Annotated in this window: 52 protein-coding genes, 1 tRNA gene, 1 other RNA gene and 1 riboswitch (1 of these 55 running past the window's edge); of the genes, 24 read left to right on the top strand and 30 right to left on the bottom strand. The window is 60.9% G+C overall.

Annotated features, from left to right (window positions below):
- From AB4Z15_RS21440 to AB4Z15_RS21425, 4 genes are all read left to right on the top strand, one after another.
- Positions 1–1,227: the 3' portion of an FAD-dependent oxidoreductase gene (locus AB4Z15_RS21440; protein WP_442018862.1), read on the top strand. It extends 276 nt beyond the left edge of the window; the window shows 1,227 of its 1,503 coding nt (coding positions 277–1,503); the start codon falls outside the window, past its left edge; the stop codon is at positions 1,225–1,227.
- A 121-nt stretch (positions 1,228–1,348) separates the two neighbouring features.
- Positions 1,349–1,421, top strand: a tRNA-Arg gene (locus AB4Z15_RS21435).
- A 208-nt stretch (positions 1,422–1,629) separates the two neighbouring features.
- Positions 1,630–2,646 (top strand): M4 family metallopeptidase, encoded by a 1,017-nt coding sequence (locus tag AB4Z15_RS21430; protein WP_442018869.1) that lies wholly within the window; start codon positions 1,630–1,632, stop codon positions 2,644–2,646.
- An 83-nt stretch (positions 2,647–2,729) separates the two neighbouring features.
- Positions 2,730–3,032, top strand: a complete 303-nt coding sequence (locus AB4Z15_RS21425) for a protealysin inhibitor emfourin (protein WP_442018861.1) — start codon at positions 2,730–2,732, stop codon at positions 3,030–3,032.
- Here AB4Z15_RS21425 and AB4Z15_RS21420 read toward each other — a convergent pair.
- Positions 3,029–3,997 carry a GlxA family transcriptional regulator gene (locus AB4Z15_RS21420; RefSeq protein WP_442003831.1) on the bottom strand — a complete coding sequence of 323 codons (969 nt, stop codon included), beginning with the start codon at positions 3,995–3,997 and terminating at the stop codon, positions 3,029–3,031. The genes AB4Z15_RS21425 and AB4Z15_RS21420 overlap by 4 nt on opposite strands.
- Before the next feature lie 81 nt (positions 3,998–4,078).
- Here AB4Z15_RS21420 and AB4Z15_RS21415 point away from each other — a divergent pair, with 81 nt between their 5' ends.
- Positions 4,079–4,249 carry a hypothetical protein gene (locus AB4Z15_RS21415; RefSeq protein WP_223946385.1) on the top strand — a complete coding sequence of 57 codons (171 nt, stop codon included), beginning with the start codon at positions 4,079–4,081 and terminating at the stop codon, positions 4,247–4,249.
- Here the strand turns inward: AB4Z15_RS21415 and AB4Z15_RS21410 are convergent.
- On the bottom strand, positions 4,246–4,521 hold the full coding sequence (locus AB4Z15_RS21410; RefSeq protein WP_442018860.1) for a hypothetical protein: 276 nt from the start codon (positions 4,519–4,521) through the stop codon (positions 4,246–4,248). The two genes, AB4Z15_RS21415 and AB4Z15_RS21410, sit on opposite strands and share 4 nt — an antisense overlap.
- Here AB4Z15_RS21410 and hrpA point away from each other — a divergent pair.
- Complete coding sequence (gene hrpA / locus AB4Z15_RS21405) at positions 4,520–8,515, top strand: ATP-dependent RNA helicase HrpA (RefSeq protein ID WP_442018859.1); 3,996 nt, start codon at positions 4,520–4,522, stop codon at positions 8,513–8,515. The genes AB4Z15_RS21410 and hrpA overlap by 2 nt on opposite strands.
- A 3-nt stretch (positions 8,516–8,518) precedes the next feature.
- Here hrpA and AB4Z15_RS21400 read toward each other — a convergent pair whose 3' ends face one another.
- The 3 genes from AB4Z15_RS21400 to AB4Z15_RS21390 are packed head-to-tail and all read right to left on the bottom strand — an operon-like array spanning position 8,519 to position 11,042.
- Positions 8,519–8,947: an HIT family protein gene (locus tag AB4Z15_RS21400; protein WP_442018858.1), complete on the bottom strand. Its 429-nt coding sequence runs from the start codon at positions 8,945–8,947 to the stop codon at positions 8,519–8,521.
- A complete protein-coding gene (locus AB4Z15_RS21395; RefSeq protein WP_442018857.1) occupies positions 8,944–10,116 on the bottom strand; it encodes an NAD(P)-dependent alcohol dehydrogenase in 1,173 nt (390 codons plus the stop codon). The genes AB4Z15_RS21400 and AB4Z15_RS21395 overlap by 4 nt, the downstream gene beginning before the upstream one ends.
- Complete coding sequence (locus tag AB4Z15_RS21390) at positions 10,113–11,042, bottom strand: sulfurtransferase (protein WP_442018856.1); 930 nt, start codon at positions 11,040–11,042, stop codon at positions 10,113–10,115. Before AB4Z15_RS21390 ends, AB4Z15_RS21395 begins: the two co-directional genes overlap by 4 nt.
- A gap of 97 nt (positions 11,043–11,139) precedes the next feature.
- On the opposite strand from AB4Z15_RS21390, the gene AB4Z15_RS21385 reads away from it, so the two are divergent.
- Positions 11,140–12,222 carry a PLP-dependent cysteine synthase family protein gene (locus tag AB4Z15_RS21385; RefSeq protein ID WP_442018855.1) on the top strand — a complete coding sequence of 361 codons (1,083 nt, stop codon included), beginning with the start codon at positions 11,140–11,142 and terminating at the stop codon, positions 12,220–12,222.
- On the opposite strand, the gene AB4Z15_RS21380 is transcribed toward AB4Z15_RS21385, so the two are convergent.
- Positions 12,219–12,896 (bottom strand): MBL fold metallo-hydrolase, encoded by a 678-nt coding sequence (locus AB4Z15_RS21380; RefSeq protein WP_442003824.1) that lies wholly within the window; start codon positions 12,894–12,896, stop codon positions 12,219–12,221. The two genes, AB4Z15_RS21385 and AB4Z15_RS21380, sit on opposite strands and share 4 nt — an antisense overlap.
- 94 nt (positions 12,897–12,990) lie before the next feature.
- Between AB4Z15_RS21380 and AB4Z15_RS21375 the strand changes: the two genes are divergently transcribed.
- The gene (locus AB4Z15_RS21375) at positions 12,991–13,458 is read left to right on the top strand and encodes a Fur family transcriptional regulator (protein WP_442003823.1); all 468 of its coding nucleotides are present in this window, start codon (positions 12,991–12,993) and stop codon (positions 13,456–13,458) included.
- Here AB4Z15_RS21375 and AB4Z15_RS21370 read toward each other — a convergent pair.
- The 5 genes from AB4Z15_RS21370 to AB4Z15_RS21350 all read right to left on the bottom strand — a co-directional run bounded on the left by AB4Z15_RS21370 (position 13,455) and on the right by AB4Z15_RS21350 (position 18,882).
- Positions 13,455–14,345 (bottom strand): metal ABC transporter permease, encoded by an 891-nt coding sequence (locus tag AB4Z15_RS21370; protein WP_442018854.1) that lies wholly within the window; start codon positions 14,343–14,345, stop codon positions 13,455–13,457. The two genes, AB4Z15_RS21375 and AB4Z15_RS21370, sit on opposite strands and share 4 nt — an antisense overlap.
- Entirely contained in the window at positions 14,346–15,179 is an 834-nt protein-coding gene (locus tag AB4Z15_RS21365; protein ID WP_442018853.1) for a metal ABC transporter ATP-binding protein, read from the bottom strand.
- A 172-nt stretch (positions 15,180–15,351) separates the two neighbouring features.
- A complete protein-coding gene (locus AB4Z15_RS21360; protein WP_442018852.1) occupies positions 15,352–16,344 on the bottom strand; it encodes a metal ABC transporter solute-binding protein, Zn/Mn family in 993 nt (330 codons plus the stop codon).
- 115 nt (positions 16,345–16,459) lie between these two features.
- Positions 16,460–17,533, bottom strand: a complete 1,074-nt coding sequence (locus AB4Z15_RS21355) for a hemolysin family protein (RefSeq protein ID WP_442018851.1) — start codon at positions 17,531–17,533, stop codon at positions 16,460–16,462.
- Positions 17,530–18,882, bottom strand: a complete 1,353-nt coding sequence (locus tag AB4Z15_RS21350) for a hemolysin family protein (RefSeq protein ID WP_442018850.1) — start codon at positions 18,880–18,882, stop codon at positions 17,530–17,532. Before AB4Z15_RS21350 ends, AB4Z15_RS21355 begins: the two co-directional genes overlap by 4 nt.
- Positions 18,883–19,367: 485 nt before the next feature.
- On the opposite strand from AB4Z15_RS21350, the gene AB4Z15_RS21345 reads away from it, so the two are divergent.
- From AB4Z15_RS21345 to AB4Z15_RS21325, 5 genes are all read left to right on the top strand, one after another.
- Positions 19,368–23,186, top strand: a complete 3,819-nt coding sequence (locus AB4Z15_RS21345; protein ID WP_442018849.1) for a multifunctional oxoglutarate decarboxylase/oxoglutarate dehydrogenase thiamine pyrophosphate-binding subunit/dihydrolipoyllysine-residue succinyltransferase subunit — start codon at positions 19,368–19,370, stop codon at positions 23,184–23,186.
- Between the two features lie 142 nt (positions 23,187–23,328).
- Complete coding sequence (locus AB4Z15_RS21340; RefSeq protein WP_216923989.1) at positions 23,329–23,928, top strand: GDSL-type esterase/lipase family protein; 600 nt, start codon at positions 23,329–23,331, stop codon at positions 23,926–23,928.
- An 83-nt stretch (positions 23,929–24,011) separates the two neighbouring features.
- Positions 24,012–24,860 carry a DUF4097 family beta strand repeat-containing protein gene (locus AB4Z15_RS21335; protein WP_442018848.1) on the top strand — a complete coding sequence of 283 codons (849 nt, stop codon included), beginning with the start codon at positions 24,012–24,014 and terminating at the stop codon, positions 24,858–24,860.
- On the top strand, positions 24,860–25,474 hold the full coding sequence (locus AB4Z15_RS21330) for a PadR family transcriptional regulator (RefSeq protein ID WP_442018847.1): 615 nt from the start codon (positions 24,860–24,862) through the stop codon (positions 25,472–25,474). Before AB4Z15_RS21335 ends, AB4Z15_RS21330 begins: the two co-directional genes overlap by 1 nt.
- Positions 25,475–25,565: 91 nt before the next feature.
- Positions 25,566–25,640 (top strand): 50S ribosomal protein bL37, encoded by a 75-nt coding sequence (locus AB4Z15_RS21325; RefSeq protein ID WP_369299106.1) that lies wholly within the window; start codon positions 25,566–25,568, stop codon positions 25,638–25,640.
- Between the two features lie 115 nt (positions 25,641–25,755).
- On the opposite strand, the gene rsrA is transcribed toward AB4Z15_RS21325, so the two are convergent.
- Together rsrA and AB4Z15_RS21315 are read right to left on the bottom strand one after the other, a co-directional pair.
- Positions 25,756–26,016 (bottom strand): mycothiol system anti-sigma-R factor, encoded by a 261-nt coding sequence (gene rsrA / locus AB4Z15_RS21320; RefSeq protein WP_216923992.1) that lies wholly within the window; start codon positions 26,014–26,016, stop codon positions 25,756–25,758.
- Positions 26,013–26,825 (bottom strand): sigma-70 family RNA polymerase sigma factor, encoded by an 813-nt coding sequence (locus AB4Z15_RS21315; RefSeq protein WP_442003815.1) that lies wholly within the window; start codon positions 26,823–26,825, stop codon positions 26,013–26,015. Before AB4Z15_RS21315 ends, rsrA begins: the two co-directional genes overlap by 4 nt.
- 193 nt (positions 26,826–27,018) lie before the next feature.
- Here AB4Z15_RS21315 and AB4Z15_RS21310 point away from each other — a divergent pair, with 193 nt between their 5' ends.
- The 7 genes from AB4Z15_RS21310 to AB4Z15_RS21280 all read left to right on the top strand — a co-directional run bounded on the left by AB4Z15_RS21310 (position 27,019) and on the right by AB4Z15_RS21280 (position 34,250).
- Positions 27,019–27,534 (top strand): DoxX family membrane protein, encoded by a 516-nt coding sequence (locus AB4Z15_RS21310; protein WP_442003814.1) that lies wholly within the window; start codon positions 27,019–27,021, stop codon positions 27,532–27,534.
- Positions 27,535–27,540: 6 nt separating this feature from the next.
- Complete coding sequence (gene aroA, locus AB4Z15_RS21305; RefSeq protein WP_442018846.1) at positions 27,541–28,929, top strand: 3-phosphoshikimate 1-carboxyvinyltransferase; 1,389 nt, start codon at positions 27,541–27,543, stop codon at positions 28,927–28,929.
- A gap of 2 nt (positions 28,930–28,931) precedes the next feature.
- On the top strand, positions 28,932–30,047 hold the full coding sequence (gene rsgA, locus AB4Z15_RS21300; protein WP_442018845.1) for a ribosome small subunit-dependent GTPase A: 1,116 nt from the start codon (positions 28,932–28,934) through the stop codon (positions 30,045–30,047).
- Between the two features lie 55 nt (positions 30,048–30,102).
- The gene (hisN, locus tag AB4Z15_RS21295; protein ID WP_442018844.1) at positions 30,103–30,915 is read left to right on the top strand and encodes a histidinol-phosphatase; all 813 of its coding nucleotides are present in this window, start codon (positions 30,103–30,105) and stop codon (positions 30,913–30,915) included.
- Between the two features lie 182 nt (positions 30,916–31,097).
- A riboswitch (SAM riboswitch) is annotated at positions 31,098–31,211 on the top strand.
- 31 nt (positions 31,212–31,242) lie between these two features.
- On the top strand, positions 31,243–32,652 hold the full coding sequence (locus AB4Z15_RS21290) for an aminotransferase class V-fold PLP-dependent enzyme (RefSeq protein WP_442018843.1): 1,410 nt from the start codon (positions 31,243–31,245) through the stop codon (positions 32,650–32,652).
- Between the two features lie 62 nt (positions 32,653–32,714).
- Entirely contained in the window at positions 32,715–33,527 is an 813-nt protein-coding gene (locus AB4Z15_RS21285) for a class I SAM-dependent methyltransferase (protein ID WP_442018842.1), read from the top strand.
- A gap of 9 nt (positions 33,528–33,536) precedes the next feature.
- On the top strand, positions 33,537–34,250 hold the full coding sequence (locus AB4Z15_RS21280; protein ID WP_442018841.1) for a metal-dependent transcriptional regulator: 714 nt from the start codon (positions 33,537–33,539) through the stop codon (positions 34,248–34,250).
- 30 nt (positions 34,251–34,280) lie between these two features.
- Here AB4Z15_RS21280 and AB4Z15_RS21275 read toward each other — a convergent pair whose 3' ends face one another.
- Positions 34,281–35,735: an MFS transporter gene (locus AB4Z15_RS21275; protein WP_442018840.1), complete on the bottom strand. Its 1,455-nt coding sequence runs from the start codon at positions 35,733–35,735 to the stop codon at positions 34,281–34,283.
- An 88-nt stretch (positions 35,736–35,823) separates the two neighbouring features.
- Between AB4Z15_RS21275 and AB4Z15_RS21270 the strand changes: the two genes are divergently transcribed.
- The gene (locus AB4Z15_RS21270; RefSeq protein ID WP_442018839.1) at positions 35,824–36,153 is read left to right on the top strand and encodes a hypothetical protein; all 330 of its coding nucleotides are present in this window, start codon (positions 35,824–35,826) and stop codon (positions 36,151–36,153) included.
- A 24-nt stretch (positions 36,154–36,177) separates the two neighbouring features.
- Here AB4Z15_RS21270 and AB4Z15_RS21265 read toward each other — a convergent pair whose 3' ends face one another.
- The 14 genes from AB4Z15_RS21265 to AB4Z15_RS21200 form a co-directional block, all read right to left on the bottom strand.
- Positions 36,178–37,191, bottom strand: a complete 1,014-nt coding sequence (locus AB4Z15_RS21265) for a S1C family serine protease (protein WP_442018838.1) — start codon at positions 37,189–37,191, stop codon at positions 36,178–36,180.
- Between the two features lie 197 nt (positions 37,192–37,388).
- Positions 37,389–37,757, bottom strand: a transfer-messenger RNA (tmRNA) gene (gene ssrA, locus AB4Z15_RS21260).
- A 131-nt stretch (positions 37,758–37,888) separates the two neighbouring features.
- Positions 37,889–38,359 (bottom strand): SsrA-binding protein SmpB, encoded by a 471-nt coding sequence (smpB, locus tag AB4Z15_RS21255; RefSeq protein WP_017198498.1) that lies wholly within the window; start codon positions 38,357–38,359, stop codon positions 37,889–37,891.
- A gap of 83 nt (positions 38,360–38,442) precedes the next feature.
- Positions 38,443–39,855 carry a peptidoglycan DD-metalloendopeptidase family protein gene (locus tag AB4Z15_RS21250; protein ID WP_442003980.1) on the bottom strand — a complete coding sequence of 471 codons (1,413 nt, stop codon included), beginning with the start codon at positions 39,853–39,855 and terminating at the stop codon, positions 38,443–38,445.
- A gap of 55 nt (positions 39,856–39,910) precedes the next feature.
- Positions 39,911–40,825, bottom strand: coding sequence for a permease-like cell division protein FtsX (ftsX, locus tag AB4Z15_RS21245; protein ID WP_442018837.1), 915 nt, complete (start codon positions 40,823–40,825; stop codon positions 39,911–39,913).
- Complete coding sequence (ftsE, locus tag AB4Z15_RS21240; protein ID WP_216924001.1) at positions 40,822–41,586, bottom strand: cell division ATP-binding protein FtsE; 765 nt, start codon at positions 41,584–41,586, stop codon at positions 40,822–40,824. Before ftsE ends, ftsX begins: the two co-directional genes overlap by 4 nt.
- 179 nt (positions 41,587–41,765) lie before the next feature.
- Complete coding sequence (prfB, locus tag AB4Z15_RS21235) at positions 41,766–42,881, bottom strand: peptide chain release factor 2 (RefSeq protein WP_442018836.1); 1,116 nt, start codon at positions 42,879–42,881, stop codon at positions 41,766–41,768.
- Positions 42,882–42,967: 86 nt separating this feature from the next.
- A complete protein-coding gene (locus AB4Z15_RS21230; protein ID WP_442003804.1) occupies positions 42,968–43,378 on the bottom strand; it encodes a pilus assembly protein TadG-related protein in 411 nt (136 codons plus the stop codon).
- Between the two features lie 70 nt (positions 43,379–43,448).
- Positions 43,449–43,877, bottom strand: coding sequence for a hypothetical protein (locus AB4Z15_RS21225; RefSeq protein WP_442003803.1), 429 nt, complete (start codon positions 43,875–43,877; stop codon positions 43,449–43,451).
- A gap of 106 nt (positions 43,878–43,983) precedes the next feature.
- Positions 43,984–44,388 carry a TadE family protein gene (locus AB4Z15_RS21220; RefSeq protein WP_442018868.1) on the bottom strand — a complete coding sequence of 135 codons (405 nt, stop codon included), beginning with the start codon at positions 44,386–44,388 and terminating at the stop codon, positions 43,984–43,986.
- 81 nt (positions 44,389–44,469) lie between these two features.
- A complete protein-coding gene (locus AB4Z15_RS21215) occupies positions 44,470–44,673 on the bottom strand; it encodes a hypothetical protein (protein ID WP_442003802.1) in 204 nt (67 codons plus the stop codon).
- A 123-nt stretch (positions 44,674–44,796) separates the two neighbouring features.
- The gene (locus AB4Z15_RS21210) at positions 44,797–45,738 is read right to left on the bottom strand and encodes a type II secretion system F family protein (protein ID WP_442018835.1); all 942 of its coding nucleotides are present in this window, start codon (positions 45,736–45,738) and stop codon (positions 44,797–44,799) included.
- The gene (locus AB4Z15_RS21205; protein WP_442018834.1) at positions 45,735–46,592 is read right to left on the bottom strand and encodes a type II secretion system F family protein; all 858 of its coding nucleotides are present in this window, start codon (positions 46,590–46,592) and stop codon (positions 45,735–45,737) included. The genes AB4Z15_RS21210 and AB4Z15_RS21205 overlap by 4 nt, the downstream gene beginning before the upstream one ends.
- A complete protein-coding gene (locus tag AB4Z15_RS21200; protein ID WP_442003799.1) occupies positions 46,592–47,815 on the bottom strand; it encodes a CpaF family protein in 1,224 nt (407 codons plus the stop codon). The genes AB4Z15_RS21205 and AB4Z15_RS21200 overlap by 1 nt, the downstream gene beginning before the upstream one ends.
- Positions 47,816–48,103: 288 nt before the next feature.
- On the opposite strand from AB4Z15_RS21200, the gene AB4Z15_RS21195 reads away from it, so the two are divergent.
- Together AB4Z15_RS21195 and AB4Z15_RS21190 are read left to right on the top strand one after the other, a co-directional pair.
- Positions 48,104–50,824 (top strand): GH25 family lysozyme, encoded by a 2,721-nt coding sequence (locus tag AB4Z15_RS21195; RefSeq protein ID WP_442018833.1) that lies wholly within the window; start codon positions 48,104–48,106, stop codon positions 50,822–50,824.
- Positions 50,825–51,071: 247 nt separating this feature from the next.
- Positions 51,072–52,418, top strand: a complete 1,347-nt coding sequence (locus AB4Z15_RS21190) for a neutral/alkaline non-lysosomal ceramidase N-terminal domain-containing protein (protein WP_442018832.1) — start codon at positions 51,072–51,074, stop codon at positions 52,416–52,418.
- Positions 52,419–52,503: 85 nt separating this feature from the next.
- On the opposite strand, the gene AB4Z15_RS21185 is transcribed toward AB4Z15_RS21190, so the two are convergent.
- Positions 52,504–53,040 carry a hypothetical protein gene (locus AB4Z15_RS21185; protein WP_442018831.1) on the bottom strand — a complete coding sequence of 179 codons (537 nt, stop codon included), beginning with the start codon at positions 53,038–53,040 and terminating at the stop codon, positions 52,504–52,506.
- Between the two features lie 86 nt (positions 53,041–53,126).
- Entirely contained in the window at positions 53,127–53,945 is an 819-nt protein-coding gene (locus AB4Z15_RS21180) for a hypothetical protein (protein WP_442018830.1), read from the bottom strand.
- Between the two features lie 216 nt (positions 53,946–54,161).
- Between AB4Z15_RS21180 and AB4Z15_RS21175 the strand changes: the two genes are divergently transcribed.
- Positions 54,162–57,608 carry a chitobiase/beta-hexosaminidase C-terminal domain-containing protein gene (locus tag AB4Z15_RS21175; protein ID WP_442018829.1) on the top strand — a complete coding sequence of 1,149 codons (3,447 nt, stop codon included), beginning with the start codon at positions 54,162–54,164 and terminating at the stop codon, positions 57,606–57,608.
- Positions 57,609–57,671 lie beyond the last annotated feature (63 nt).

Raw genomic sequence — 57,671 nt, 5'->3', positions numbered from 1 at the left:
ACATTCGTCCCCACTGACATGCTCGGTGTTGCTTTGGCTTGTGTCCTGGCCAGCGCGTCGAAGTATGCTTTGGCTTTCCGTGGGCGCCACATTTTCAACCCTGCGGCCGCAGGGGCTTTCATCACGGGCTTGACCGGACTGAACATAGCTACGTGGTGGGCGGCAACGCCTGCCATGTTGTGGCTCCTCGTTCCCGGCGTCCTGGCTGTCCTGTACCGCACACGCAAAATGCTGATGGCAACAGTTTTCCTGCTGGTGGCCACCAGCATCGTCTGTGTCGAATTGTTGGGCCGCGGCATGACCTTCGGCCAGGCCCTGTGGCAGCCGTTGGCTCAGCGCCCCCTGCTCTTCTTTGTCGGCTTCATGCTTACCGAGCCGCTCACGCTCCCCCCACGCCGTTGGCAGCAATTGGCGCTTGCCGGCGTCGTCGGTGTTGTCTTTGCGGTTCCGTACAACTTTGGCTTCGTGGCCAATTCCCCTGAACTCGCGCTCCTGGTGGGGAACCTCATCGCTTTCTTACTGGGCCAGCGGGGCCGCGTGGAACTGACGTTCAAGGGATCCAGGGCACTAACGCCCGGGACCAGGGAGTTCCGCTTCGAGCCAAGGCGCCCAGTCCGCTACGCGGCCGGTCAATTCATGGAGCTGAACCTTCCGCATTCGGGGTCCGATGGCAAAGGCCGCCGCCGTGTCTTCAGCATCACCAGCCCCCCGGGTGCTCCAGAAGTGACCTTCGGCGTCGGAACTGCCGAGCCCTTGTCCAGTGCCAAGAAGACGTTGTTGGCGCTAAAGCCTGGTGACATGATTTCCGCCACAGCGGTTGGCGGAGACTTCATGCTCCCGCGCGACGCCGCCAAGCCGGTCTTGCTGATTGCCGCAGGCATTGGCATCACTCCCTTTCTTTCCCACCTTGCATCCGACGCCGCACCCCGCGATACCGTGGTCCTTTACCTTGCCCAAGGGCGAGATGAACTCGCCGCGTGTGAGCAATTGGAGGCATCGGGGGCAAAGGTGATCGCCCGGCTTGCGGACGGCTCCACTCCCCCCGATTTCATGCACGACGCCGGTACTTCCCGGATCGATGCACAGCGCCTGAAGGAGCTGGTACCGGACATCGATGCCCGCGAGGTTTACGTCTCCGGTTCCCCGGCGAGCGTGGATTCCCTGCGTGCCGCGGCGCGCGGTGCAGGTGCGCGGCGGGTACATGTTGACTCGTTTGCGGGGTACTGAGCTGCAGGTACCGCTGGACCCTAAGGCGCAGGGCGCTAAAGATCATGGCCGGGTTTTCTTTTGGGGCGCGGTGGCTGCTAAGCTCTAGGACGTCCCACCGGCAACGGAGGGAACCCCGGATGCCCTCGTAGCTCAGGGGATAGAGCGTCTGCCTCCGGAGCAGAAGGCCGTAGGTTCGAATCCTATCGAGGGCACACACGATACCCCGCCAGTCCAACTGGCGGGGTATTTTTTGTGTTCCAACGCCCACTCCAGCCACCGCTACCCGGGTCGCCACTATCAATTCAGGGCTTGCCGGGCGAACACCCCAAAATTGTCATCCCCCACTCCTAGGCTGATCACAGTTGTCAGTCGCCAAGAGCCAAAGGGGTTGCCGTGATTTGTTCAATCGTTCCGCCTTACATGCTTCGAAGGATTGCCGCCCAGAGTGAACCACGGCTTTGGGCTGTTGCCCGTGCCGCGAAGGAGTCACTCCTGCACATCAAGGATCTCCAGGCGGTTCGCGCGGCGCCGGCACCTTCCGTTCCCCCCAGTGCAGTGGCGGCAAAGCCCGGCCCGCCAAAGCGCACCATTTACGATGCCGACACCTCGGAAAACCTGCCCGGCCGCTTGGTCCGCAAGGAAGGAACTGCTCCTGTTGGGGACGCCGCTGCCGATGAGGCCTATGACGGCTTGGGGAGTACGCACCGACTGTATGCAGAGATGTTCGGCCGGGATTCCATCGACGGTGCCGGCCTGGCGCTGGACGCCACCGTTCATTACGGCAATCTGTACGACAATGCCTTTTGGGACGGAAAACAGATGGTCTTCGGGGACGGCGACGGGGAGATTTTCCAGCGCTTCACCAAGTCCGTCAGTGTCATTGGCCACGAACTCGCTCATGGGGTCACACAGTTCACGGCCGGGCTCAATTACCGCAACCAGGCAGGCGCCTTGAACGAATCTTTGTCGGACGTCTTCGGTGTACTCGTGGAGCAATACTTCAAGAAGGAGACCACCGAGCAAGCAAGCTGGCTGATCGGGGAGGGCCTTTTTACCGACAAGGTCCAAGGTGCCGCCTTGCGCTCGATGAAGGCCCCGGGCACCGCTTATGATGACGACATCCTGGGTAAGGACCCGCAGCCGGACTCGATGGACACATACGTTCGGACCAGTGCCGACAACGGTGGCGTACACATCAATTCGGGCATCCCCAACAGGGCGTTCTACCTTGTTGCCGCGGAGTTGGGCGGCAATGCATGGGGTGTGCCAGGGCAGATCTGGTATGGCACACTCACCAGCGGGTCGCTGCCGCCAGCTTGTACCTTTGGCAAGTTCGCCAAGACCACTGCGGCTACCGCCGAAGAACTCTTTGGCGTTGGCTCAGTAGAGCATGACGCCGTCCTGAAGGCATGGGAGACTGTGAAGGTCAAGGTTTAGACCAGTCGGCGGGACCGTCCGGCCCCGGGCAGTCCCGTCGTCGTTGGCTTGCCGCCAGTACGTCAAACGAGAAGTAGCCGGTCATGAAAATCACCGTCCAGCGCAGCGGGGGCGTAGCCGCGACGACACGCATCTGGAGCGTGGAGGCAGTCTCGGATGGCGACAAAGAGCGCTGGATGCCGATCGTTGAGGCATGTCCATGGGACGAAGCGAAGAGCCAGGCCAGAACTGTCAACGAACCGGATCGGTTCATGTACTCCATCAGGGCAGGTCAACGGCGGGCGACGCTACCCGAGCGCGCGGTCACCGGGCCTTGGCAGGAACTGGTGGAGTGTGCCAAGGCTGAAGGTTCCGAGTCGCGTGGCCGCCTGGGGGCCCGCCGTTAGATCGCCTCGGCCAGCTGCCCGCGGAAAGCCCTTCTGTAGCTCTGCGGGCTCGTGTCCAACACCTTCGTGAAATGGTGGCGCAGCAGAACGGAATGCCCGAATCCTGCTTCCCGCGCAATCTCATCGATATTCAACTCTGTGGACTCCAGGAGTTCCTGGGCCCGCAGGACCCTCTGGGAGTTCAACCAGGCCGCAGGCGTAGTCCCCGTTTCCGCCCTGAAGCGACGGGCGAATGTCCTGGGCGACATATGCAGCCGAGCAGCCAACTCGTTCACGCTGTGTTCTTCGTCGAGGTGTTCAACCATCCACCGCAGGAGTTCCTCCATGGGCGCTGAACCACATCGGGGCATCGGCCGGTCAATAAATTGGGCCTGGCCGCCGTCGCGATGAGGCGGGACTACCATGTCGCGCGCGATCGCGGCAGCTACGTTGGCTCCCAGCTCTACACGTACAAGATGGAGGCATGCATCGATTCCGGCGGCAGTTCCTGCGCTGGTAATGATGGTTCCGTCCTGCACATAGAGGACGTTCTCATCCACCACTGCTGCAGGGTAGCGACTCGCCAGATCCTGGGAATAGTGCCAGTGGGTGGTGCACCGGCGCCCATCAAGCAGCCCGGCCCGCGCCAAGGCGTAAGCGCCGGAGCAAATGGACATCACCCAGGCGCCCCTGGCGTGAGCGGCCCGGAGTGCATCCAGGACAGGCTCGGGGATCTCCTGGTCCCTGCCGAAGGGCGCCATGATCACGAGATCGGCATCGGCCGCGGCTTCCAGGCCGTGGTTGACATGCAGCGAGAGCCCGGACTTCATGCGGATGTCTCCTGGCTCCGGCGCGCAAACCCTGAAGTCGAAAGCGGGAACGCCTGCGCCGCGGTCGGATCTGTCGATGCCGAAGACTTCAAAGGCAGTGCCGAACTCGAAGATGGAGAAGTCAGGGACAACTATGACGGCTACTGATTTCAACATATCTCCAGTGTGGCAGAAAATTGTCTAAATGGGGCATTTCTGCCACTGTTTCTTGGCTGCCGCCAGGAGAAGACTGAAGGCATGGAAATCTTCGGAATCATCCTCTTCATCGTCCTTATCACCGCCGTCGCAGCCACCGTGACCGCCCTCCTGAAGGACGGACGCGGCCACAACCCACCCATCAACTCCAAGGAACCCTGGAGCGCCTTCGACGCTCCGAGCACTCCCTACTGGAACCCCCGCATCTACTAGCCGCCCGCCAGCCCACTGAAAGCAGTCAGCCAAGGCCTGTCCATCCGACGCCCGTCCTTCATGGAATCCACCAGGATTTCCTGAACGACGGGCGTCCCTATGCCTGCTTCTCTATGGGGGCGGCATTGCAGTAGCTCGCCTGGCGGGCAGCAGCGGGCAGCAGCGGGCAGCGCCGGGCGGCGCAGGGTAGCGCCGGGCAGCGGTGAGGCTCCGGACATATAACAGGGACAGCGGACGTTGACGGGAAGCCACAGTAGACTGGCAGCAGCCATGACACTTCATATTTCCTACCCCGCTGAGCTGCCGGTATCCGAGCGCCGCGAGGATCTGATGGCGGCGATCGCCGCAAACCAGGTGACCATCATTGCCGGCGAAACCGGCTCGGGCAAGACCACGCAGATCCCCAAGATGTGCTTGGAACTGGGCCTGGGCGACAAAGGCCTGATCGGCCACACGCAGCCGCGACGACTGGCGGCCAGGACTGTTGCGGAGCGCATCGCGTCCGAGTTGGACGTCGAGATCGGCCAGGAAGTTGGATTCCAGGTCCGGTTCACTGGCGAGGTCAGCGCATCGACCAAGATCAAGCTCATGACCGATGGCATCCTCCTGGCAGAGATCCAACGGGACAAACTCCTGCGCAAGTACAGCACGATCATCATTGACGAAGCCCACGAACGCAGCCTGAACATCGACTTCATCCTGGGCTACCTCAAGCGGGTCCTCCCCCAGCGGCCGGACCTGAAAATTATCATCACCTCGGCCACGATCGATCCTGAACGCTTCGCCAAGCACTTTGGCACGGAGGAATCCCCAGCCCCCATCATCGAGGTTTCCGGCCGCACCTACCCGGTAGAGATCCGGTACCGGCCCTTGTCACAGCCTGCCGGGTCCGACGAGGACGGTTCCGATGACGAACTGGAAGAGGACCGGGACCCGTTGGATGCGGTCTGTGACGCGGTTGATGAACTGGCCAAGGAAGCACCGGGCGATATTCTCGTGTTCTTCTCCGGCGAGCGGGAAATCCGCGACGCCGCCGAGGCCATCAATGGCCGCATCCAGACCAACCGGCGCCTGGCAGGTACGGAAGTCCTGCCCCTCTTTGCCAGGTTGAGCCTGCAGGAGCAGCACCGCGTATTCAATCCGGGTGGAAAGCGTCGCATCATCCTCGCCACCAACGTGGCGGAAACTTCGCTGACTGTCCCCGGCATCAAATACGTGATCGACACCGGCACGGCCCGCATCTCGCGGTACTCACACCGGACCAAGGTCCAGCGCCTACCGATCGAACGTGTACCCCAGGCGTCAGCCAACCAGCGTTCCGGGCGGTGTGGCCGCGTTTCCGAGGGCATCGCCATCCGTCTCTACTCAGAAGAAGACTTTGAGTCCCGTCCACAGTTCACGGATCCGGAAATCCTGCGGACCAACCTGGCCGCAGTCATTCTGCAGATGACGGCCATGGGCGTTGCCCGCGGTCCCAAGGATGTTGAGAACTTCCCGTTCGTCGAACCGCCTGATTCACGCGCCATCAACGACGGCGTCACCCTCCTTCGCGAACTTGGCGCCCTCAGCCCGGCTACTTCGAGCATGCCTGCGTCCAAGGATCCCCGCGATAACCGCAGCAGCGGCGGTGGCCTCACCGCCGTCGGGCAGAAGCTGGCCCAGCTGCCTGTTGACCCAAGGCTCGGCCGGATGATTGTCGAAGCAGGCAAACGCGGTTGCGTCCGCGAAGTGATGATCCTGGCAGCAGCCCTTACCATCCAGGATCCTCGCGAAAGGCCGACCGACAAGCAGCAGCTCGCTGCTGAGAAGCATGCCCGATTCCGCGATGAGAACTCGGACTTCACTGGCTTCCTCAACCTCTGGAACTACATCCAGGAAAAGCAACGCGAGCTGTCCTCAACCCAGTTCCGCCGGCTGTGCCGAAACGAATTCATCAACTATCTACGGGTCCGGGAGTGGCAGGACCTTTTCACCCAACTCCGCCAACTCGCCAAGCCCTTGGGTATCACGCTGGACAACAAGCGTGAAGCTGATCCCGTAGGCAACCACGAGGGAATCCACATCAGCCTGCTGTCAGGCTTGCTGAGCCACATCGGCCTTCTTGATGAGCGCAAGCGCGAATACGCCGGCGCCCGGGGCAGCCGCTTCGCGATCTTCCCCGGTTCTGCCTTGTTCAAGAAATCGCCCGCGTTCGTCATGGCCGCCGAGTTGGTGGAAACCAGCCGCCTGTGGGCACGTGTCGCTGCCAGGTTCGATCCCTTGTGGGTGGAGCAGGTAGCCCCGGACCTCGTGAAACGCTCCTACAGCGAGCCGCATTGGTCCTCCCGGCAGGGGGCCGTCATGGCCCACGAGAAAGTCACCCTGTACGGCGTTCCCATCATCCCGAACCGGCGGGTCAATTACGGCCGCATCGATCCGGAATTGTCCCGTGAACTCTTCATCCGCCACGCACTGGTGGAAGGCGAGTGGAAGACCCATCACAAATTCTTCCACCGCAACCGCGCGCTCCTTCAGGAGATCGAAGAGCTTGAGACCAGAATGCGCCGGCGGGACATCCTGGTGGACGATCAGACCCTCTTCGAGTTCTATGACGCCCGGGTGGGCACGGACGTCGTGTCCGAACGGCATTTCGATAAATGGTGGAAGGATGCCCGCCAAACCGATCCAACGCTGCTGGACTTTGATCAGTCGCTTTTGATGAGCGAGGACGCCGAGGCCCTTGATGACTCTGCCTACCCCAAGACGTGGCTGCACAAGGGCTTCGAACTTCCACTGAGCTACGAGTTCCATCCTGTGGCTCCGGGGTCTGCTCCGAATCCTTCAGACGGTGTCACAGCTGAAGTTCCTGTGTTGTTCCTGAACCAACTGGACGACGCACCGTTCCGGTGGCAGATTCCGGGACAACGCGTAGACCTGGTCACAGCGCTTATCAAATCCCTGCCTAAGCAGGTTCGGAAGAACTTTGTGCCTGCCCCTGACGTCGCCCGTCAGGCTACGGAGGCCTTGGAAAGAGACTTCGATCCCGCCGTTGACGAACTCGAGTCCTCCTTGGAACTGGTTCTTCGCCGGCTCCGTGGACACGTCATCCCACCAGGATCATGGAACTGGGAGGCAGTGCCTCCCCACCTTCGCGTGAGCTTCAAGGTAGTGGACAGCAACGGCAAGGTCCTGGACGAAGGCAAGGACCTTGCCCAACTACAAGAAAAGCTGGCCCCTGCCACGCGACGGGCAATCGCCGAATCGCTCGGTGCAACACCCGCGACGACGGCCCGCGGCAAGAGCGGCACAAGAACCGGAGCCCCCGGGACCTCAAACGGCAAGACCGCAGGTTCCGCGGCAGGGAGCGTCAGCAGCCCTGACGTTCGCGCCAGTGCTGACCCAGCCCAAGGAGCCGTGGCCGAACGTACTGGTATCACCGAATGGGACTTCGGGACCGTGCAACGCCAAGTTACCCGAACGGTCAGGGGCCACGCAGTGACTGGCTACCCCGCGATTGTGGATGAGGGTACCTCTGTGGCCCTGCGCGTGTTCCAAAGCCAGCAGGAACAGGAAGCGGCTATGCGTGGTGGCGTGATCCGACTCCTTGCACTTCGGATTCCCTCACCGGACCGGTACGTGCTGGAGCATCTCAGCAACACCGAAAAGCTGACGTTCAGCCAAAACCCGCACGGCTCGGTAAGTGCCCTGATCGCTGACTGTGCCCTCGCCGCCATCGACAAACTGACCCCGGAGGCACTGCCTTGGGATAAGGAAGCCTTCGATGCGTTGTATGAAGTAGTCCGTGCTGAGCTGATCGATACCGTATTTACAGTGACGGCCGTCGTCGAACGCATCCTGGCGAGCACCCGCCGGATCCAGAAGCAGCTGAAGTCCAGTGCCAGCCTGCCGCTCATCAGCGCCCTCAACGACATGAAAAGCCAGCTGGAGCAGTTGGTCTTTCCGGGCTTTGTGGCACAGACGGGCTACGCGCAACTGAGCCAGCTTCCACGGTACTTGCAGGCGATAGAGAAGCGGCTCGAGAAGCTTCAGGGCAATGTTCAGCGCGACGGATTGAATATGGCTATCGTTCAGGCGCTGGAGGATGACTACGACGACGCCGTATCAGCGTTGCTCCCCGGACGCAGGGCAGGTGCGGAATTAACACGGGTGCGCTGGATGATCGAGGAACTGCGTGTAAGCCTGTTCGCCGTCGAGTTGGGCACGGCCTACTCTGTTTCCGAGAAGCGCATCCGAACGGTGCTGAACCAGGCCTTGGCGCCGGCCTGACGGTTAGTCTTCAGGTACGAAGTCCCCGTGGCCGGCAGCCCGCAAGGCCGCGCGGAGCTTCACAGCCGTAGCATCCATGACGGCAGGATCCGGGTTATGGTCCACGTTGTGGACCTCAAAGTCCGCCATCGAATAGGCGGGCCAGATGTGCACGTGCAAGTGGTCCACCTCGAAGCCTTCCATCAGGACACCCACGCGCTTGGCGCTGAAAAGCTCTTCCTGGACCTTGCCGATCCTCTGGGCAACGTCCATGACCTTGGCCAAAAGCTCCGGGCTGGCGTGCGTCCAGGAATCCACTTCCTCACGAGGCACCACCAGTGTGTGTCCCGGCGTGATCGGAGCGATTGTCAGGAAGGCCACAACGTCCTCGTCCTTCCACACGAAACGGCCAGGGATTTCCCCGTTGATGATTTTGGTGAACAGCGTGCTCATGCATCTGCCCTTTCTGACGGTTCCTGAAGTGTTGCGGTGTCCAGTACAAATCGGTACTTTACGTCGCCGGCCACCATACGGTCATAGGCTTCGTTGAGTTGTTCGGCCCCTACGATCTCAATGTCGCTGGCAACCCCATGCGCGGCGCAGAAATCAAGCATTTCCTGGGTTTCCTCGATCCCACCAATCAGCGAACCTGCATAGGCCAGGCGACGGCGTATGAGTAACCCCGGGCTGACAGGCGGCATGTCTTCGGCGGGGAGCCCAAGCTGGAAAAGGGCCCCATCAAGCCGCAGCGTGCGGAAGTAGGGGTTGAGGTCATGCGGGGCTGCAACGGTGTCAATGATGACATCGATGCTGCGGTTCGCAGCCGCCATTGCCTCGGCGTCCCTGGACAACACCACCTGGTCCGCCCCCAGTTCCCGTGCGGCGTCGAACTTCGCTTCAGAAGTGGTAAACACAGTGACCTCGGCGCCCATGGCCTTGGCGATCTTGACAGCCATGTGGCCTAACCCGCCCAGCCCCACTACTCCCACCGAATCTCCCTCTTCGACGTCGAAATACCTCAACGGCGAATACGTGGTGATCCCGGCGCATAACAGTGGGGCGGCCGCTGCGGCGTCCAGGGCTTCAGGGATACGCAGCACGAAGCGCCGGTCAACCACCACCGACGTCGAATATCCGCCTTGGGTTATTGCGTCGCCATTGCGCGGGTCCGGGACTCCGTAGGTGCCAACATTGCCCCGCTCGCAGTACTGCTCCAGTCCGTCCAGGCAGCTCTCGCATTCCCGGCAGGAATCCACCAGGCAGCCAACACCAACGCGGTCACCCGGAGCGAAATTCTGCACAGCAGCCCCCACCCGCGTTACCCGGCCGACGATCTCATGGCCCGGAACCAGCGGATAGGGTGGCAAACGCCATTCGCCACGTGTGGCATGAACATCGGAGTGGCACAGACCGCAAAACTCGATCGCGATCTCTACATCGTCTTCCTTGGGCGCGCGGCGCGCCACAGTCAGCGGTACCAACCCGCTGTCCGGGGACGTGGCGCCAAACGCCGCCGCGAGTGTGGAACCTGCCGGTTCAGATGATTGCCCAGGAACAGGCTTCGCTGTGTCCATGGGGATTGGCTTCGCTAGTGGCGGGGGCACGGGACGTCCGGGGGTCATGATCCGACGCTACTCCCGGCAGCGGTGCTCGTGCCAGTTTGCCCGTGGGCGCCAGGAGCATCCCCAACGTTCCCTACATGTTCGTCCTCGAATGGTTCACTCCCAACGGCCACGGGATTCGTGTCATTGTTTGACCATTGCGAGAATGACCCAGGGAAGAGTGCCGCGGTGTATCCGGCAATTTCCAGGGCAGCAACCTGGTGCGCAGCCGTTACGCCGGATCCGCAGTAGACGGCAACGTTGCCCGGGCCATCCGCTCCCAATCCAGCAAAGCGCCTGCGCAGTTCCTCCGCCGAAAGGAACCTGCCTTCCGCGGTGAGGTTTTCGGTGGTCGGTGCGCTGACAGCGCCGGGTATGTGTCCGGCGCGGGGGTCAATCGGTTCGATTTCGCCCCTGTAACGTTCCCCGGCCCGCGCATCCAGCAGTACGCCCTGCTCATGCCAGTGCGCAGCTTCCTCCTCATTGATCGTTGGCATTTTGCCGTCGGCCAAGGTGACATTCCCGACGGCGGGCGTCACCTCGCCTGCCTCCACAGGGTGACCTGCCGCACGCCAGGCGGCCAGTCCGCCGTCGAGCAGGTAGACGGTTTCCACGCCCGCATTCCTCAGCATCCACCAAGCGCGGGCCGCGGCCATACTGCCGCTGTTGTCATAAGCGACCACCGTGTCGCCGTCGTTGATCCCCCAGCGTCGCGCGGCAAGCTGGAGGCGTTCAACTGAGGGAAGGGGATGCCGGCCCCGGGCGGGCTGTGCGTGGTCCGCGAGTTCGCTGGGCAGGTCAACGAAAACCGCCCCTGGCAGATGGCCTTCCATATATTGACTGTGCCCATCCGTCCTGCCCAGGACCCAGCGCACGTCAAGGAGTACCGTGCGCTCCCCCGCCGCGAGCCGCCGGTGTACTTCGGATGCGTCCATCAGAATGGTCATCTGCTCTCCTTCAGGTAAGCCTGTGCGGGCGCTCTGCTACCCATGCCGGTCTTCCAGCCTAGTCTTGCGTTCCACACCCCGCCGGTAGGCTTGTCCGGTGAGCAATTCGTGCATTCAGGACAGGGTTTGGGCCAGCGAGGCCATCCGCAAGATCGAAGCTGAGAACAATCGTTCGGCAGATACGCACCTCTACGCCGTCCCCCTGCCCGAGCATTGGGGCGTCCAGCTCTATCTCAAGGATGAGTCGACGCACCGATCAGGCAGCCTCAAACATCGCCTGGCCCGTTCCCTGTTCCTCTACGGCCTGGTCAACGGCTGGATCACGGAGGGCACCACTATCGTCGAAGCCTCCAGTGGCAGCACCGCGGTCTCCGAAGCATACTTCGCCCGGCTCATTGGTTTGCCGTTCATCGCTGTCATGACCAAGACCACCAGCCCGGAAAAGATCGCCCTCATCGAGGAATTCGGGGGCGCCTGCCTTTTGGTGGACCACGCTTCAGAGGTATACGCCGTGGCGGAGGAGACAGCGAAAACCTCCGGGGGCTACTACATGGACCAGTTCACCTTCGCCGAGCGCGCCACGGACTGGAGGGGCAACAACAACATCGCTGAATCAATCTTCCAGCAACTCTCCCTGGAAGAGCATCCTGTTCCCGAGTGGATCGTTGTGGGTGCAGGAACCGGCGGCACGAGCGCGACCATAGGTCGCTACCTGCGATACAACAGGCACAGCACCGGCCTCGCAGTGGTGGACCCGGAGAACTCTGCGTTCTACCCGGCATGGCGGGATGGCAACGCTGCCGCCGCCACGGGTTTGCCGTCCCGTATCGAAGGCATCGGCCGTCCCCGCGCGGAGCCGAGCTTCGTCCCGGCTGTCATCGACCACATGATCCAAGTCCCGGACGCCGCCTCTGTGGCGGCCATGCGACACCTGCGTAAGCTCACGGGATTGCACGCAGGGCCCTCTACGGGCACCAACCTTTGGGGCGTCTGGCAACTCGTGGCAAAGATGGTCTCGGAAGGGCGAAAGGGAAGCGTCGTCTCCCTCATGTGCGACGGCGGCGACCGCTACGTCGGCAGCTATAACGACGCGGATTGGCTGGCCAGCAAAGGACTGGACCCAGCGCCGTACGAAGCGGTCCTGGACCGCTTCCACGAAACCGGTGCGTGGACCGCTTAAACCTCTACTGACTCACGGGGCGCGAGCCGCGTGTACGTAGTTCCGTACCGGGCACCGATGCGGGTGACGTGGCCTTCGACGATCCCCCGGCCCAACTCGTTAAGCAGGCCATCATGGACGGGGAACGCTATGGGCGCGCGCACAGAGATGACAAAATCCACCACTTCCCCCACTTTGGACCATGGCGCATGGATGGGCACCAGCAGCGTCTGGACGTCGATACCGTCCGGAACCACGAATGAATCACCGGGGTGGAAGACGTTCCCATCCACAAGGTAGCCGATGTTGGACACCACGGGAATCTGGGCATGGATAATGGCATGCTGGCCGCCGAAGGTTCGCACCGGGAACCCCGCTGCCTCGAAATCGGACCCCGGTTCGACCGTATGGATGCGATTGGCCAACGTTTCGGATCCAGCTGCGTCCACTCCTGCTCCATCGATGAGGGACTTTGCAACACCTGATGGCGCATAGACCTCAAGCGAAGAGTTGCTGCGCAGGGCCGTCAGCACGGCCGGCCGATCAACGTGGTCGTTGTGCTCATGGGTTACAAGGACAGCATGCGCACCTGCCAACGCTTCTTCGGCCTCAGAGAACGTGCCCGGATCGATGACCAGGACCCGCCCGTCTTTTTCCAGCCGGACACAGGCATGCGTGAACTTGGTGAGCTTCATGGTGACAGCCTAGGTGCGGCCACTGACAGTTTCCAAGCCTCCCCTGCTGGTAAAATTGGGGTTTGCCAGCGTTTCCAGGGAAGTGAGTCTTTCAATGCCACAAGGCACCAATTCCGCCACGACCGGCCCAGCCTCGCCGGCCGTGACAGGCATCAAGGAGCAGCGCGTCACCAAGCAACGTCTGGCCGTCAGCGCAGCGCTGGATGAATTGGACGACTTCGTCAGCACCCAGGAACTGTACCGCCTTCTGCAGAACAAGGGCATCTCCGTATCCCTTGCCACTGCCTACCGCATCCTGCAGTCACTTGCCGATGATGGACTCATTGATGTCCTGCGCAACGGGGAGGGCGAAGCCGTCTACCGACGCTGCACCGTCACCGGACACCACCACCATTTGCTGTGCCGGAACTGCGGCAAAGCAGTGGAAGTTGAAGCCCCGGCGGTTGAGACCTGGGCGGCCCGAACAGCCGCTGAGCATGGCTTCACCGAGGTGGCGCACACTGTGGAGATCTTTGGACTGTGTCCTGAATGCACAGCCAAGAAGGCGGCGGGAAAGCTCTAGAGAGCGCCGGCTGGCTGCTCCCGTGATACGCGGCCGTTGAGGCCACGGTTGGCCCGCACCCGCCCGATTAAGCGGCACACTACGTAAATAAGGAATGACAACGTGGTGACATAGGGGCTGATGGGTATGCGGCTGCCAAGGGCAAGCAGAATTCCACCCACCGTGGCAGCGATCGCGAACACAACACTCAAAAGCACCACCAGGCGTGGTGAAGTGGTAACCCTGAGTGCGGCAGCGGCCGGTGTGATGAGCAGTGCCAAAACCAGCAGTGCGCCCACGATCTGGATGGACAAAGCCACACTGATCCCCAGCAGCACCATGAAGCCTATCGCCAAGCCGCGAACGGGAACACCACGCGCTTCAGCCATTTCAGGGTCCACGCTGGCAAAACTGAGCGGGCGCCAGATCGCCACGAGGGCAATCATCACCAGGATCGCCGTACCCGCGAGTGCCTGAAGCTGGACAGTGTCCACGGAAACGATCTGGCCGGTGAGCAAGCCGAATTTGTTGGCGGCACGGCCCTCATACAGGGCAAGGAACAAGATGCCCAGGCCTAGCCCAAACGGCATGATGACGCCAATGATCGAGTTCTTGTCCCGGGCCCTCACACCCATGAATCCCAGCAGCACTGCCGCAGCCACTGAACCGATCAGCGAGCCGAAAATGATATCGGCACCGATCAGCAGGGCAAAAGCCGCACCTGCAAAGGACAGCTCAGAGATGCCATGGACGGCGAACGCCAGGTCCCGCTTCATCACGAACGTGCCAACGAGTCCGCCAAGAAGTCCCAGGACAGCCCCGGCCCAAATGGAGTTTTGAACCAGCACCAGCAATTCGCCGTAGTTCTCAAAGTTAAAGATGGTCTGCAGGATTCCATTGAGGTCCATTTAGAACTCCTGCCCAGCTGCGGCGTGCGCGTCGTCATGGAAGTGCGTGGTCGCGTCCGGAAGCCCGACGACGACGATCCTTCCGTTGGTGTGGATGACCTCCACATGGCTGTTGTACAGCTCGGACAAAACTTCAGTAGTCATGACTTCCTGTGGCGTCCCCACACGGAAATGGCCGCCGGCCAGGTAGAGCACGCGATCAACGTAGTCGATCACGGGATTGATTTCGTGCGTTACGAAAACGACGGCACTGTTCCGGGCATGGCATTGTTCGTTGATGAGTGAACTAACGCCCTGCTGATGATGCAGGTCCAAGGACAGCAACGGTTCATCACAAAGGAATACCTGAGGTTCCGTGGCCAAGGCTTGGGCCACTCGAAGCCGTTGTTGCTCTCCACCAGACAACTGCCCCACAGGCACTTTCGCGTAGTCCGAGGCTCCCACCAGCTCCAGCAGTTCATCGATCCGCTGGTTTACCTTCCTTGAGGCCAGCCGCATACCCCACCGGTGGCCGTCAATGCCGAGCCCTACCAGGTCTCGTGCACGCAAAGGCGTATCCGGCGCGAAGGACTTTTGTTGGGGAATGTAACCGATCCGTTTGCTTCCCCGCTCCACCGGATGCCCACCCAAGGCAACCGTTCCTGACTTCAGTTCCTGAAGCCCCAGGAGGACCTTCAGGAAGCTGGTCTTGCCGCTGCCATTGGGGCCGAGGACGGCAAAGAACTCCCCCGGATTTATGTCGAGATCAAGATCGCGCCAGAGTGTCCTCTTGCCGAACTGAAGGCTCGCTCCGCGGAGGCTCACTACGGGTGTCAAAAGTTGTCCTCGATTCATGCGTTGCTGGCGAACGCAACTAGTGGTGGCGCCTTACGTTTGATGCCTGAGCTGGTACAGGAGTCCTTGCTGGTTCGGGATTCTGTGCTGGTAAGAGACAGAGGGCCCCGCAGCCATCCTGAATATCTTAGGACGCCGACAGGGCCCCCACCGCAAGGGGAGGTGAGGAAATCTACTTCTTGAGTGCTGACGAGATGGATTCCACGTTGTCTGTCATCCACTGCACGTAGTCCTTGCCCTCCGGCAGGGTCTCAGTGAAGTTCACTACCGGCACGCCCGCAGTCCCGGCAGCCCGCTTTACGGACTCGGTCTGCGGCCCTTCCGTCTGTTCGTTGTACGCCAGCAGCCGGACACCTCCGGAGCCCACCAGGTCTGTCGTTTCCTTCAGGACCGACGCCGGCACATCGATTCCCTCTTCAATCGCTGCACTGTAGGCCTCCGGAGTCTTGTTCTCCAGTCCGGCCGCTGCCAGCAGGTACAAAGGAACGGGCTCGGTGATCGCCACGGGAGCGTGGTCGTTGGCTTCCTTGAGGGCAGCAAGCTTCCCGTTGAGCTCAGTCAGCTTCGCCTTGAAAGTGTTCGCGTTGGTTGTAAACGTCGATGCCGATGCCGGATCCAGGCTGCCGAGCTTGCTGGCGACCGCGTCGGCGAATTTGCCCATCGTGTCCAGGCTGTACCAGACGTGCTCGTTGAATTCGCCGTGGTCATGATTGTGGCCCTCTTCGGAGGACGCACCTTCGCTGTGGCTTTCCTCTTCGGGAGCCAACCCCGAGACCTCAACGGCGCTGATCATATTTTCGTGGCCAACGTTTGTCTCATCGGCAATTTTGTGGAGGAATTCGTCATATCCTCCGCCGTTCTCCACCACGACCTTGGCTTTGGAGATGACCAGTTTGTCTTGCGCACTGGCTTCGTAGGAATGCGGGTCCTGGCTCGTCTTGGTGATGATCGCGTTCACGTTGACCTTGTCCCCGCCAATGGCCTTCACGACGTCCCCGTAAACATTCGTGGAGGTCACCACTTCAATGGCCCCTGTCGATGACGACGGGGTTCCTGCCCCGGCGCTACCGGAACAGGATGAAAGCAACAGGGCGGCAAGGCCTGCAGAAGCGGCCAACGACACGCGGGCGACGGAACGACGCACGGAAACCTCGGATCTACTCAAATGAGAATCAAGAACATTTATTGGTTGGGTTTCAGCTTAGCTCTAAATGGGAATGATTCCTATTTAGCAAGGGCTTGCGCCGACCACCGAGGCCGGCGCAAGCTTCAATTTCCCGCTATTGCTGGGTCTGCGGACCGCCAAGCCGCCGTATCCCCGTGGCCTGCGTAGCATCCCGGATCTCGCCCACCAATTGCTCGATCACGTCCTCAAGGAACAAAACGCCCTGTGTCGCGCCGCCTGGTCCAACCACGCGGGCCAGGTGCGATCCTGTCCGCTGCATCACAGACATCGCCTGCTCAATCTCATCCTCCGGGGAGAGGTTCGCCAGGGAACGGATCCGCCCCTCGGCAATCGGATGGCGGCGACCCTCCTCAGGTATGGAGAGGATGTCCTTGACGTGCAGGTACCCGGCGAGTTCGCCGTCGTCGTCCACCATGGGGAAGCGAGAGAAGCCGGTACGGCTGACCGCCTTTTCCAACTCGACGGGAGTCGACGCTGTCCTCAGCACCACCAGCTTGTCCAACGGAACCATGATGTGCGACGCCGTATGTTCGGAGAACTCCAAGGCACCACTGAGCAAACCAGCGTCATCGTCCACCAGGCCGTGCCGTGTGGATTCCTGCACAATCGACTGGACTTCCTCAAGGGTGAACGAAGATGACACTTCGTCCTTCGGCTCGATCCGCATCAATCGGAGGATGTGGTTCGCAAGCCAGTTAAGGGTCCAGATCACTGGGTTGACCACGCGGCCGATAAACACCAGCGGCGGCGCCAACAGCAGGGCCGCCTTGTCCGCTACGGACACCGAGATGTTCTTGGGGACCATCTCTCCGAACGTCACATGCAGGAACGTGACAAATAGGAGCGCAATCGCAAAGGCGATGACATCCGCCAACTCCATCGGAACGCCAACCATCTCAAGCGGCTCCGCCAACAAGTGATGGATAGCCGGCTCGGCAACCTGGAGAATCAAGAGCGAGCACACGGTGATGCCCAGCTGGGCGCAGGCCAGCATCAGGGACACACTTTCCATGGCCCGCAACGTAGTTTGCGCCCGCTTTGACCCAGCTTGCGCCAAAGGCTCAATCTGGCTGCGGCGTGCGGACATGATCGCAAATTCCGCACCCACGAAGAAAGCATTGCCGATCAAAAGAACCACGAGCCAGGCAATTCCTGCCCAGTCACTCATACGGCACCTGCTTCATGGCGATCATTCTGCGTGTCCTCAACGGCCGCTTCATCTTCCTCAATGTGGCGGAAGCAGATCCGGTCAATTCTCCGACCATCCATCCTGGTCACGGTCAGCGTGCCGCCCCCGGCCTCCACCACATCACCCACCTTCGCGATACGACCAAGCTTGCTCATCACGTAGCCACCAACAGTTTCGTAAGCAGGCTCGTCGGGGACAGTCAGGTTGGGGATTTGCTCGGATACCTCATCCGGCCTCAGCAGTCCAGGGAAGTACCAGTCGCCGGATGCGCTCTGCAAGAGGCCCGGGCGGACCTTGTCGTGTTCGTCGGAGACCTCCCCAACGATCTCCTCAACCAGGTCTTCGAGGGTTGCGATCCCGGCAGTGCCACCATATTCATCCAGAACCACAGCCAGTTGCAGGTTTCCTTCGCGCAGTTCGGAGAGGAGGGCGTCCAAATGGATGGTCTCGGGAACGCGAAGCACATCCGTCATGATTGCCCCGGCCTGAAGCTTCGCCCGGCGATCTGCCGGCACGGCAACTGCTTTCTTAATATGGACCACCCCACGGATGTCGTCGGCCGAGTCACCGATCACCGGGAAACGGGAGTATCCAGTCCGCCGTGCGGCGTCGAGGATGTCGCTCACAGGCTGATCAGCGTCAATCGTTTCCATCCGGATGCGTGGCGTCATGACATCGGCCGCAGTGCGGCCAGAGAAATTCAGGGTTCGCGCCACAAAGTTTGCTGTGCCTGCATCCAGCGTGCCGAGCTCCGCGGAACGCCGGACAAGTGAAGCCAGCTCGGCAGGAGTCCGTGCCCCCGAGATTTCCTCTTTCGCTTCAAGCCCAAACAAGTTCAATACCTTGTTGGAGAAGCCGTTCAACACGACGATGGCGGGCTTGAAGATGGCCGTGAAAATCAGTTGCGGACGGGCAAGCTTCCTGCCCAGCGGAAAAGCAAGGGCGATCGCCATATTCTTGGGCACCAGCTCGCCCAGGAGCATCGACAACAGAGTGGCGAAAGCCATTGCGAGAACAAGTGCTATGGAATGTGCGACTTCCGGGGTGAGGCCAAGGAGGCCCAGGGGCCCCACCAGGAGCTGTCCCACAGAGGGCTCCATCACGAAACCCGTCAGGAGCGTGGTCAGCGTAATGCCAAGTTGGCAGCTGGAAAGCTGCGTGGACAGGGACTTCAAACATTTCAGCAGCGGAGCTGCGCCGTGATCGCCGTTGTCTACTGCGCGCTGAACGCTCGCCTGGTCCAGGGCAACGAGGGAAAACTCAACTGCTACAAAGAAGCCGGTGCCAAGAATCAGGGCAAAGCCGGCAAGGAGGAGAAACCATTCCACTTAGCGCTTCCCTCCAAGGGCAGGCGCTTGCAGTGCGGAACTTGCCCTCGAGGGAGAGATTCGCCCAGGCGGAGGCTGATCGGGTGCCGCAGACGCATGGTCCGTGGCGCCACCGGCTTGGAACGCCGGCGCGTGATGGGCATGTGAACGGGTATTGCCGGCTCGAGGGGTGCGCTGTGCGGAGTTGCCTGATCGGCTCCCCCGACAGCTCCCAGGCCGGCACCTAGATTTACTGTCCATAAGGGTTTCAGTCTACAGGGCAGGTTCCGCGGGCCCATGCAGCGGTCCCTCCCCCCGGGAAATGGAGCGCCGGAGCATTACGTCGGCCTCAACATGATTTAGGTCACCACTATTGGCAGTTAACCAACGATCCTAACTAGACTGACAAAGGTCTGAGTTCGCGGGACCCGGACCCTGGTGCATTGTTGCGGAAAAGCAACCTTGACCAGCGGGAAATCAAAACTCATGGAAGAGGCGTATTTCAAGTGCCAGAGCAGCCCAGCCACCGTCTACCAGAGGAATTTGGCGGAAACGAGTGGCTCGTTGACGAACTGTACGAGCGGTACCAGCAGGACAAGAATTCGGTCGACGCCAAGTGGTGGCCGCTCTTCGAATCCTTCGACACCGGTGACGGCACTTCTTCCAACGGAACCTCCGCAGCCCCCACCGCTGCCAATCCCCCCACCCAAGTACTTCCCGTGGTAGCTCCGGCTGCAGCGGCACCGGCACCGGCGCCGGCCGCTCCTGAAGCTGCCCCTGCGACCACCCCTGCCGCTGCTGCTTCCGGTGAACCGGCAGTTGCGGCTCCGGCGAAGAAAGCCCCGGCCACGGTTGCCAAGGATGGAGCAAAGAAGCCCGTCGGCGGCAATGCTGCACAACCGATTCCTGCCCAGCTGCCCAAGAGCACCAAGGCGCCCACCGCTCCCGAGGAGGACGTCGTTTCCGTCCTTCGCGGACCGGCGAAGGCCATCGCTACCAACATGGTGACCAGCCTTGAAGTGCCTACTGCCACCAGCGTCCGGGCAGTTCCGGCCAAGCTGCTGATCGACAACCGCGTTGTCATCAACTCCAACCTTGCACGTGCCCGCGGCGGCAAGGTGTCCTTCACGCACCTCATCGGCTACGCGGTTGTCCGCGCCCTCTCCCAGTTCCCGTCGATGAACGTCTACTACGACGAAATTGATGGCAAGCCGAGCGCTGTCCAGCCTGCCCACGTCAACTTCGGCATCGCCATTGACATGCCCAAGCCCGATGGCACCCGCCTCCTGATGGTTCCCAACATCAAGAAGGCCGAGACCATGGACTTTGCCGAGTTCTGGCACACCTATGAGGACCTCATCAAGCGAGCCCGCAACGGCAAGCTCACGGCGGACGACCACGCCGGCACCACGGTCTCCCTGACCAACCCGGGCGGCATCGGCACCGTTCACTCTGTACCGCGTCTCTCCAAGGGACAGGCAGCCATCATCGGCGTCGGCGCCCTTGACTACCCGGCCGAGTTCCAGGGTGCCAGCGAGAAGATCATCGCCCAGAACGCCATCAGCAAGATCCTCACGCTGACCTCCACCTACGACCACCGGGTTATCCAAGGCGCAGGCAGCGGCGAGTTCCTCAAGCTGGTCCACCAGCTCCTCCTTGGTGCGCAGAACTTCTACGACGAAATCTTTGAAGCCCTCCGCATTCCGTACGAGCCCGTCCGTTGGAGCCCTGACCTCCAGGTTGACCCAGCAGATGAGATCAACAAGGTTGCCCGGATCCAGCAGCTGATCCACTCCTACCGTGTCCGTGGCCACCTCATGGCCGACACGGACCCCCTGGAATACGTCCAGCGCAAGCACCCGGACCTGGACGTCCTGACTTACGGTCTCACGCTCTGGGACCTGGACCGCGAATGGCCTACCGGTGGCTTCGGTGGCAAGTCGCAGCTGAAGTTCCGCGACATCCTGGGCGTACTCCGTGATGCTTACTGCCGCACCACCGGCATCGAGTACATGCACATCCAGGAGCCGGCGGAGCGTAAGTGGTTCCAGGACCAGCTGGAGCACCCGTACTCCAAGCCGAGCCGCGAAGAGCAGCTGCGCATCGTTTCCAAGCTCAACGCAGCCGAGGCTTTCGAAACTTTCCTCCAGACCAAGTTCGTCGGACAGAAGCGCTTCTCCCTCGAAGGCGGCGAGTCGCTTATTCCGCTCCTTGACGCTGTCATCTCGGACGCTGCCGACGACGGCCTGGACGAAGTCGCGATCGGCATGGCCCACCGTGGCCGCCTGAACGTGCTCACCAACATTGCAGGCAAGACCTACGCACAGGTGTTCCGTGAATTCGAAGGCACCCAGGACCCTCGCTCCGTCCAGGGGTCCGGCGATGTGAAGTACCACCTGGGTACTGAAGGCACCTTCACCTCGGACAACGGCAAGCAGACCAAGGTCTACCTCGCCGCCAACCCGTCCCACCTTGAAGCAGTCGACTCTGTGCTCGAGGGCATCGTCCGCGCCAAGCAGGACCGACTGGATCAAGGCGAGTCCTTCCCGGTCCTGCCCATCATGGTTCACGGTGACGCTGCATTCGCAGGCCAGGGTGTTGTCGCCGAGACCCTCAACCTGTCCCAGCTGCGTGGTTACCGCACCGGTGGCACCATCCACGTGATCGTGAACAACCAGGTTGGCTTCACCACGGCGCCGTCCTCTTCGCGTTCATCGACGTACTCCACGGATGTTGCCAAGATGATCCAGGCTCCGGTGTTCCACGTGAATGGCGACGACCCCGAAGCCGTGGTGCGTGTTGCGCAGCTCGCCTACGAGTTCCGCCAGCGCTTCCACAAGGACGTCGTCATCGACATGGTCTGCTACCGCCGTCGTGGTCACAACGAAGGTGACGACCCCTCGATGACCCAGCCGCTGATGTACAACCTGATCGAAGCCAAGCGTTCGGTCCGCAAGTTGTACACCGAATCGCTGATCGGCCGTGGCGACATCACCGAGGAAGAAGCAGAGCAGCTGCTCCGCGACTACCAGGAACGTCTTGAGCGTGTCTTCGCTGAGACCCACGCTGCGCAGACCTCGCCCATCCCGATCATCACTGCGGACTCCGCGGCTGTTTCGGACATCGAGCGGCCCATCGCCCAGCAGGCCGACTTTGGAACCAATTCCCCGGCTTCCACTGCGGTTTCCACTGAGACCCTTGCCCGCATCGGCAAGGCCCACCTGGAGATCCCGGAGGGGTTCACAGTTCACTCCAAGCTCAAGCAGCTCCTGGAGAAGCGGGAGCAAATGTCTCGTGAAGGTGGCATTGACTGGGGCTTCGGCGAGATCGCGGCCTTCGGCTCGCTGATCATGGAGGGCGTTCCCGTCCGTCTGGCCGGCCAGGACTCGCGCCGCGGTACCTTCGTGCAGCGTCACGCAGTGTTCCACGACCGCGCCAATGGCAATGAGTGGCTGCCTCTGGGCAACCTCTCGGACAACCAGGCCAAGCTGTGGATCTATGACTCCCTGCTGTCCGAATATGCGGCCATGGGCTTTGAATACGGATACTCGGTGGAGCGTCCCGACGCCCTGGTGCTGTGGGAAGCCCAGTTCGGTGACTTCGTCAACGGCGCGCAGACGATCATCGACGAGTTCATTTCCTCCGCTGAGCAAAAGTGGGGCCAGCGTTCCTCGCTCGTCCTGATGCTGCCGCACGGCTACGAAGGCCAGGGGCCTGATCACTCATCCGCACGCATCGAGCGATTCCTGCAGCTCTGTGCAGAGGACAACATGATCGTGGCCAACCCGACCACGGCCGCGTCGCACTTCCACCTGCTGCGCCGCCAGGCCTACAGCCGTCCGCGCAAGCCGTTGATCATCTTCACGCCGAAGCAGTTGCTCCGCCTCAAGGGCGCCGCGTCCGCCGTCGAGGACTTCACCACGGGCGGCTTCCGGCCAGTCATCAGTGATCCCGAAGTAGAGGCTGCCAACGTGGACCGGGTCATCCTGGTCTCCGGCCGCTTGTACTACGATCTCCTGTCCAACCGACAGAAGTCCGGGGACACCTCGACCGCAATCATTCGCGTCGAGCAGCTGTACCCGCTGCCGAAGGCCGAAATTGATGCAGAGCTCGCCAAGTACCCGAACGCTGACATCGTCTGGGCGCAGGATGAGCCCGCCAACCAGGGTCCGTGGCCGTTCATGGGCCTGAACCTGGCACCGGTGCTGGATCGCAGGCTCCGCCTCGTGTCGCGTCCGGCGTCTGCGTCCACCGCCGCAGGCTCCATGAAGCGCCACGCTGCTGAGCAGGATGCCCTGATCAAGCAGGCGTTCGAACGCAAGTAGCCAAAAAAACTGCCCGGCCGGAGGTGCTGTCAATGCACCTCCGGCCGGGCAGTTCTGTTTAATGGGACAGGTACCCGGTTCATCAAGCCGGCCGCAGATCCAAAAGCCGTGCAAGGACCGTAACGAGTGTGAAGAGGTAACCGTGGAAGACAGGAAGCTGCGCATTGCGGCTGTAGGAGATGAATTGCTCGCCGGTTTGGGTGACCCCCGCGCCTTGGGTTGGCTGGGAAGAGTGCTGGCCCGTACGCCCCAGGACACCGTGGTGGTGGAAAGCTTCTCACTCCCCTGCCCCATGGAAGGCACAGAGGGTTTGGCCTCGCGATGGCAGGACGAAGCCGGCCGCCGTTTCAGCGACTCGCACGAGAACCGGCTGGTCATAGGACTCTCCGGCCGTGACCTGGAATTCGGGCTTTCAACGGCGCGAAGCCGTTTGAACCTTGCAAACATTCTTGATGGAGCCTCGCACAGTGGCGTCGAAGTGTTCGTGGTGGGCCCTCCGCCCACCCTTGATCCGGCGCGCAACAAACGCCTGGCCGATCTCAACACGGCATTTGCGGATGTCACCACCCGCCGCAACCACCACTACGTCGACACTTTCTCTCCGTTGCTGAACCACGAGCAATGGAGGACGGACCTCGCAGCCAATGGGGGGACACCAGGACAGGCCGGCTACGGATTGATTGCGTGGCTCGTGCTGCACCGCGGCTGGTTCCAGTGGCTTAACATCGCGCAGCCGGAGTAGCCCTCTCAGAAAACCATTGCATTCCCTTCATTCGCGATATATCGTGTTTTCATCAACGCGATATATCGCAATTTGGAGGGATAATGTCTGACGAACTTTGGACCGTGACAGGCCCACAAACAATTGATGTGGACGATGTCCACTCGCTCAAACTTGGAATAGTCAAGGGCAGGTTCGACGTCGTCACCCATGACGAACCCTTCGTCCGGATCGAGGTCAGCGAGATCAGCGGCGACCCCCTGACCATTACGCTGGTGAACGGCCGCTTGGAGGTACGCCACCAACTCCAAGGACCACAAGGTTGGTTCCGAAACCTGATGGGTACGGTCAACAACACCAGCACCAACTCCGTAGTGGTCGGGATCGCGCTTCCGCGTGGAGTGGACGTCGAAGCGGGAACAGTAAACGGCGATGGCATGGTCTCCGGCGTCAACGGACGGATCCGGCTCAACACAGTTTCGGGCTCCGTCATGGCTGACGGGACCAGCGGTGAATTGCACGTCAACACCGTCAGTGGCGAGGTCATCGCCAGAAACCACGACGGCGTCCTGACCGCCAAGAGCGTGTCGGGTGAAGTCACCGCCTCAGGCAAGTTCAAGAACGTCCGGGCAAGCACGGTGAGCGGGGACCTCAGCTTCGACCTCCACGACTACACCAACGACCTCGGAGCCAATTCGGTGTCAGGGGACCTGACCATCCGGCTGCCGCACGACATCGGCTTGGACATCGTTGCCAAGTCCGCCAGCGGCACCGTCATCATTGATGACCAGATGTATGCCCAGCCCGGAAGTAAGGTGCAGACCATTGTGGGTCCGGATGAGAGGCTCATGCTCGTACGGACGAATACGGTCTCAGGCAAGACTTACATCATGCACGGTACAGCGCCGGCATCCGAAAATGACCGCCCGATGCCTGGGGAGGCTGGTCTCTGATGCCTCCTGTTTTTGCGCATGGAGCCCTGCGCTTGTACCTTCTGGCACTGCTTGAGTCAGGACCCAAGCACGGATATGAGCTCATCAAGGCATTGGGTGACCGGTTCGGCGGTACCTACTCCCCCAGCGCCGGGACGATTTATCCGCGGCTCGGGAAACTGGAGGAGGAAGGCCTTGTGGCTACCGAGACGGAGGGCCGGCGAACAAAGTACTTCATCACGGAAGCGGGGCTGGCGGAACTGAACCGTCGGCGGCAGGAGCTTGCCGGCGTCGAGGATAATATCTCAGCCTCCGTGCGGCGGCTGGCCGACAACCTGCGGGAAGACATCAGAACCAACATGCGTGGGCTGAAGGCAGATCTTGCCGCTACGGCTGAGGCCGCGCGCAGCACTGCGACAGCCGCCGCCTTCCAAACCAGAACGGCGGGCTTTTCTCCTGAGGGCCACCGAATGCTCAAAGAGGCCGAGCTCCTGGTCCAATCATTCCGGGATGACATCCGCGTTGAGTTGCGTCAACACAGCGCCTCACACCCCCTGAATCCTGTAACCCTTGAGACAGTGCGTGCAGTGTTGGACCAAGCCCGCATCTCCATCAGGAATTCGCTGCGGAGCTGACAATCGTCCAACCCGGTTCGCGACCGAACGCCCGGATGTGCGAAACTGGAGGGCAGCTCTATTGAGTATCAATCATTGAAGGAGGCCAGCTATGAGCAAGCGTGCACGTAAGCGTCGTGACCGTAAGCGCGGCGGCGCGAACCACGGCAAGCGTCCCAACACCTAAGCCATCGGCTTAGCGTCAAGGCTTAACAGCGAGGGCCCCGGAAACCATACGGTTTCCGGGGCCCTCGGCGTTTGTGGCCTTTTACCTGGCCCATTGCTGGATCAGCGGCGTTGGATCAGGCCTCAACGGGCTTGATGGAGTGGATCCGGTCAAGTATTGAGTTCTTGAGGTTCTCCGGCGCGGACTCTGTGCACGAACGCTTGACCATGGTACGGATAAGGCACTCAAGGTCATACTGCTCAGCACATTCCTCGCAGGTGTCCAAGTGCTGCTTGATCTCTGTGAGGTCCTCACGGGTCAATGCGCCGTCGAGGTACTCATAGATCCGCTGCATCCGTGTATCGTCGCAATCGCCCAATCCTTGGCAGTCGCTCATTGCTCTTTCTCCTGATTGTTGCTCCCGGCCGCGGCCTGGTCTTCGGTGTGGGCCTTGAAGCCCCGTTCTGCGGCGTAATCCGCCAGCATGTCCCGCAGCATTTTCCGGCCGCGGTGCAACCGCGACATGACTGTGCCGATCGGGGTGTTCATGATTTCGGAAATCTGCTTGTAGGCATATCCCTCGACGTCGGCGAAGTAGACAGCCAACCGGAATTCCTCCGGGATGGCCTGCAAGGCGCTCTTGACATCGGAATCGGGCAGGTGATCCAAAGCTTCAGCCTCTGCCGAGCGCAAACCGGACGAGGTGTGCGACTCAGCCTTTGCCAACTGCCAATCCTCAATCGTGTCCGAGTTGGACTGCAGCGGTTCACGCTGCCGCTTCCGATAGAGGTTGATGTAGGTATTGGTCAGGATCCGGTAGAGCCAGGCCTTGAGGTTGGTCCCCGGCTTGTACTGGTGAAAAGCCGAAAACGCCTTGGTGTAAGCCTCTTGCACGAGGTCCTCGGCATCTGAGGGATTCCGTGCCATCCGCATCGCAGCTGAATACAGCTGGTCCACGTACTGCATGGCGTCGCGCTCGAACCGCTCCCGCCGCTGTTCGGGAGTTTCCGTGGCGATATCGACGTCGGCCGGTACCGATGCGTCGGCTGTGCTGTCCTCCGGGGACGAGTCGGCTGCTTCGTACATGGCCGCTGCGGCCGGTTCAATGGTGCTCATCGTTGCCAAGTCTACTGTCAGCTTCCGGGAATCCCCCTGTGCAGGATAGCCAGCCTCCAGCAGACCCACACGGTCCTTAACCAAGGTCAAAAAACCAACTCCGTTCAGCGAAGCGGCAACACCATGCCGCGGCCCGGTCTTCACCGTGCCTGTTGTTCACAACGGCAGCCGCTGGGTAAATATTCCGCAAAGGTGCAAGACTAGAGCAGACTGCACCCCTTGAACACAGCACTTAGTGAATAACGTCATGAATCAACATGACAAGCCATCCAGGAGGCAAGACATGTCTGTTATCCGTTTTCTCGCGCGGCCGATGCTCGCGTCCAGCTTCGTCATCGCAGGTCTGGACAAGCTCAAGAACGCGGACGACACTGCCAGGCAATTGTCCCCGGTCCTTCGCCGCGCCTCGGAGTCACTGCCCTTCCCGACTGATGAGAAAGTCCTGGCCCGGGTAATCGGTGGCGCGCAGCTGGGCGCCGGCGCTTTGCTTGGCCTTGGCAAACTCTCCCGCTTCGCGGCAACGGTCCTGGCGTTGACGTCCGCACTGAACTCCTATGTGGAGTGGCGCTCAGCTGACATCAGCACGAAGGAAGGCCGGAACGCCCGCCGCGCCCAACTCCTCAAGAACATTTCCCTGACGGGTGGCGTTTTGCTGGCCTCCGTAGACACAGAAGGCCGCCCCAGCCTTGCATGGCGGGCTGAACACCTGGCAGCCGATGCCAGGAAGGCCACCGGCAAGCAGCTCAAGCGGGCAGACAAAGCAGTACGCAAGGCCGTAGACAACGCAGTTGGAGCATAAGGAAGCATGACAGGTACCACCGCAGCAAACACGGGCTCAACACACTCCGTCGACACCCTGCCCCTTTGGGCGGCTCCCTACGCCACCGGGCCAGTGGATGCCACAGTGACGGTACCGGGCTCAAAATCGCTCACCAACCGTTTCCTGGTCCTTGCCGCATTGGCCGACGGTCCGTCCCGCCTGCGAGCACCCCTTCACTCCCGTGATTCCGTCCTGATGATTCAGGCGCTCAGGCAGTTGGGTGCCACCGTTGCCGAGGTACCCGGCGATGGTGATTATGGACCGGACCTTGAGATCACGCCTATGGATCCTTCAGCTTCGGGGGCGGAGACTGCCATCGATTGCGGCCTTGCCGGGACAGTCATGCGCTTCGTTCCACCTTTAGCTGCGCTACGCAATGGTCCAACCACGTTCGACGGCGACCCCCACGCCCGTAAGCGGCCCATGGGGACCATCATCGAGGCACTCCTCGCCCTGGGAGTTCCTGTCGCCACGGAAGGCGGCAGGACGCCGTCGGCCCTTCCCTTCTCGGTGGATGGCACTGGCGAGGTTCGGGGCGGCCACCTGGTAATCGATGCCAGCGCCTCCTCCCAGTTCGTCTCGGCCTTGCTGCTGGTAGGCGCCCGCTTCACCGAAGGCCTTCACCTGGAACACGTAGGCAAGCCGGTCCCCAGCCTGGACCACATCAATATGACCGTTGCCGTCCTTCGTGGAGTCGGCGTCAAGGTGGACGATTCAGTCCCCAACCACTGGCGAGTCGCGCCCGGCCCCATTCACGCCTTCGACCAGCGGATCGAACAGGACCTTTCCAACGCCGGCCCGTTTCTTGCCGCAGCCCTCGCGACCCATGGCACCGTCAGGATCCCCAACTGGCCCACCCAAACAACCCAGGTGGGTGACCTCTGGCGTAGCATCCTGGTTGAAATGGGAGCTACGGTGACACTCGAAAACGGCACGCTCACCGTGAAGGGCGGACCTGAAATAAAGGGCGCCGACTTCGACGAGACCAGTGAGCTCGCGCCCACGGTCGCTGCTCTGTGCGCCTTGGCTACAGGTCCTTCGCGACTGACCGGCATCGCGCACCTTCGTGGTCATGAAACCGATCGGCTCGCCGCGCTGGCCGCTGAAATCAATCGGCTCGGCGGGGATGCAGAAGAAACAGCCGACGGCCTCATTATCCGTCCGGCCATTCTGCACGCAGGCGTCGTCCACAGCTACGCTGATCACCGCATGGCTACGGCGGGCGCTATTTTGGGGCTCGCCGTTGAGGGCGTTCAGGTGGAGGATATCGCTACCACGTCCAAGACGATGCCCGAATTTCCGCAGATGTGGGAGGCCATGCTGCAGCACGGCACAGGCGATGACTTGACCGTCACCAGTGAGGCCAGCAACTGAGCATGGGTCGCGACGCAAGCTCTTGGGACGAATCCGATGTCCGGATCCGTCCGAATAAAAAAGGATCAAGGCCCCGCACCAAGGACCGTCCCAGTCATGATGACGCGGTCATTGGCCGGATTATCACGGTAGACCGCGGGCGCTACACCGCCATCGTCGGTGAAGACTCGGCGGATGAACGCATCATCATCGCTGCACGCGCGCGTGAACTGCGACGAAACCCCGTTGTCCCCGGCGATTTCGTCGCCTTGGTGGGCGACGTATCGGGAGAGCCGGACACCCTTGCGCGGCTCGTCCGCATAGAGGAGCGCAAGACGCTCCTCCGGCGCAGCGCTGATGATACCGACCCCATCGAACGAGTCGTGGTAGCCAACGCAGACCAACTTGTGGTGGTGGTCGCCGCGGCCAATCCGGAGCCGCGAACCGGCTTTATTGACCGCGCCTTGGTTGCAGCCTACGACGCCGGGATCGAGCCCCTGCTGCTCGTCACCAAAGCAGATGTCAAGGATCCTGCAGAGTTGTTGTCGAATTATCTCAGCCTGGACTTTCCCATCATCATCAGCCGTACCGCCGACGATGAAGCGTCCGGTATCGATGCCCGCTCGGACGACGGACTGTCCGCGCGGCTGGACAGCCGCGCCGTTGCCGAATTGCGGGCCCACCTTGATGGAAAAGTGACTGTCATGCTGGGCCATTCAGGCGTCGGCAAGTCCACTATGGTTAACGCCCTGACCGGAGCCGAGCGGGCCACCGGTGGTGTCAACGCCGTCACAGGGCGGGGCCGGCACACGTCGTCGTCGGCGTTGGCCCTGAAGCTGGCAGACGCGCCTCCAGGTAGCTGGATCATCGATACACCCGGTATCCGCTCCTTCGGACTGGCGCACGTGGACCCCGACCGCATCCTGCATTCCTTCCCCGATTTGGAACCGGGCACCGAAGCTTGCGATCGCGGCTGCAAGCACGATGCCAACGCCATCAATTGCGGACTGGACGCGTGGGTGAACGAGGGACACGCCGGTCCTTCCGGGGTGACCCGCTTGTCTTCGCTCCGGCGGCTGCTGGGCGCGGACCCGCGTTTGGAAGCGAAAGAGACCAAAGAACTGGGTACCGTCAACTAAGCATTGGTGCAAGGCGATCCCAACTGCAGGGAACGTTTCACGATAGTTTGGTGGCATGACCCAACCCGTTTCCAGCTACAACGATGACCTCCGACTGGCCCACGTGCTGGCGGATTCCGTGGATGCCCAAACCATGGACCGCTTCAAGGCCTTGGATCTGCAGGTCGAGACCAAGCCTGACCTCACGCCAGTGACGGATGCCGACAAGGCTGCGGAAGAAGCCATTCGTGGCCAATTGTCGCGCTCGCGCCCCCGTGACGCCGTCCTCGGCGAGGAGTTCGGCAGCAGCGGCCACGGCTCCCGGCGTTGGATCATCGACCCCATCGACGGCACCAAGAACTTCGTTCGGGGAGTTCCTGTATGGGCTACCCTGATCGCACTTGTTGACGAAGGCGAGCCGGTCGTCGGACTTGTCAGTGCTCCGGCGCTGAGCAAGCGTTGGTGGGCAGCAAAGGACATGGGCGCCTATATGGGCCGCTCCCTCGCGTCAGCCACCCGGCTCAAGGTGTCAAACGTTTCGCAGTTGGCAGATGCTTCAATGTCATATTCCAGCCTTTCCGGTTGGAAGGAACGCGGCAATCTGGACGAGTTCCTGGGGTTGACCGAAGACATCTGGCGCACGCGGGCCTATGGCGACTTCTGGTCCTATTGCCTGGTAGCTGAGGGTGCCGTGGATATCGCCTGCGAGCCAGAGTTGAATCTCTACGATATGGCAGCATTGGTTCCCATCGTGACGGAAGCCGGCGGCCGCTTCACGTCGTTGGAAGGCGAGGACGGCCCCTTTGGCGGCAACGCCCTGGCCACCAACTCCATCCTGCACTCAGAGGTCCTCAAGCGGCTAAACCCTGCTCTGGATGACCTCCTCTGACCCGGCGGCACCAACAAGCCAACCGGCTTTGCATAGAATTTTCGACGGCGGATGCCTCCTTTTCAGGGCGTCCGCCGTTTTTTCTTCGCCCAAAGCCTACTTTTCGGACCCTTCGTAACAATGTGCTTAACAAAGCGATTCGACTTTGGAGCAGGCCAGAGGAGTGCCCTAACCTCTTTACAGGTCACGAGTGCCAGCGCTAAACCCCGGTTTGCTGGCCGGCAACCCTCCATTCGCGGTGGGGTGCCCCGGGTGACGACCTGGCCGGTCCGGAACGGATACGGCAAGCGCGGATCCCCATAGGGGGTCCCTCTTGAGTGAGGTCCCATGAGCACTGCTACGTTCAACTCCACCGTTCTGCCGTCCCTTGCGGTCGAAGAAGCAGCGCACGAAGCCGCTGCAGGCAGGCCCCTGGCCGCCGTCACAGGCGCGGAGCTGCAAGCTCCCCTGATCCAGGGTGGCCACGTCCGCTACGCCAACCTTGACTACGGAGCATCCGCTCCAGCGCTGACAATTGTTTCTGCGTATCTCAATGAGATCCTCCCCTACTACGCCAGTGTCCACCGCGGCGCGGGCTACGCTTCCCAGATCAGCACCTCGGTCTACGAGAACTCCCGCAACATCGTCCGTGAATTCGTCGGCGGCCGTCCCGACGATTCCGTCATCTTCACCCGGAACACCACGGACTCGCTGAACCTGTTGGCAGGCTGCCTCCCGCAACTGGACGGAAAGCCAACGGGCGAGGTCCTTTACCTGGACATCGAGCACCATGCCAATCTCCTCCCCTGGCAGGGCGTCCCTCACCGCAGTGTCGTAGCTGCTTCGACACTGACAGCTACCCTGGCCAAGCTCCGCGAGGAACTTAGCCAAGGGGGCGTCTCGTTGCTCGCAGTCACCGGGGCCTCGAACGTGACCGGTGAGATCCTCCCGGTCGCCGAACTCGCAGCCCTTGCGCACGAATACGGTGCCCGGATTGTGGTGGACGCTGCGCAGCTTGCCCCCCACCGCCGCATCAACATCACCGAAGCGGACGTCGACTACATCGTGTTCTCCGGGCATAAGCTCTACGCTCCGTTCGGCGCCGGTGTTGTTGTGGGCCGTCCTGACTGGCTCGACGCCGGTACTCCCCACCTTGCCGGCGGTGGCGCTGTTCGTGAAGCCCGCCTCGACTCGGTCAGCTGGGCTTCAGGTCCCGCCCGCCACGAGGGCGGCTCCCCCAACGTCCTCGGCGCGGCAACATTGGCCCGCGCGACACAGGTGTTGGCAGGCCTGGACCAAGAAGCATGGCATGCCCATGAAGCTGCCATCCGCTCGTATCTCGTTCAGGGACTTGAAGCAATCGACGGCGTGACCGTCCACCGGATCTTCAGCGACTCCGAGGACACCATCGGCGTGGTCAACTTCTCGGTGGAAGGATTCGACGCCGGACTGGTGGCCGCCTACCTCGCTGCAGAACACGGTGTAGGACTTCGTGACGGCCGCTTCTGCGCCCATCCCCTGCTCAAGCGGCTAGGACTCCCTTCCGGTTCCCTGCGAGCCAGCTTCGGCGTGGGCTCCCGACTGGAGGATGCCACACGACTGCTGGCTGGTATCGAAGAACTCAAGCGCACGGGTCTCGGTTGGGACTATGTAGTGGATGAGGGACGCTGGGTACCTGCAAACGACCACCGCAGCTACCCGGAATGGGCACCAAACACCCCGGGCACCGCAGGGGCTGCGCCCTGCACGATTGACTGAAACGCACGTACTGTGCGGTAAATTCGTAGGGTAACTGGCGTTCGCGGTAAAGGAGTCTGTGCGTGGCCGTGCCTTCCGGCAGTGTTTCCGGCCGCGTTGGCAGGCCGGGTGGTCCCAAGCTGCATGCCACGCGCCGCCGCGAGCTGGGCCAGAGCTTCCAGGACGGCGGCGAACACTACGATCGCGTTCGGCCCGGCTATCCCACAGACTCAGTGGATTGGCTTCTCCCTCCTGGAGCGAAGTCCGCCGCGGATATTGGTGCAGGCACGGGAAAATTTACGGCACTGCTCGTGGACCGCGGCCTGCAGGTGGCCGCCGTCGATCCTTCCACAGACATGCTGGAGCAACTTCGAAAGTCCTGTCCCGGCGTTGAGGCGTTGGAGGGAACGGCCGAGGCAACAGGGCTGGCGGACTCAGCATTCGACGTCGTCAGCGTTGCCCAGGCATGGCATTGGTGTGACCCGCTGAAAGCCAGCACGGAAATCGACCGGATCCTGCGGCCCCACGGAGTACTCGGCCTGATATGGAACCAACTGGACACCTCCGTGCCCTGGGTTCACCGGTTGTCACGCATCATGCACGCCGGGGATGTGCACAAGCCCGGCTTCCGGCCAGTTATCGGACCGGAGTTCATGGGCTTGGAGAGCCATCTCACCAGCTGGGAGGACGCCGTGTCACCGGAGGACATCCTGGAGCTCACGAAATCGCGCAGCTACTACCTCCGCGCAAATGCAGCCACCCGCTTAAAGGTCATGGGCAACCTGGAGTGGTACCTCTTCGATCATCTGGGCCATGTCCGCGGCCAGCTCCTGGGATTGCCATATCTGACCACTACCTGGCGGGCCCGCAAGATCGACGGCGCCCCGCCACGGTAGGCTTGGTGTGTGAAGACCAGTACGCCCTCCTCCTCGATCGAGGACTACGTCAAGGTCATCTACTCCTATACGGAGTGGCAGGACAAACCAATTACGTCCTCGCAGCTTGCCCTGCGGCTTGGCGTTGCCAATTCCTCGGTGTCTGAAATGGTCCGTAAACTCAAGGACCAGGGCTTGGTGGACCACCAACCGTACAGTGCCATCAGGCTGACTCCGGAGGGCATGCGCCTGGCACTGTCAATGGTTCGGCGTCACCGCCTCATTGAGACATACCTCGTTGACGAACTCGGCTATAGCTGGGACGAAGTCCATGATGAAGCTGAGATGTTGGAACACGCGGTGTCCGATACCTTCATTGAGCGCATGGCCGCCAAGCTTGGCCATCCCCTCCGGGATCCTCACGGCGACCCGATTCCCTCGGCTGACGGATCGGTGGAACTTCCCCACGCCTACCGCATGATCGAGTTGGACGAAGGCCACTCAGGCCGCATCACCCGGATCAGCGATGAAAATCCTGACCTTCTTCGCTATCTCGCCTCGGAAAAGATCACCTTGGACGCGCCCGTGGAAGTGGTGGGGCGCAAACCATTCGGCGGAGCGCTGGTTGTTCGGATTGGCAGCGGACCTCAACGCCGCGAATTCGATCTCGCGGACGAGGTTACAGCGGCACTTTGGGTCCAAAGCGCCGAAATCCACGAAGGCTGCGTGCTTCCCGCGCGCTGACTTGTGCGCTGCAGAGGCACGTGGCACAGGCTAGCTGCGCTGGCCGGCCGGCCCGCCGTCGTCGGACGCTGGATCCGGTGCACTGTCAGCGGCAGCTGCCGCTTCGGGCACCGGGTTGCGGATCCCGACGGCGGACGCCACCGCCCCGACAACGAACAGTGCCGCCGTAACAATCAAGGCGTTGTACAAGCCCTGCCGTGTAAACACCGGACCAACGATCAGGCCGGCAAAGGCAATGCAGATGAGGCCGGCAATACGGGCCACGGCGTTGTTGACCGCCGAACCAATCCCGGCCTCTTCCTGCGGTACCGCACCCAGAATCGCTGCGGTGAGTGGCGCCACGAGGGTGGTGAGTCCCAAGCCAAAGACGATCTGGCCTGGCAGCACCTGGGCCCAGTAGTTCAGCGGCTCCTGGATGGAGAGGGACATCAGAAAGCCCACACCGCATAACAACGGCCCCACGGTCATGAACCATCGCGGACCATATTTTCCAGCCAGCCCACCGAAGTAGGACGCAGTCAGCATCAGGATGACGGTCGCTGGAAGCAAGGCAATTCCCGCGATCGTAGCGCCCATCCCTCCAACCTGTTGGAGGTAGATTCCCAGGACGAAGAATCCGAGGGATATCCCGCCGTAGATCGCGAGCGTGGCAAGGTTGCCCCAACCAAAGTTCCTTATGGCAAACAGCCTCAAGGGCAGCATCGGCTCCTTGGTCCTTGCCTCGTGGACCAGGAACAACACCATTGCCACCACGCCGGCCAGGAGCGGCAGCCACACCTGGACGCTCGCCCAACCCATCCGGCCCTGTTCAATGAAGGCATAGACGGGACCACCGAGTCCGATCATTGCCAGAACAGCGCCGAGGTAGTCGATTCCCTTGCTCTTGTCCCTGGCCGCATCCGACGCCCGAAGGCCTGCGAGCACCGGCCAGATGGCGACGGCAGGAACAACGTTGATGAAGAAAATCACCCGCCACGACAGCAGGTCTACAGAGACTCCACCAATCAGCGGTGCGACGATGGCGGCGGCACTGGTCCATCCGGACCATTGGCCGATCGCTTTGGACTGGGAAGGCCCGGAGAACGATGTAACGATCATTGCCAACGAGCTGGGCACCAGGAGGGCGCCTGCAATACCTTGAAGTGCGCGGGACACCACCAGGACTTCCCCGTTCCAGGCCAGGCCGCACATCACCGATGTCAGGGCAAAGCCCGCCAGCCCCCATTCGAGGATCCGAGCCCGGCCAAAGTGGTCCGATAATGAACCGGCCACCAGAATGAGGGCCCCGAGGGTCAACAGATAGGCATCCACCACCCATTGCTGGATGACCAAGCCACCGCCAAGTTCACGTCCGATGGCCGGGAGCGCAAGGTTCACCACGAAACCATCCAGGATGGCGATAAAAGAAGCCACAATTGCAACGACGAGCACCCGCTTTTGAAGCGGCGTTCTCGGCAGCAAAGCCACAGCATCCGTCATGTGCACAGCCTACGCGGCATTCGTCCATGGCGAAGTCCCGTATCGTTAAACAGTGATTAGCAGACGTGACGCAGCATTGGCCCTTGATATCTCCATGGAAATGGCCCAGCGCCACGGCATCCCGTCACGGCTGTCAGATGCGGAACTACGTAGCCTCCAGGACAATCCACCGGCCTGGCTGGTCCAGTCACGTGCCAACCGCACGGGGAAACGTCCTGTTTGGGTCCACCTGACCTGCGCGGTGTGCGGTTACTCAGAGGCGGTGCGGCCCAAAAAGTGGTGGCCCGACTTCTCTTTCGTCTTTTGTGGCCACCACAAGAACAGTGAGCTGCCGGAACTGTTCTTGGGTGACGTGCGCAGCGAATATGAAGGCGTCGGCAGCCGCTTTGTCGGCGTGGTCGACGTCCGCGAGGAACAAGCCTAGGCTCGCCTCATCGTTGCTGGCTCATCACTGCTGGCTCATCTCCGAGGGAACAGCTATCAGCTGTACCATTTTGCCGTCACGCAACACGGTCAAAGGGAAGGGTTCGCCTATGGCCTCGGCAAACAGCAGCTTCTGAAGACTCTCTGCACTCGATACAGCCCTGCCCTGCGCCCGAAGCACCAGGTCCCCCGGCCGGAGCCCCGACAATTCAGCAGGTGAGCCGGCGATGACCTCCACCACACGCAGCCCCTCTTTCTGGCCCGTGCGCACCACAGCACTGGCATCGAGTGGAATAGGCGTACTCACCAAGCCCAAGTAGGCGCGTCGCACCCTCCCATCCTTAAGGAGGGAGGCGATGATCCGCTGGGTTGTCCTATTAATAGGTACGGCGAGTCCGAGGCCCAGTCCAGCTATGGCCGTGTTGATGCCCACGATGCGTCCCCGGGTGTCGGCCAGCGCTCCACCGGAATTGCCCGGGTTAAGGGCGGCGTCGGTCTGGATGACATCCTCAATCACACGCGTGTGCTCACCTGCACGGACTGGAATGGATCGTCCCAAGCCACTGACCACCCCGGCAGTCACTGATCCCGCCAAGCCCAGTGGATTGCCCACTGCGATCACCAGCTGGCCAACTCGTAACGAGTCGGCGTTACCCAAAATGGCGGGTGGCGGAGTGGGTTTGAGACCACGCACCACTGCGAGGTCAGACAATGGGTCCGCCCCCACGAGCTCGACGTCCGTCTGCTTGCCGTTCGCAAACACCGCTCTTCCGGACTGGATACCTGCCACCACATGGGCATTGGTGAGCATGTACCCGTCACCGGTGAAGACGACGGCCGATCCGCTGCCCACACGAAGTTGACCGTTCCGGCGCGCACTGGTCATTTCGATAGCGGCGACGTGCGGCGTGACAGACTCCGCAACCCGGATGACGATCTGCGAGTACGCGTCCAAGGCCGCGTCGTCATCCTGCTCCACAGGCGCTTCTGAATCCCGGCCGTCATCCGATATTTCAAACTCTGGCTCGGTGCTCATCACATGCCTCCTGCTACCGCGGTGCCGTGCACGTCCTGTCCGGTTCAGTCCAGTTCAGTGCCTACCTGTACAACGGTCGGCGCAGGGCGTCTAGTCCTCGGTCCCCTACGCCGTGGGTGAACGGTATTTGCGGCAGGTTCAGGCAGGGGCAGGTTCAGGCATAGTAAAAGCCCCCGGATCACGAGGATCCGAGGGCTTTCCGGTGGAGATGGGGGGAATTGAACCCCCGTCCGATGTCGTTTTGTCAGGGCTTCTCCGGGCGCAGTTTGCGTCGGATTTTCTCGGCCCCAGCCATCCTGCAAACAGGTGGCTGATCCGGGCCCAGTCATCTAAAAGTCCCGTTTACCTCAATGACGAAGGCAAACAGCAGTGGCTATCTAAATGACGCCAGGAACCGGGGCGATAGCAACCCCGGGCTGACGGACTGTCTTACTGCTTAGGCAGCGAGAGCGAAGTCAGTGCGCTTAGATTCGGCACTTATTGGTTTGCAGACAGCGTTTACGAGATAATTCTGCATCCTCGGCCCGCTTCACCTGTCGCGACTAACATCGTCGAAACCGATCATCCCCGTATTCTGTTACCAAACCGGCAAGGCATTCATCAAGCGATCAAATCCCTACCGGACTATCCATCATAACGCATTCGCCCGGAAGATCATTCCCGCGACACAAGCCCTGGGCGGAAGCATCTGCATTCAGACCTAGCGCCGGTTGCGTTCCCGCAGTTCGCGCAACGATTCGCGCTTATCCTGCTGCTCACGCAGCGTTTGGCGCTTGTCGTAGTCTTTTTTACCTCGAGCTATGGCTATTTCAACCTTTGCCCGGCCGTCCAGGAAGTAAAGCTGCAACGGCACCACGGTGAAACCGGATTCGCGGATCTTTTGGGAGATCTTGTCCAGTTCGTCGCGGTGAAGCAAAAGCTTACGACGGCGGCGCGCGGCGTGGTTGGTCCAGCTCCCCTGGTGATATTCAGGGATGTGGATGCCCTCCATCCACAGTTCGTCATTGTAGAAGGTGCAGAAGCCGTCCACCATGGAGGCGTGGCCTTCACGGAGGGATTTCACTTCCGTACCCATCAGCGCAATGCCAGCCTCATAGGTATCCAGGACATGGTAGTTATGCCGGGCCTTCCGATTGGTGGCCACTACCTTACGGCCACTTTCCTTGGGCACGGTAGAACTCCTTGTTAGATGCGGATTTCAACTAGTGTACGCCAGAGCCCGCAGGCCTTGGTCGCTGACAAAGGGTCGGCCCACTAGAGGAGGGTCATCGGATCCACCGCGGCCCCGTTCAGCCAGGTTTCGAAGTGTGCGTGGCACCCCGTCGAGTTACCTGTGCTACCCGAGTACGCAATGAGTTGTCCCTGCGATACCTGCTGGCCGTTGGAAACCACGATGCTGCTGTTGTGGTAGTAAATGGTTGTCAGGGAGTTGCCCTGCACCACACCGTGGGACAGCTTCACGCGCCATCCACCGCCGTCGGCCGAGTTCCAGCCGGAGTTGAAGACGGTACCAGCCGCTGCAGCATAAACAGGAGTGCCGCAGGCTGCACCGAAGTCGATGCCGGTGTGCATGTAACCACCCGTGCCGTAGAAATCGATGGTTCCGGGCGGGGTTGCCCGCCAACCGAATCCTGACGTGATCGGTACGTAGCTGGCGAAGGGGTGTCGCAAACCAAACGCGGACGGCGAACCCACCGGCGGGACATACGGCTGCTCGGGCGGTGCCGGCTTTCCTTGCGCTGCTGCTGCGGCAGCCGCAGCAGCAGCGGCTTCCGCGGCAAGGCGACGCTGCTCGGCCTCCCACGCCTCCCGAAGCTTGCGGTCCCTCTCGACGATTTCGGCCGCAACAGAGTCCTGTTCGGCCTTCACTCGGGCAAGATCGGCTTCAATGCCGGGCTTGGCGGCCTGTAGTTGTCCATTCAGGCGGGTAGTGTCCTCAATGAGCTTGTCGACTTCGGCTTTCTTGCTGGCGGCCTCGTCGCGCGCAGCCTTCTCCCGCTCCAGCGCGGCGTCGGCTTTGGCCTTCAGGTCCTGGATCTCAGCCTCGACGGCGGCCAGCCGGGCCTGCGAGTTTACGTTGGTGGCGTTCTGCTGGGTCAACTTGGTCATCGCAGCGTTCTGGCTTCGCATGGCCTGATCGGCGAGGTCCATGGATTCTGTCAGGCTGCCGGACTCGTTGGATCCGAAGAGCAGGGCGATGTTGGTGGGCACACCCCCGGATTTATAGGCCTGGGAGGCGATCTGGCCGATCAATTTCTTTGTATCGGTGATCTTCTGCTTGTCACTCTCAAGCTGCTCAGTAATTTTGGCTTTGTTCTGCTGGGCGAGCTCCACCCGGGCTGCCAACGCCTCGACCTCCTTGACAGCACTAGCCACGCGGCCCTGCGCTTCGAGAAGTGCCTGCTGGGCGCCCGGGAGGCGTCCTTGGTAGATGACGAGGTCCCCGGCGGCCTTGGCGATCTTCGAGTCCACAAACTCCAAGGACGCCTGAACGCGCGCCGATTCGGCCTCGAGCGCAGCTTGTTGGTCGTCCAGGCTGTCCGCATGGGCCGTAGGTACAGCGGACAGGAGGCTGACGGCGAGGCCCAAGGCGAGCACGCCACCAAGAATCCTGGCTTGGCCGGACGCAAGCCGCCGACGCAGGGAGTTCTGGTCCAACGTGGTCATCATGAGTCCTTTTCGCTTGTCAGCAGAGTCGTTCGCAGCCGCCCGTCATCCATCACTAAACCTTCAAGTAACGCCGGAGGGTCAACAAGGAGGATATCCCGGCCAAGCCACCGCCGAGCGCAATCAGCACCGGTGCGATCACCAGGACCTGCGTCGATGAGATGAAGGGAGTGTTAAGGAATTGCCTGGACAGATCACCGTTGAGCCAAAAGTGTGCCATTAGCCACAGCGTCACGGAGGCCAACAACGCCCCGACAACAGCGGCGATCACGCCCTCCAGGATGAACGGCAACTGGATGACTGTCTTGGAGGCGCCCACCAAGCGCATGATCCCCGTTTCCCGACGCCGGCTGAACGCCGATAGCCGGATCGTGGTGGTTATCAGCAGCACCGCACAGAAGATCATCACCGCGGCCACACCCATCGCGGCCACAGAAGCGCCGTTCATCCAGGAGAAGATCCGCTCCAATACCTGACGCTGGTCACTCACCGTCTCAACGCCCGGTTGCGAGGAAAATGTTTCGCTGATGATCTGGTACTTCTCGGGGTTCTTCATGTTGATACGGAACGACGCCGGCAACTGGTCCTCGGACACGGAATCAACAATTGGCGAATTCGAGAACTGCTCTTTGAAGTGCTTGTAGGCCTCGGCTTGGGATTCGAATTGGAAGTCGTTGATGTACTGCTTGACTGCAGGAGACTCCAACATTGCCTGCAGATTGGCCTGTTGTTCCTTTGTGGCCGGCCCCGAGGCGCAACCAACCGCCGTCGAGCCGTCGTTACAGAGGAAGACCGCAACCTGGACTTTGTCGTACCAGTAGCCCTTCATCTGGTTGATCTGCATCTGCAGCATTCCGGCTGCGCCAACGAACGTCAGGGATACAAACGTCACCAAGACGACCGAGATCACCATGGACAGGTTGCGGCGCAGGCCGCTGCCGATTTCCCCGAGGATGAAAAGGAGCCTCACAGCTGTGCCCCCTGCGCGCGGTTGAGTTCCTCGCCACTGGCGTCCTTGAGCCGCCGCGATTCACCCACAACCGGAATCATGGACGTGTACAGTGCCTTCGCTTCGTCACGGATGACCTTGCCATTCTTGAGCTCCACCACGCGGCGGCGCATTTCGTTAACGATGTCGTCGTCGTGGGTAGCCATGACCACAGTGGTGCCGTTCTGGTTAATCTTGTCCAAAACTCCCATGATTCCCATGGACGTAATGGGGTCAAGGTTCCCGGTGGGTTCGTCCGCAAGGAGAATGCCTGGGCGATTGACGACGGCGCGGGCAATCGCCACACGCTGCTGCTCGCCGCCTGAAAGTTCGTGAGGCATCCGCTTTTCCTTACCCTCAAGGCCAACGGTCTTCAATACCTCAGGGACCGTCTCCCGGATGATGGAGCGGCTCTTGCCGATGACCTGCATGGCAAAGGCTACGTTCGCGAAGACGTTCTTCTGCGGGAGGAGACGGAAATCCTGGAAGACCACACCGATACCCCTGCGAAGCTTGGGCACTCGCCAGCTCGAAATGTTGGCCACGTTCTGGCCGGCAACGTAAACCGAACCTGAGGATGCTTTGTCTTCCTTCAGGATCAATCTCAGGAAGGTGGATTTTCCTGAGCCTGAGGCGCCCACCAGGAAGGTGAATTCACCGCGGTTGATCTCAAGGCTGACAGAATCGAGCGCCGGTCGGGCATTCTGCTCGTAGACCTTGGTGACATTCTCAAATCTGATCATGGCCCTTTAGAACCCCGCCGGACATGACGTACTCGCCCAGTCCAACAGCCGGAGCGCGGGCTTTCGATGGGGGAAGTGAGAGCACCGGCCACTCGACTATACGCACGCAGCAGCCGGGATTCCGGGGGTTTGGGGGGCGTGTCGTGGAATCGGACGCCCCCGGTACGCGGACTGAGACCCTAGTTGGCAGCGTTGCGGTTGCCGGTGCGCCAACGGATACCGGCGTCGATGAAGTCATCGATGTCGCCGTCCAGAACAGCCGAAGTGTTGCCTACTTCGTGTTCCGTGCGGAGGTCCTTGACCATCTGGTAAGGATTGAGTACATAGGAGCGCATCTGGTCACCCCAGGACGCCTTGACATCACCTGCCAAGGCTTTCTTTTCAGCGTCCTGCTGTTCCTTCTTAACAAGCAGCAACCGCGACTGGAGCACACGCAGGGCCGCTGCCCTGTTTTGAAGCTGCGACTTTTCGTTCTGCATTGAAACGACGATCCCCGTGGGAATGTGTGTCAAGCGCACGGCGGAGTCCGTGGTGTTGACGGACTGGCCACCTGGTCCAGAGGACCGGAAGACATCAACGCGGATTTCGTTGTCCGGAATCTCGATGGAGTCGGTCTGTTCAATCAGCGGGATGACCTCAACGGCGGCGAACGACGTCTGCCGTCGGCCCTGGTTGTCAAAGGGACTGATACGGACCAGGCGGTGTGTGCCCGCCTCGACACTCAGGGTGCCGAAAGCGTACGGCGCCTTGACCTCGAACGTCGCGGACTTCAGGCCTGCTTCTTCAGCATAGGACGTGTCCATGACGGTAGTGGGGTAACCATGACGCTCCGCCCACCGCAGGTACATACGCATCAGCATCTCGGCGAAGTCGGCAGCGTCAACACCACCTGCTCCTGCCCTGATGGTCACTACGGCTTCCCGTTCGTCGTACTCGCCGGACAACAGGGTGACGATTTCGAGCTCGGCGAGGGCTTTGCGAATAGAAGCAAGTTCTTTCGCGGCCTCGGCCATCGAGGCTTCGTCGCCCTCATCCTGGCCGAGCTCCACCAGCACTTCGAGGTCGTCTATCCGGGAGGCAAGCTTGGACAACCGCTCCACTTCAGCTTGCCGGTGGGACAAACGCGAAGTGACAACTTGCGCCGATGCGGGGTCATCCCAAAGGTCCGGCGCGCCAGCCTGCTCACTCAATTCGGCGATTTCTGCCTTCAAGGCATCAATATCGGTGACGTTCTCGATGGAACTGTAAGTGGCGCGAAGCGCGCGGATTTCTGCGGGAAAATCAATCTCAGCCATGGTCTTTCCAGCGTACGCTATCAGCCGGACTCCCCCGACTGGGCGCCGTCATTGCGTCCCTATCATTGCGTTATTACGTTGTGCCCCTATTGGGTGAGCCGAGACCTGGCAGTGGATCTTGCTTCAACGGCGATTCCTTCAGGCAGCAGGAAGGTGACCAAGGGCGGATGGGCGATGGCACTTAAGACCACCACCGCTGTACCGCCAGGAGAACTACCCGTCCCGGAAGAAACTTCCAAGTGATCGTGCATGGAGAAGGCTTCGCTGTTTCCCAGATACAGATCAACCGCGCCCAGCACCCGCTCGTCCACCAGCGACGCCGAGGGCACACTGCTTCCCTCGATGTCACCCACCACGTACGAATCTGCAGCGGCAAGTGCGGCGCCATCAGCCAAGGACAGAAGTTTCTTGTGTTCCAAGTAAATCGCGGAAGTAGCCATTACCACCGCAGCCAACAGGAGTGCCAGAAGTACGAAGCCTACGATCAGCACGCTCATTTGTCCCTCTTCGGCTTTGCTCCCTATCCGTCCCATCGCCACTTTTGCGCCTCCTCCTCACGTTGACGATTCACTTAAAGCGCCCCACGACTTGCGTTGCAGAGGCATTGAGCACAGCAGCATTCAAATGTAGCGAGTCGCCAAACGGAACCATCGGCAAAGGGACAGTCAATCGAACCCAAACTGTCACTGCTGCGCCTGCTGAAAGGCAGTCTGCCCGGTCGCACGTGATCTCCATCGTGGCTGCTTGCGCCGGGTAGCCGTAATCCCTCAGCGCCAAGAGGACGCTCTGTTCTGCGCTGGTCCTCGCGAGGACAGGTTCACTCTGGGAGACAAAGACCTTGGCCGCCTGATCCGCCGCACCCACCACTGCAAAGGATCCGCCTTGGATTTGGCCTACGGTTACCAGGAAATAGACCACCGGGACCATGAGCAACAGTGCCAGGAACGTAAACTCCACGATGGCACTGCCGCGCTGCCTTTTGACGTCGGTACCCATACTGGATGTGTCTTGATATGGGCCGAACGCCAATTGCCAAGCCCTGTTCAGCCAATGCCCAAGGCGACTCATTATCGAACCTGGGCACGGCACCGGGGTCAGGACATTACTTTGGAAGGGCAGCATGTCCGGTAACCTCCACGAGTCCACCGGGGCCGATAAGCCCCACAACTGGCATAGGCGCCCTCACGGTCACTTCCAACGCCCGAATTCCATCCAGAGTCCTTTCAGCGGTGGTCACATCTGCCGCGAAATCTCCATTGAGCGCCGTTTCGATCAGCTCGGACGTCCTGGCCTCCGCATCCATAACCGTTCGATCGGCAAGGGTTCCATATCGCGCTCCGGACGCGGCGGCATCAACAAGTGTGTTTCGGACATGAAGGACAAGCGTGAGCTGGACGATTGACATGAACAGCAACGTCAGGAGGGCACCAATCATCACGAAATCGATAACCGCGGAACCTCGTTCCCCACTATTAACTGCACACGGATTTTTATCTGTGCAGCGAATTTTAAGTGCACTTGGACTTTCAAATCCACAGGGCAGGCAGAATGGGCGCTTTTGGCTGCGGGACCACACCTGCCCCATTTCCTAACTACCCACCTTGGCCATAGCCTGCGTGAAGAGGTCCGCCAGTGCTGGCGATGCAATCGCGAGGAGCCCTGCGACCAATATGGCGGACATTAGGGTGATCATCACCCATCCCGGGACGTCACCGCGCTCACGGTGTTCCAAGGGTGATGCCACATTTCGCGCGATCACAGCGAAGGCCCATGAGAAAAACGGCAAAGTCATTGTATTTGCAGAAAACGAGTGTCCATACTTCTTCTTCATTATTTTCCCCAATGTGTGTGTTTGTGCTGGTAATGTTCGACCGGCGGATAAAGGTAATTGGTCAAAGAGCCCGGCTCGGTCCTGTCAAAGGCTCAACTGCAAAGCGGCGAGCGCTGGAAACGCTGCGAAAATGACCGTTAGCGGAAGGACGCCGAATACAAGGGGCACCATCATTCCGATTTCTTTTCGACCGGCTGATTCCATCAGTTCCCGCTTCGCAGCGTCGCGGACGTCGGCAGCTTGTGCGCGAAGTACATCGGCCAATGGAGTGCCCCGCTCCACAGCCACCACTAATCCGTCGACGAATCGGACCAGGGGCGGCAGTTGCGTTCGGGTAGAGAAAGCTTGGAGTGCCTGGATCAGCGACTTTCCTGATCTCGTGTCCGCCAGGACGGCGCTGAATTCCTTGGCGAGCTCGCCATTGGAGGTACGTGAGATTCGGTCCATCGCACCCACGGCGCTCTCTCCGGCGGCGACGGCAAGCGCCATAAGTTCGGCAAGGCTGGGAAACTCCGCAAGAATCACCGATTCCCGGCGCTTAGTCTTTTGGCCAAGCAGGAAATCGCGGAGCACGTAACCACTAAAGGCACCCCCGATGACCGCCACCAGTGATGGAAGCGGGCTGAATCGTCCGGAGGCAGCACCCAGCCCCACGCCGATCACAGCAAGCAGGAAGCCGCCTGCGGCCCACACGAGTTGCTCGGCGCGGAAATCCACCACGCTTTTCGCGGAGCCGGCTCGAGCGAGTCTCTTGCGCAAGGCTGGGCCGCCACTGTTAAAACGGGACAAGTAGAGAATTCCGTCCTGCATAACGGGGCGGAGAATGCGTTCCAGTGGTCCAAAGGGTGTGAGATTATGCGTAGGCGCCCGGAGGAGGCGCGACTCGAGATTCTGCGACTTAAGCTGTGGGTCAATCCGCTCCGCGAAGGTCCGGCCACGCATGAATGGAAGCCGCACCAGGATCAACCATGTCCCTCCGCCCAGGAATAAACCAAGGAGCGTGGCGGTCGCCGTCGAGGTGCTCATCGGAGGACCCGCTCATCCTCGGGTAATGCCCCAATCCGCAGCATGACTGCGTAACACAAAACGGAGACAACAAGTCCGCCGAGGAGCACCGCGGCACCAATTCCGGAGTTGTAGGCAAGCATGGCTTCAGGCCTACCGGCCATGACCACCAGGACTATCCAGGGTGCCGCGACTGCCAGCCGTGCACCGTTTACGGTCCAGGATTGCCTGGCCTCGAGTTCGCTGCGCGTCCGGGCGCTTTCCCGAAGAAACCCGGCCAACGTGCCCAACATGCGCCCGAGGTCGGAGCCACCCACTTCCCGGGTCATGCGGAGTGCCTCGATAATCCTGTCGGCCACGGGATCTGCCAAGCGGTCCTTCAGTTTGTTGACAGCCGCATCGAACTGACCGCCCGATCTGTAATCGGCACCAAAATCAAGGAAGAGGCTCCGCAGTTCGTCCGGCCCGTTATGCCCAAGTTGGATCAATGCCTCTGGCAAAGCCAGGCCGGCGCGAATGGCGGATCTCAGATGGTCAACAACATCCGGCCATAGTTGGCGCAGAGTGGCACGCCGTTTCCGCGCCCGCCGACGCACGAGGCCGAAAGGGATCCAGGCGCCGAAGACTCCGAAGCAAAGGCAGACGGGCAATGATGCGGTCACAACGAAGAACAGGAGCATCGCAACGGCTCCACATCCAGCGCAACTGAGAAGGAGGCCCGCACTGGTGACCCTTTCTATGCCTGCCGTGAGCAAGAGAAGTTCCAGGGGTCGTGGCCGGGGTTCCCTGGCCCGGAGGTCCGGTGGATGGTCCCAGGTGGACCACCAAATAAGTAATGCTCCACTGCCACAAAGGATCCCCAATAGCGGGGCCATCAGTTCAGCTCCAGCAGCGCGGCGACATCAAAACCAGCCACGGCAAACTTTTCGACCGCCGGTATGGAGTTGGCTTTGGGCTGCAACTGCCCCTCAAGCATGCGGAACACCACCGAGGATTCGATGACCCCGTTTTCCACGCGGCGTCCCAAGGACAGGATTTCGGTTACCTGCCTCCGCCCATTGGCCTGCCGGGCACAATGCACCACTAAGTCAATGCACGAGGCAACTGTAGGCAAGACGAATGCACTGGAAATATTCGCCCCCGCCAGCAAAGGCAGGGTGCAAATCTTGGTGACGGCGTCATGGGCCGAATTGGCATGGACCGTGCACATGCCAGGAAGCCCGGAATTCAACGCGATCAGCATGTCCAGGCTTTCGGCTTCGCGGACTTCGCCGACCACCAGGCGGTCAGGTCTCATGCGCAGGGCTTCCTTAACGAGCCTTCGCAACGGAATTTCTCCATGACCTTCCAGGTTCGGTTGCCTGCATTGGAGGCCCACGACGTCACGCAGAGGGAGTTGCAATTCAAAGATCTCTTCAACGGTTATTACGCGCTCACGTGAGCCAATGCTTGCTGCAAGGCAGTTCAACATAGTGGTCTTCCCTGCCTGGGTGGCACCGGAAACGAGGATGTTGAGTCCGCTTGCAACGGCTGCACCAAGGAACCTGGCAGATTGGGGCGTGAGGCTTCCCAACTCCACGAGATGCTCAAGCCGGTTAGCCCTGGCGATGAACTTTCTGATGTTGACAGCCCAGTGCTTCCTGGTCACGTCTGGAATAGCAACATGCAAGCGTGACCCGTCCGGAAGGGCCGCGTCCACGAACGGTGACGACAAGTCCAGCCGCCGCCCCGAGCTCTTGAGCATCCGCTCGACGAGGTCGCGGATTTGTTGCTCGCTCAGGGTAATTCCGGTTAGCTCGGACTCGCCATTACGCGCGACATAAATTTCGTGCGGCGCGTTGATCCAAATTTCCTCAATTCCAGGATCATCCAGGAATGGCTGCAGCGGCCCGAATCCCGCTACGGCGTCAAATACGTGGCGCCGGGCGGTTTCCAAATGTCCCAATGGCGGAAGGGGCCCAAGGAGAGCCCTTTCGTCATAGTCGTTGACCGCGTCCTCAACCAAGCGCCGGACTTCCGCGGTCTGTTCAAGAGGGTCCAAACCGCGGCGTCTGATAAGTTCGCGGACCTCACCCTCCACAATCCCAACGGCCTCCATATTTCCCCCCCAAAAAGCTCTTTGTCCGTATCCGAGAGGCGTATCTCGAGTCACCTACGCTAGGGGAGCCGAACTTTAGGGCCAAGTCCCGCATGAGGGATTGTGGATAACTATTGGAACAAGAGTCCCTTTGGCATCGTCTGTACCACTAGTCACTCCAGTTTCCGAATGTTAGGGTAAAGCCCGTTAGGAGCTGGCCTTTGGTCCCATGCGCAGGCGCCCGCCCCGGAGCTTGTCAGCAAGCCACACCATGCGCCGCTGAGCCGCGGCACAGGGCCGGAATTGGATATGACAAGAACCCCCGTAAAGACGGTCCGTCGCATGCCGCTTGCAAGGACTGGAATCGCCCTTTGTCTGGTCCTCCTTGCAGGGACTTTTCCCGGCATTCCTGCATGGGCGGAGGACTCCGGCCCTCGGCCAGCGCCAGCCCCGATCGCCGAACAGAAGTCGCCAGCGACGACTCCACTTCTGCCATCGACAGACTCCGGGGCCCTCCCCGCGGAAAGCGCACCGCCGGTGACGAACCAGCAGCAGGTGCCAACCGCCGTCGAGCCTTCACCTGCTGTTGCTCCGCAGCCGGCCAACGGCCCCTCTATGGACGATCCAGCTGGGCTGCCAACCGCCAAGGCAATGCCCGGCAATGCTGCGGACGCCGAGACCATGAAGGCAGCAATGCGAGCTGCAATTCCCGCGGGCGGGGCAGAAATGGGTCAGCGCTCACCCAGGGTCATCGCGGCAAAGCAAGGCAACGGAAATTCAGGGCCTGCTGGCTCACGCACAGTGGGACAGGTGGTGCCGATGGACGCTGACCCAGGTCACTGGAGGCCAACCATCGGTATCCATGGACAGGACGTCAGCGCGCACCAGGGCAACGTCGACTGGCAGGACCAATGGAACGACGGATCCCGCTGGGCTTACGTCAAGGCCTCCGAGGGCAACTATTACCTGAACGAAAACTATGCACAGCAATATGACGGCTCAAGGAACGTCGGAATGGTTCGTGGCGCCTATCACTTCGCCATTCCAAACTGGTCTTCGGGTGCGGACCAGGCGAGATACTTCGTGGCGAACGGCGGCGGATGGACTGCAGACGGTTACACGCTTCCTCCTGTCCTGGACATCGAATACAACCCCTACGCTGGACGCACCATCAACGGCTTCTATTTCGGCAACACGTGCTACAACATGTCAAAGGCGCAACTTGGGCAGTGGGCTGCCGATTTCGGCAACACGGTCAAAGCCCTGACGGGGCGCTTTCCGGTCATTTACAGCACCACGGATTGGTGGAATACGTGCGTAGGCAACTCCACGTTCGGGAGCTACCCGCTGTGGATCGCGTCGTACTGGAACAACCCCACGAATTCTCCTGGATCTTTACCGGCCAGTTGGGGCGACTACACCATGTGGCAGTACAGCAGCACCGGGCCGTTTGAAGGTGATTCCAACATCTTCAACGGCAGCTACGATCAGCTGCGGACGTTCGCCCGTGGTGCCTCGGCCCCTTCCAACCCGTCCATCAAGTCCGGCGCCGACCTCCTGGCCACAAGCTCGACGGGCCGGCTCGATGCATTTCCAGCTGACGGCAGTGGCCGGATCACTGGTCCTGTGGCCATCGGTTCGGGGTGGACCGGTGCAAAATCGCTGTACGTCGTTGATTGGAACCAGGACGGCGTCCAGGACATTCTTTCGCAGTGGTCCGACGGGACACTGAGAGTCTTCCGCGGCGCTCCCGGCGGGGGCTTTTATGCTCCCCTCCAAGTCGGTTCCGGCTGGCAGGAAATGTCCCTGACGGTCGGGTGGTGGAACTCCAAAGACGGCTATCCGGGCGTAATAGGACAGGACTACCTGGGCAATTTGTACCGGTACCCGAACACGGGAGGTGGAACGCTGGGAAATGGGGTGCTGATCGGGACCGGCTTCAGCGGCCACCAGTTGAACCAGATCGACTTCGATGGCGACGGTAGCCAGGACATCCTCACGCGCACCTCCGATGGCACCCTTCGCCTTTATCGTTCGAACGGCTTGGGCAGCTTCCTCAACGAAGCCGCCCAAGTAGTTGGTTCCGGATGGAATGGCATGACGTCGGTAAGTTCAGCGATCGGCTTCAGCGGAGCCGGGTCCCAGGGACTCCATGCCCGCACCGCCAACGGCGACCTCTACTATTACCCGGCGGTCTCGGGTGCGTGGGGCAACCGCAGCCTCATCGGACTTGGCTGGGATGACGCGATCCGGATCAGCGACGCTCCCCTGGATGTTGAGACAACACTCGGCATCGACCAGGAGGATGTGGTCGCGGTCCGTGCCGATGCCAACCTCTACCGCTATCCCGGTACGGGTACCACGGCGCTCCTGCCGGAGGATCTCATCGGAACAGGGTGGGCCGGCCTGAAGGCCGGGTTCGTCACGGATTGGAACGGGGACGGCGCCTTGGACATCGTGGCGCAATGGTCCGACGGCCGGCTAAACGTCTACCCGGGCAGGACTGGCAGCGGTTTTGGGACCCCCATCGCCCTCGGCAGCAATTGGAAGGACTGGACGCTAAGCGTTGGGACATGGAAAAAGGCCGATGCACACCCCGGTCTCGTAGGATACGACTCCACGGGTCGCCTGTACTACTTCAGCAACCCCACCGGGAAGACCGTGTCCACCGGTATCTCCATTGGAGTCGGTTGGAGCAGTTTGGACATAGCGCAAATGGACTTTGACAAAGACTCAAATGCCGATCTCCTGGCCAAAAACGCTGCTGGCGATTTGAAACTGTACCGTTCCAACGGCACCGGCAACTTCATGCAGGAACCTGCAGCGGTGGTCGGAACAGGGTGGAACGTCGTTACGAGTTTCGGTGCGGTCCGCGGATTTGCCGGAGCCGGCTCCAGCGGTGTCATCGCCCGGACCACTGCTGGCGAGCTGCGGTACTACCCTGTGGGTTCGAACAGGTCGTGGGGAACAACAACCCGCATCGGCACAGGCTGGAATTCCCTGACCATTCTGGCACCTGCGGCAAAATAGCACGCACGCAGTCCGGTTTCGAGGGCCCTTTCGTGGAAAACTTCCATGAAGGGGCCCTCGATTCATTCCAGCTGACTGACACGCCCGTGCGGGCGATAAATATCGCCCAGGAGCGCCCTAAATTGCTGGATCACATGGTCTAATGAAGGTGGTCTCACGTATTGGCTGTTCAGCGCATTCGGGATACGGACTTTGTTTGGGGGCAAGCGAAGATCACCCATTGCGCACAATCAAGGAGTGATCTTTTATGGCGTTTAGAGTTGGAACTGCAAGCGCTGACATTACGCCGTCGCTAAGCACCAATCCGTATATGGCCGGATATGGCACCACCGATGGCGGACGCGAGGCCACCAGCAGTTCGCCGTTCGAGCCCCTCTATGCTCGGGCAATCCTCATCTGGGAAGACGCACATCCCCACATCATCATCTCGCTGGACGTTCTGGCAGTGCCTCGGGCTATGCACCAACGGATCCGCGACAGGATCATTCAACTCGCGGATTGGTCCAGCAGCGACATCCTGATCCAGGCGACACATACGCACAACGGTCCAGCACTGATCGACACATTACATCCCTACATGGCGTACGGACTGGCAGACCTCGGGTTGCTCCGCTCGTACAGTGACGACCTGGAAGACACAATCGTTGACCTTGCCCAGGAAGCCCTGGATGCGAACGAGGAGGCCGTGACTTTCGACTACAAAGTTTCAACACAGAACTTTTCCGCGAACAGGGTTGGCCTGCCGTACACAGAAACCGCCGTCCCCATACTCGTAGCCAGACGGGGCAACGGCACACCGGCAGCTGTGATCTTCAGCTACGGCTGCCACCCCATCAGCGCTGGTTTGCGCACGCTGTTTGACGGAGATTTCGCGGCGGGCGCCTGCAATTACATCGAGAACCGCAATCCGAATTGTTTCGCCATGTTTGTGCAGGGACCCGCCGGGGACCAGGACCCTGGAGGGGTCCGCAGCTGGGAACTCAGGGACCAGCATGGGGACGCCCTTGGGGCAACCGTCAATTCAAACATGCAGTCTGCCGGCAGGGCGCTCAGCGGCCCGATGGTGACGCGCTATCAGGAGGTCCAGCTTCCATTGGACATCACCCCCACCGCGGGTAATCTCGCCGCTGTACGTGCCGCGTATGTTGCCCGTTTGCCAAACCCCAACGGCCAGCCGCAGTGGTACCAGCGTCACGCCCAGGTCATGATCGGCCGTATTGACAGCAATAGCTACAAAACCGCGGTGCCGTCCCCCTTCCAAGTGTGGAAATTCAACGGAAGCCCCCAGCTTAAGATCGCCATGATCGGCGGCGAACTCGTCAGTGGATACGGGGCGTATTTCAGAAGTCGCAATGGCGGAACCAACGGCATAATCGTCGGCGGATACGCCAATGAGTCCTGCTGCTACATACCGAGCAATGAATTTTTTCCGCCGAACATGCCACTTGGCAGCTACGAGGGTGGTTGGGAGCCGGATTTCCCGGGAATTGCTGGTGGCTCAATGACCGTCTACGGACATCTGGCCCATTTCAAGGCGGGTACGAATGGCGTGGAAACAACACTCATCAATGCGATGAATTCATTGCTTGCCTGAACAGAAATGCCCACGTACAGGCGCGGACCCAAAGTGGTCCGCGCCTTTCAATTTCTCCTTGGTTGTGCACTACGCGCCCATGCAGCTATCCGGAAACTGGCGTCTTCAGCCACCTGGTCAGCACGGCCGCCTGCGGCGCGAGCGGGGCAAGTGTCAGGGCGCCCTTCACAACCGGAACCCCATAAGCGGCGAGCGAGGCTGCGAGCGTCCTTGGGTCCGTCCGGGTGCAGGCCCTGATGATGCGTAAGCACAGAGCGGAGGCGTCGCCGGGAGCGGCACCTGCCGCGAGGGCGGCATTCACGGCAGCCGTCTCCTCGGGAGTGAGCATGTGGGGTCCGCTTCCGACATACTGCACTTGGCAGTCCGTGACGTGCATGTAGCGCGTGGATGCCCAGACCTCTTCCAGGCTCGAGAACTTGCCTATCAGGCTGCCATCAGCACCTGTGCACGTGAATTGATACCGGATCAAAGGTTCCGGACGTTCCCGTGGGATTTTGTCATCGTTCGCGACCACAGGCGCCATATCAAGTGCGGCTGGTTGGGAAGTATCTACATTGGTTCCTGAACAACCGGCCAAGGCAAAAGCTGCCACACCGAGCTGAAGAACACTGCGCCTGCGCATGTCCACCGAGGGATCCCCACTTCATTCGGATGCTCCCCAGCTCCGCATGCATTGGTTATTCGCCCCAAGCCGTTTCCGGCTGCGTCTTAGTACATCTTCCCCCAAATTCCGCATTTGTCACTAGTAAAGTTTTGGCCGCCAGCAAGATCGACGCCTGCGCCGGCCTCCGGCAGTCCTCCTTCCGCGGTAATGGCACCCCCTGTGCCGGCTACGGTCCACCTGCAATCTGCCGCAGACGCGCCTTGCTTGACCAGTTGGTATTTGCCGGGTTGCACCGTATCGCCCACCAGATGGCTGCCATCAGCCATCCTCGTGCCCTCGGCCCACGCTGCGATGATTTTGCCCTGTGGAGCGTCCGGGCAAAGTGAGGCTGCAGCAAGCAACGGCCCGTGTCCGGCTTCCTCGAATCCGCCTGGTCCGCTTTCATCGCTTACCCGCGTGCAGAGACGGAGGACGTCCAACAACACTGCCAGGCCTCCATCGTCGCTTGATCCTTGTTGCGCCGCCGTCGAGATTGCTTCTGCTTCCCGTGGTGTGGGCTCGAACGGTTGCGGCCCGGTGTAGGTAACTTCGCAGGAGTCCATCCGCGTGTAGTTGGTGGCGGCCCAGACCTCGGCAAGGCTCGACAACTGGACTTCCGGGGAGGCGTCAAGGCTTGTGCATCGATAGGCGTAGCGGCCAGGTTCGTCACCGTCGCCCAATGGCTCCCCATCACCTGTGGTGCCATTACTCGGAACCGTCGACGGCGAGTGGCTGGGTTCCCCTGTGGCGCCGGTAGTCGCGGTGCCGGTTGGTGTCGACGCGGCTGTTGACGAGGTACTCGATCCCGGAGTCGGTTGGGGCGATGGAGTGCAGGCGGCCAGCAGCATAATCAGCGGCACCACCATCGGAAACAGTCTGCGCATTGTGACCTCCACCTCAATCGTGCGGGGCTGCGTTTGCCCGGTCAAGACGTCGGGAAGGGCGAAAGTGAAGCAAGAAAATGTTCCGCAACGAAAATTACCTAGTGACAAAAGTGAAAATTGGGGGAAGATGTACGTAGACGCAGCCGGAAACGGCGTGGGGCGAATAACCAATGCATGCGGAGCTGGGGAGCATCCGAATGAAGTGGGGATCCCTCGGTGGACACGCGCAATCGCAGTGTTCTTCAGCTTGGTTTGGCGTGTCTTGCCTTCGCCGGTCGCTCAAGAACATCTCATGGAAACTCCCATCCCTCCGCCATCAGCGGGATGGTCGGAGGACCGCATCGCCATAAAATCACCGCACTGATCGCCTCGGCCAGCCTGGCAACAGCAGCGCTCACAGGTGTGTTCACAGCGGGGGCTGCCATCGCCGACCAAGCCCGCCAAACCGTCGCCGTGGGTCTCACGAAGGCCGCCGGTTCGGTGGTGGACCCAGCCGGAAGGATCTGGGTCTCGGACGCGCGCGCCGGATTCTGCCGAGTGACCGAAGCTGTGGGCGCCACGCCGGGCGGGCTCGAAACAGGCACCTGCCTTGGGGGCACCCTGGCTGGCCACAAAAAGGGCCCTGCGTTAGCCGGAACTCCTGCCATGATTGATCCGTCGCCTGCCAATCACGGCTCGGGCGACGAAATCGCGTTTATTCCGGATGCCGCCGTCGGAAGTTCCGAGGTAGTCCGTGCAATCTGGAAGCCCACCGCCGGAGTCTTCGACTACGACGGTCAGTTGACCATCTTCGACGGCGACCTTCGTCCGAACGCGGTCAGTGACGGCCCCGATGGCAACATCTATTTGTCGTTCGCAAATGCCCGCTCGATTGTGAAGATCGTAGATCCGACTGCCCTCTATCCGAGCATCGAATCCATCGCTTCGGTTAATTCAAGCGCTTTGAGCCTTGCTGCCACGCACCGCAACAGTGCCGGCAATGTAGTGGTCTATGTCGCGGAAACTTCGGGACTGACCGTGTTCACGGCGCCAGAGGACGGAGTCTTGACCAATTTCGTCCCCTCGCCCCTCTATAACGTCGGCAAGCCGACGGCCATCTACTACGACTGGCAGTCGCCCTTGGTCCTGTACACAGGAACAGGTGGCGGAACAACTACTGCCGACGCCGGCAAGGACACCGTCTCGCGCATCGACTTGAGCACCGACACCGTAAACAACCAATGGGCGCTCGGTTTCAGCAAGATCGGTGGACTGAACATGCGCGATGGCAAGCTGATGGTCATGGAAGATCCAGGTCAGCTGGATCCCGCCAAACCGGCCCAGCAGGGCAGGCTGCTCACTTTGGGCGGCGTAGTACCTTCCATCGTCAGCGGTCCGACGGCGGCTAACGGAACCCAAGCGGCCAATCCGGCTTTCACCGACGATTCCACTCCTACTTTCACCGTAGCCTCAACGCCTCCCGGGGGCACTCTTGAATGCAGCCTCCAATTGAGCACCGCAACACCTGTATGGCAGGTATGCACGAGTGGCACGTATACACCGGCAACTGCCTTGACCAACGGCGCCTACACATTCTCTGTACGCGCGGCACCATCGGGGCTTCCTGTATCCAGGGCGTTCACCGTTGATCTGACGGCACCCACCGCTCCGGTGATAACCTCACCGGCCGCTGGAGCGACCGTCAACCGCTCGCCTGTCCTGGGCGTGACCTCGGAGGCGGACTCCGTCCTGTCCTGCTCGGTCGATTCCACCACAGTTTTCACGGCCTGCAGCAACGGCTATGTCTTCAACCTCGCTACCGCAGGACAGCACGTCCTGGGGGTCCGGGCGACAGACATGGCAGGCAACGTCAGTACCCTTGCATCCGTGACTGTGACCGCGGACTTGACCGCACCTCAGGTGTCCATCAGTTCACCTGCAGAAGGCGCAACAGTCGGGATCTCGCCGTCGTTCGTCTTTGCCTCAACGTCCACGGACGTTGCCGGTTTCAGGTGCAAGCTGGGCACAAACGCCTTCACCGCATGTACGTCGCCAAAGTCGTACAGCAACATACCCAATGGTCCTGTCGCCTTCACGGTGGAAGCCATGGACAACGCGGGGAACACTTCCACTGCAACCAGGAATGTCACTGTCTTCGCTGCCGACACCACGCCCCCTGTGGTCTCTGTCGATCCGGCTGGAGGAACGTACGGGGCAAACAAAACCATCAGCCTCACGGTGAATGAAGCAGCCACTATCTACGTGACCACCGATGGTTCCACGCCCACCACATCCAGTCCTGTCTACTCTGGACCGATAGCGCTGACGTCGTCGATGACATTGAAGTACTTTGCACGCGACACCGCGGGCAACTCTTCAACGGTAGCCACCCAGACGTACGTCCTTGACACCACTGCCCCGGTTCTGACCGTTGCACCCGCAGCCGGAGCCTATGCTTCAGGGCAACTTGTCACCATGACTTCCAGCGAACCTGGAAGCATCTTCTACACAACGGATGGCACCACGCCCGCTACTGCAGTCGCAGGAAGCACGAAAGCATACTCGAGCCCATTCGCGCTGACGGCAAACACCACCGTAATGGCTCTTGCTGTGGACGCATATGGAAATGCTTCCGCAGTCACTGCCCGTGCTTACACGGTCTTGGACACAACCCCACCGGTGGTTACCGTGACTCCACCTGCGGGAAGCTACCCTGTGAACCAGCAGATCACGCTCACGGTGAATGAAGCGGGATCGAGCATTTACTTCACCACCAACGGAACCACTCCGACTGCCACAGCCGCCAATAAGTACTCCACAGCAATCACGCTGACGGCCGCGATGACCTTGAAGTACTTCGCGGTGGATCCGTCCAACAACAGTTCGGCGACCATCAGCCAGGCCTACACTGTGACAGCGCCACCGGCCAATACGTGGAAGGACTACACCGGTGATGCAAAGAACGACGTCGTGGCACGCGACAATGGCGGCACGCTATGGCTCTATCCGGGCAACGGCACCGGCGGTTGGCTGACGCAACGTTCGTTGGGCACAGGTTGGAACTCGCTGAACGCTATCGTCCCCACCAAGGACTTCAATGGTGATGGACGAAGTGACGTCCTGGCGCGAGATACCAATGGTGTCCTCTGGCTCTATCCCGGGAATGGAGCCGGCGGGCTTCAGCCCCGGGTGCAGGCAGGCACAGCGTGGTCGGGCATGACGCTCATCCTCGCGCCAGGGGACTTCAGCGGAGACGGCAAGGCGGACGTGTTGGCCCGGGATTCGGCCGGTGTCCTGTGGCTCTATCGCGGAAACGGCACAGGCGGCTTTGTATCAAGCGCCCAGATTGGCACCGGGTGGAACTCCATGACGGCGATACTGAGTACCGGCGATTTCAACGGCGACAGCAAGACTGATGTCCTGGCCAGGGACACGTCTGGCATCCTGTGGCTATATCCAGGCAACGGGACCGGCGGTTGGCTGAGCAGGGTCCAAGTTGGAAGCGGCTGGAGCGGGATGACTGCAATCCTGGGCCCTGGCGACTTCAACGGAGACGGCAAGAACGATGTGCTTGCCCGCGACTCCGGTGGCAACCTCTTCCTGTACCCCGGCAACGGAACATCAGGATGGCTCTCCCGGAGCCAGGTCGGGTGGGGCTGGGGAGGGTTCACGTCGCTCCCCTAGCAGCAAAGACGTGACCCCGGCAGGAAAGAGAAGGGGAGGGTCAGGACGCCAAGCGTCCTGACC

Source organism: Paenarthrobacter sp. 2TAF44 (genome assembly GCF_052114885.1).
In the GTDB taxonomy this organism is placed as follows: Bacteria; Actinomycetota; Actinomycetes; order Actinomycetales; family Micrococcaceae; genus Arthrobacter.
Note: the sequence above shows the minus strand (reverse complement) of the source record. Positions and strands in the feature narration are given on the sequence as shown.

Coding starts and splice junctions, on each gene's coding strand:
- AB4Z15_RS21215 (WP_442003802.1), bottom strand. CDS start 44,673: ATGACTTTGCCGTTTTTCTCATGGGCCTTCGCTGTGATCGCGCGAAAT.
- AB4Z15_RS21420 (WP_442003831.1), bottom strand. CDS start 3,997: ATGTTGAAATCAGTAGCCGTCATAGTTGTCCCTGACTTCTCCATCTTC.
- rsgA (WP_442018845.1), top strand. CDS start 28,932: ATGGGTCGCGACGCAAGCTCTTGGGACGAATCCGATGTCCGGATCCGT.
- AB4Z15_RS21205 (WP_442018834.1), bottom strand. CDS start 46,592: ATGGCCCCGCTATTGGGGATCCTTTGTGGCAGTGGAGCATTACTTATT.
- AB4Z15_RS21390 (WP_442018856.1), bottom strand. CDS start 11,042: ATGACCATTCTGATGGACGCATCCGAAGTACACCGGCGGCTCGCGGCG.
- AB4Z15_RS21355 (WP_442018851.1), bottom strand. CDS start 17,533: ATGAGTGACTGGGCAGGAATTGCCTGGCTCGTGGTTCTTTTGATCGGC.
- AB4Z15_RS21195 (WP_442018833.1), top strand. CDS start 48,104: ATGACAAGAACCCCCGTAAAGACGGTCCGTCGCATGCCGCTTGCAAGG.
- AB4Z15_RS21430 (WP_442018869.1), top strand. CDS start 1,630: ATGCTTCGAAGGATTGCCGCCCAGAGTGAACCACGGCTTTGGGCTGTT.
- aroA (WP_442018846.1), top strand. CDS start 27,541: ATGACAGGTACCACCGCAGCAAACACGGGCTCAACACACTCCGTCGAC.
- AB4Z15_RS21375 (WP_442003823.1), top strand. CDS start 12,991: ATGCCACAAGGCACCAATTCCGCCACGACCGGCCCAGCCTCGCCGGCC.
- AB4Z15_RS21185 (WP_442018831.1), bottom strand. CDS start 53,040: ATGCGCAGGCGCAGTGTTCTTCAGCTCGGTGTGGCAGCTTTTGCCTTG.
- AB4Z15_RS21210 (WP_442018835.1), bottom strand. CDS start 45,738: ATGAGCACCTCGACGGCGACCGCCACGCTCCTTGGTTTATTCCTGGGC.
- AB4Z15_RS21230 (WP_442003804.1), bottom strand. CDS start 43,378: ATGAGCGTGCTGATCGTAGGCTTCGTACTTCTGGCACTCCTGTTGGCT.
- hrpA (WP_442018859.1), top strand. CDS start 4,520: ATGACACTTCATATTTCCTACCCCGCTGAGCTGCCGGTATCCGAGCGC.
- hisN (WP_442018844.1), top strand. CDS start 30,103: ATGACCCAACCCGTTTCCAGCTACAACGATGACCTCCGACTGGCCCAC.
- AB4Z15_RS21365 (WP_442018853.1), bottom strand. CDS start 15,179: ATGAATCGAGGACAACTTTTGACACCCGTAGTGAGCCTCCGCGGAGCG.
- AB4Z15_RS21330 (WP_442018847.1), top strand. CDS start 24,860: ATGCCTCCTGTTTTTGCGCATGGAGCCCTGCGCTTGTACCTTCTGGCA.
- AB4Z15_RS21270 (WP_442018839.1), top strand. CDS start 35,824: ATGGAAATGGCCCAGCGCCACGGCATCCCGTCACGGCTGTCAGATGCG.
- AB4Z15_RS21250 (WP_442003980.1), bottom strand. CDS start 39,855: ATGACCACGTTGGACCAGAACTCCCTGCGTCGGCGGCTTGCGTCCGGC.
- prfB (WP_442018836.1), bottom strand. CDS start 42,881: ATGGCTGAGATTGATTTTCCCGCAGAAATCCGCGCGCTTCGCGCCACT.
- AB4Z15_RS21225 (WP_442003803.1), bottom strand. CDS start 43,877: ATGGGTACCGACGTCAAAAGGCAGCGCGGCAGTGCCATCGTGGAGTTT.
- AB4Z15_RS21425 (WP_442018861.1), top strand. CDS start 2,730: ATGAAAATCACCGTCCAGCGCAGCGGGGGCGTAGCCGCGACGACACGC.
- rsrA (WP_216923992.1), bottom strand. CDS start 26,016: ATGAGCGACTGCCAAGGATTGGGCGATTGCGACGATACACGGATGCAG.
- AB4Z15_RS21415 (WP_223946385.1), top strand. CDS start 4,079: ATGGAAATCTTCGGAATCATCCTCTTCATCGTCCTTATCACCGCCGTC.
- AB4Z15_RS21335 (WP_442018848.1), top strand. CDS start 24,012: ATGTCTGACGAACTTTGGACCGTGACAGGCCCACAAACAATTGATGTG.
- AB4Z15_RS21380 (WP_442003824.1), bottom strand. CDS start 12,896: ATGAAGCTCACCAAGTTCACGCATGCCTGTGTCCGGCTGGAAAAAGAC.
- AB4Z15_RS21200 (WP_442003799.1), bottom strand. CDS start 47,815: ATGGAGGCCGTTGGGATTGTGGAGGGTGAGGTCCGCGAACTTATCAGA.
- ftsE (WP_216924001.1), bottom strand. CDS start 41,586: ATGATCAGATTTGAGAATGTCACCAAGGTCTACGAGCAGAATGCCCGA.
- AB4Z15_RS21410 (WP_442018860.1), bottom strand. CDS start 4,521: ATGGCTGCTGCCAGTCTACTGTGGCTTCCCGTCAACGTCCGCTGTCCC.
- AB4Z15_RS21395 (WP_442018857.1), bottom strand. CDS start 10,116: ATGACCCCCGGACGTCCCGTGCCCCCGCCACTAGCGAAGCCAATCCCC.
- AB4Z15_RS21370 (WP_442018854.1), bottom strand. CDS start 14,345: ATGGACCTCAATGGAATCCTGCAGACCATCTTTAACTTTGAGAACTAC.
- AB4Z15_RS21180 (WP_442018830.1), bottom strand. CDS start 53,945: ATGCGCAGACTGTTTCCGATGGTGGTGCCGCTGATTATGCTGCTGGCC.
- AB4Z15_RS21400 (WP_442018858.1), bottom strand. CDS start 8,947: ATGAGCACGCTGTTCACCAAAATCATCAACGGGGAAATCCCTGGCCGT.
- AB4Z15_RS21310 (WP_442003814.1), top strand. CDS start 27,019: ATGTCTGTTATCCGTTTTCTCGCGCGGCCGATGCTCGCGTCCAGCTTC.
- AB4Z15_RS21190 (WP_442018832.1), top strand. CDS start 51,072: ATGGCGTTTAGAGTTGGAACTGCAAGCGCTGACATTACGCCGTCGCTA.
- AB4Z15_RS21290 (WP_442018843.1), top strand. CDS start 31,243: ATGAGCACTGCTACGTTCAACTCCACCGTTCTGCCGTCCCTTGCGGTC.